General features: G+C 54.8%; 55 protein-coding genes and 1 tRNA gene (1 of these 56 only partly in view). 22 read left to right on the forward strand and 34 right to left on the reverse strand.

Going from position 1 to position 56,448, the window contains the following annotated elements:
- Window positions 1–218 precede the first annotated feature (218 nt).
- From AC2FFA_RS10755 to AC2FFA_RS10775, 5 genes are all read right to left on the reverse strand, one after another.
- Window positions 219–503, reverse strand: coding sequence for a YiaA/YiaB family inner membrane protein (locus tag AC2FFA_RS10755; protein ID WP_496851678.1), 285 nt, complete (start codon window positions 501–503; stop codon window positions 219–221).
- 43 nt (window positions 504–546) lie between these two features.
- Window positions 547–930: a PspA/IM30 family protein gene (locus AC2FFA_RS10760; RefSeq protein WP_496851679.1), complete on the reverse strand. Its 384-nt coding sequence runs from the start codon at window positions 928–930 to the stop codon at window positions 547–549.
- A gap of 60 nt (window positions 931–990) precedes the next feature.
- The gene (locus AC2FFA_RS10765; RefSeq protein ID WP_496851680.1) at window positions 991–1,230 is read right to left on the reverse strand and encodes a PspA/IM30 family protein; all 240 of its coding nucleotides are present in this window, start codon (window positions 1,228–1,230) and stop codon (window positions 991–993) included.
- Between the two features lie 69 nt (window positions 1,231–1,299).
- On the reverse strand, window positions 1,300–1,890 hold the full coding sequence (locus AC2FFA_RS10770; RefSeq protein WP_496851681.1) for a TetR/AcrR family transcriptional regulator: 591 nt from the start codon (window positions 1,888–1,890) through the stop codon (window positions 1,300–1,302).
- A gap of 56 nt (window positions 1,891–1,946) precedes the next feature.
- Window positions 1,947–2,321: a hypothetical protein gene (locus tag AC2FFA_RS10775; RefSeq protein ID WP_496851682.1), complete on the reverse strand. Its 375-nt coding sequence runs from the start codon at window positions 2,319–2,321 to the stop codon at window positions 1,947–1,949.
- Window positions 2,322–2,412: 91 nt separating this feature from the next.
- On the opposite strand from AC2FFA_RS10775, the gene AC2FFA_RS10780 reads away from it, so the two are divergent.
- Window positions 2,413–3,171 carry an alpha/beta fold hydrolase gene (locus tag AC2FFA_RS10780; RefSeq protein ID WP_496851683.1) on the forward strand — a complete coding sequence of 253 codons (759 nt, stop codon included), beginning with the start codon at window positions 2,413–2,415 and terminating at the stop codon, window positions 3,169–3,171.
- Here AC2FFA_RS10780 and AC2FFA_RS10785 read toward each other — a convergent pair whose 3' ends face one another.
- From AC2FFA_RS10785 to AC2FFA_RS10810, 6 genes are all read right to left on the reverse strand, one after another.
- A complete protein-coding gene (locus AC2FFA_RS10785; protein ID WP_496851684.1) occupies window positions 3,172–3,357 on the reverse strand; it encodes a hypothetical protein in 186 nt (61 codons plus the stop codon).
- Window positions 3,358–3,450: 93 nt separating this feature from the next.
- Window positions 3,451–3,828 (reverse strand): rhodanese-like domain-containing protein, encoded by a 378-nt coding sequence (locus tag AC2FFA_RS10790; protein WP_299898853.1) that lies wholly within the window; start codon window positions 3,826–3,828, stop codon window positions 3,451–3,453.
- A gap of 79 nt (window positions 3,829–3,907) precedes the next feature.
- Complete coding sequence (locus AC2FFA_RS10795; protein ID WP_496851685.1) at window positions 3,908–5,260, reverse strand: HlyD family type I secretion periplasmic adaptor subunit; 1,353 nt, start codon at window positions 5,258–5,260, stop codon at window positions 3,908–3,910.
- A 2-nt stretch (window positions 5,261–5,262) separates the two neighbouring features.
- Complete coding sequence (locus AC2FFA_RS10800; RefSeq protein ID WP_496851686.1) at window positions 5,263–7,485, reverse strand: type I secretion system permease/ATPase; 2,223 nt, start codon at window positions 7,483–7,485, stop codon at window positions 5,263–5,265.
- A gap of 39 nt (window positions 7,486–7,524) precedes the next feature.
- Window positions 7,525–9,465, reverse strand: coding sequence for a type I secretion protein (locus AC2FFA_RS10805; RefSeq protein WP_496851687.1), 1,941 nt, complete (start codon window positions 9,463–9,465; stop codon window positions 7,525–7,527).
- Window positions 9,466–9,595: 130 nt separating this feature from the next.
- Entirely contained in the window at window positions 9,596–11,878 is a 2,283-nt protein-coding gene (locus tag AC2FFA_RS10810; RefSeq protein ID WP_299898845.1) for a hypothetical protein, read from the reverse strand.
- A gap of 763 nt (window positions 11,879–12,641) precedes the next feature.
- Between AC2FFA_RS10810 and AC2FFA_RS10815 the strand changes: the two genes are divergently transcribed.
- The 5 genes from AC2FFA_RS10815 to AC2FFA_RS10835 all read left to right on the forward strand — a co-directional run bounded on the left by AC2FFA_RS10815 (window position 12,642) and on the right by AC2FFA_RS10835 (window position 15,190).
- Entirely contained in the window at window positions 12,642–13,232 is a 591-nt protein-coding gene (locus AC2FFA_RS10815) for a helix-turn-helix transcriptional regulator (RefSeq protein ID WP_496677593.1), read from the forward strand.
- Window positions 13,225–13,722 carry a hypothetical protein gene (locus tag AC2FFA_RS10820; protein ID WP_299640899.1) on the forward strand — a complete coding sequence of 166 codons (498 nt, stop codon included), beginning with the start codon at window positions 13,225–13,227 and terminating at the stop codon, window positions 13,720–13,722. The genes AC2FFA_RS10815 and AC2FFA_RS10820 overlap by 8 nt, the downstream gene beginning before the upstream one ends.
- Before the next feature lie 269 nt (window positions 13,723–13,991).
- Window positions 13,992–14,381: an Arm DNA-binding domain-containing protein gene (locus AC2FFA_RS10825; protein WP_496851688.1), complete on the forward strand. Its 390-nt coding sequence runs from the start codon at window positions 13,992–13,994 to the stop codon at window positions 14,379–14,381.
- A complete protein-coding gene (locus AC2FFA_RS10830; RefSeq protein WP_496851854.1) occupies window positions 14,378–14,635 on the forward strand; it encodes a phage integrase central domain-containing protein in 258 nt (85 codons plus the stop codon). Before AC2FFA_RS10825 ends, AC2FFA_RS10830 begins: the two co-directional genes overlap by 4 nt.
- Before the next feature lie 153 nt (window positions 14,636–14,788).
- Window positions 14,789–15,190: a tyrosine-type recombinase/integrase gene (locus AC2FFA_RS10835; protein ID WP_496851689.1), complete on the forward strand. Its 402-nt coding sequence runs from the start codon at window positions 14,789–14,791 to the stop codon at window positions 15,188–15,190.
- A gap of 189 nt (window positions 15,191–15,379) precedes the next feature.
- On the opposite strand, the gene AC2FFA_RS10840 is transcribed toward AC2FFA_RS10835, so the two are convergent.
- Window positions 15,380–15,769, reverse strand: a complete 390-nt coding sequence (locus tag AC2FFA_RS10840) for a nuclear transport factor 2 family protein (protein ID WP_496851690.1) — start codon at window positions 15,767–15,769, stop codon at window positions 15,380–15,382.
- Between the two features lie 135 nt (window positions 15,770–15,904).
- On the opposite strand from AC2FFA_RS10840, the gene AC2FFA_RS10845 reads away from it, so the two are divergent.
- The 3 genes from AC2FFA_RS10845 to aspT all read left to right on the forward strand — a co-directional run bounded on the left by AC2FFA_RS10845 (window position 15,905) and on the right by aspT (window position 21,083).
- Entirely contained in the window at window positions 15,905–17,107 is a 1,203-nt protein-coding gene (locus AC2FFA_RS10845; protein WP_496851691.1) for an alpha/beta hydrolase, read from the forward strand.
- 315 nt (window positions 17,108–17,422) lie between these two features.
- Window positions 17,423–18,526, forward strand: coding sequence for a linear amide C-N hydrolase (locus AC2FFA_RS10850; protein WP_496851692.1), 1,104 nt, complete (start codon window positions 17,423–17,425; stop codon window positions 18,524–18,526).
- Window positions 18,527–19,382: 856 nt separating this feature from the next.
- Window positions 19,383–21,083 (forward strand): aspartate-alanine antiporter, encoded by a 1,701-nt coding sequence (gene aspT, locus AC2FFA_RS10855; RefSeq protein WP_496851693.1) that lies wholly within the window; start codon window positions 19,383–19,385, stop codon window positions 21,081–21,083.
- Between the two features lie 107 nt (window positions 21,084–21,190).
- Here aspT and AC2FFA_RS10860 read toward each other — a convergent pair whose 3' ends face one another.
- The 6 genes from AC2FFA_RS10860 to urtA form a co-directional block, all read right to left on the reverse strand.
- Window positions 21,191–22,822 (reverse strand): bifunctional aspartate transaminase/aspartate 4-decarboxylase, encoded by a 1,632-nt coding sequence (locus tag AC2FFA_RS10860; RefSeq protein ID WP_496851694.1) that lies wholly within the window; start codon window positions 22,820–22,822, stop codon window positions 21,191–21,193.
- A 728-nt stretch (window positions 22,823–23,550) separates the two neighbouring features.
- The gene (urtE, locus tag AC2FFA_RS10865) at window positions 23,551–24,246 is read right to left on the reverse strand and encodes an urea ABC transporter ATP-binding subunit UrtE (RefSeq protein ID WP_496851695.1); all 696 of its coding nucleotides are present in this window, start codon (window positions 24,244–24,246) and stop codon (window positions 23,551–23,553) included.
- Between the two features lie 3 nt (window positions 24,247–24,249).
- Window positions 24,250–24,990, reverse strand: a complete 741-nt coding sequence (urtD, locus tag AC2FFA_RS10870; RefSeq protein ID WP_496674104.1) for an urea ABC transporter ATP-binding protein UrtD — start codon at window positions 24,988–24,990, stop codon at window positions 24,250–24,252.
- Window positions 24,987–26,216: an urea ABC transporter permease subunit UrtC gene (gene urtC, locus AC2FFA_RS10875; RefSeq protein ID WP_496851696.1), complete on the reverse strand. Its 1,230-nt coding sequence runs from the start codon at window positions 26,214–26,216 to the stop codon at window positions 24,987–24,989. Before urtC ends, urtD begins: the two co-directional genes overlap by 4 nt.
- Window positions 26,217–26,219: 3 nt before the next feature.
- Window positions 26,220–28,172, reverse strand: coding sequence for an urea ABC transporter permease subunit UrtB (gene urtB / locus AC2FFA_RS10880; RefSeq protein WP_496851697.1), 1,953 nt, complete (start codon window positions 28,170–28,172; stop codon window positions 26,220–26,222).
- Between the two features lie 59 nt (window positions 28,173–28,231).
- Entirely contained in the window at window positions 28,232–29,512 is a 1,281-nt protein-coding gene (urtA, locus tag AC2FFA_RS10885; protein WP_496851698.1) for an urea ABC transporter substrate-binding protein, read from the reverse strand.
- A 395-nt stretch (window positions 29,513–29,907) separates the two neighbouring features.
- Here urtA and AC2FFA_RS10890 point away from each other — a divergent pair, with 395 nt between their 5' ends.
- The 10 genes from AC2FFA_RS10890 (at window position 29,908) to AC2FFA_RS10935 (ending at window position 36,878) form a co-directional block, all read left to right on the forward strand.
- Window positions 29,908–30,723, forward strand: coding sequence for an urease accessory protein UreD (locus tag AC2FFA_RS10890; protein ID WP_496851699.1), 816 nt, complete (start codon window positions 29,908–29,910; stop codon window positions 30,721–30,723).
- Window position 30,724: 1 nt separating this feature from the next.
- Complete coding sequence (locus tag AC2FFA_RS10895; RefSeq protein ID WP_496851700.1) at window positions 30,725–31,027, forward strand: urease subunit gamma; 303 nt, start codon at window positions 30,725–30,727, stop codon at window positions 31,025–31,027.
- Window positions 31,028–31,045: 18 nt separating this feature from the next.
- Window positions 31,046–31,207, forward strand: coding sequence for a hypothetical protein (locus AC2FFA_RS10900; protein ID WP_159090125.1), 162 nt, complete (start codon window positions 31,046–31,048; stop codon window positions 31,205–31,207).
- Window positions 31,204–31,536, forward strand: a complete 333-nt coding sequence (locus tag AC2FFA_RS10905; protein ID WP_117869590.1) for an urease subunit beta — start codon at window positions 31,204–31,206, stop codon at window positions 31,534–31,536. Before AC2FFA_RS10900 ends, AC2FFA_RS10905 begins: the two co-directional genes overlap by 4 nt.
- Entirely contained in the window at window positions 31,511–33,271 is a 1,761-nt protein-coding gene (gene ureC, locus AC2FFA_RS10910; RefSeq protein ID WP_117869591.1) for an urease subunit alpha, read from the forward strand. The genes AC2FFA_RS10905 and ureC overlap by 26 nt, the downstream gene beginning before the upstream one ends.
- Before the next feature lie 121 nt (window positions 33,272–33,392).
- Window positions 33,393–33,617, forward strand: a complete 225-nt coding sequence (locus AC2FFA_RS10915) for a DUF1127 domain-containing protein (protein ID WP_117869592.1) — start codon at window positions 33,393–33,395, stop codon at window positions 33,615–33,617.
- Between the two features lie 28 nt (window positions 33,618–33,645).
- Entirely contained in the window at window positions 33,646–34,098 is a 453-nt protein-coding gene (locus tag AC2FFA_RS10920; RefSeq protein WP_117869593.1) for an urease accessory protein UreE, read from the forward strand.
- Window positions 34,064–34,735: an urease accessory protein UreF gene (locus AC2FFA_RS10925; protein WP_496851701.1), complete on the forward strand. Its 672-nt coding sequence runs from the start codon at window positions 34,064–34,066 to the stop codon at window positions 34,733–34,735. Before AC2FFA_RS10920 ends, AC2FFA_RS10925 begins: the two co-directional genes overlap by 35 nt.
- The gene (gene ureG / locus AC2FFA_RS10930; protein WP_496851702.1) at window positions 34,732–35,361 is read left to right on the forward strand and encodes an urease accessory protein UreG; all 630 of its coding nucleotides are present in this window, start codon (window positions 34,732–34,734) and stop codon (window positions 35,359–35,361) included. The genes AC2FFA_RS10925 and ureG overlap by 4 nt, the downstream gene beginning before the upstream one ends.
- A gap of 485 nt (window positions 35,362–35,846) precedes the next feature.
- Window positions 35,847–36,878 (forward strand): GlxA family transcriptional regulator, encoded by a 1,032-nt coding sequence (locus AC2FFA_RS10935; RefSeq protein WP_496851703.1) that lies wholly within the window; start codon window positions 35,847–35,849, stop codon window positions 36,876–36,878.
- On the opposite strand, the gene AC2FFA_RS10940 is transcribed toward AC2FFA_RS10935, so the two are convergent.
- The 9 genes from AC2FFA_RS10940 to AC2FFA_RS10980 form a co-directional block, all read right to left on the reverse strand.
- The gene (locus AC2FFA_RS10940) at window positions 36,856–37,788 is read right to left on the reverse strand and encodes a 3-hydroxyacyl-CoA dehydrogenase NAD-binding domain-containing protein (protein ID WP_496851704.1); all 933 of its coding nucleotides are present in this window, start codon (window positions 37,786–37,788) and stop codon (window positions 36,856–36,858) included. The two genes, AC2FFA_RS10935 and AC2FFA_RS10940, sit on opposite strands and share 23 nt — an antisense overlap.
- Window positions 37,788–38,528 carry an SDR family NAD(P)-dependent oxidoreductase gene (locus AC2FFA_RS10945; protein WP_496851705.1) on the reverse strand — a complete coding sequence of 247 codons (741 nt, stop codon included), beginning with the start codon at window positions 38,526–38,528 and terminating at the stop codon, window positions 37,788–37,790. The genes AC2FFA_RS10940 and AC2FFA_RS10945 overlap by 1 nt, the downstream gene beginning before the upstream one ends.
- Complete coding sequence (locus tag AC2FFA_RS10950) at window positions 38,528–39,946, reverse strand: gamma-aminobutyraldehyde dehydrogenase (protein ID WP_496851706.1); 1,419 nt, start codon at window positions 39,944–39,946, stop codon at window positions 38,528–38,530. Before AC2FFA_RS10950 ends, AC2FFA_RS10945 begins: the two co-directional genes overlap by 1 nt.
- Before the next feature lie 10 nt (window positions 39,947–39,956).
- Window positions 39,957–40,889, reverse strand: a complete 933-nt coding sequence (gene kce, locus AC2FFA_RS10955; protein WP_496851707.1) for a 3,5-dioxohexanoate:acetyl-CoA acetone transferase — start codon at window positions 40,887–40,889, stop codon at window positions 39,957–39,959.
- Window positions 40,889–41,683, reverse strand: coding sequence for an SDR family NAD(P)-dependent oxidoreductase (locus tag AC2FFA_RS10960; protein WP_496851708.1), 795 nt, complete (start codon window positions 41,681–41,683; stop codon window positions 40,889–40,891). Before AC2FFA_RS10960 ends, kce begins: the two co-directional genes overlap by 1 nt.
- A gap of 5 nt (window positions 41,684–41,688) precedes the next feature.
- On the reverse strand, window positions 41,689–43,215 hold the full coding sequence (gene betC, locus AC2FFA_RS10965; RefSeq protein ID WP_496851709.1) for a choline-sulfatase: 1,527 nt from the start codon (window positions 43,213–43,215) through the stop codon (window positions 41,689–41,691).
- Window positions 43,212–44,333 carry an aromatic ring-hydroxylating oxygenase subunit alpha gene (locus tag AC2FFA_RS10970; RefSeq protein ID WP_299898787.1) on the reverse strand — a complete coding sequence of 374 codons (1,122 nt, stop codon included), beginning with the start codon at window positions 44,331–44,333 and terminating at the stop codon, window positions 43,212–43,214. Before AC2FFA_RS10970 ends, betC begins: the two co-directional genes overlap by 4 nt.
- A gap of 383 nt (window positions 44,334–44,716) precedes the next feature.
- Window positions 44,717–46,276 carry an acetolactate synthase large subunit gene (locus AC2FFA_RS10975; RefSeq protein ID WP_496851710.1) on the reverse strand — a complete coding sequence of 520 codons (1,560 nt, stop codon included), beginning with the start codon at window positions 46,274–46,276 and terminating at the stop codon, window positions 44,717–44,719.
- 144 nt (window positions 46,277–46,420) lie between these two features.
- A complete protein-coding gene (locus AC2FFA_RS10980) occupies window positions 46,421–47,158 on the reverse strand; it encodes a terminase small subunit (RefSeq protein ID WP_496851711.1) in 738 nt (245 codons plus the stop codon).
- Window positions 47,159–47,752: 594 nt separating this feature from the next.
- On the opposite strand from AC2FFA_RS10980, the gene AC2FFA_RS10985 reads away from it, so the two are divergent.
- Window positions 47,753–48,064 carry a helix-turn-helix domain-containing protein gene (locus AC2FFA_RS10985; protein WP_496851712.1) on the forward strand — a complete coding sequence of 104 codons (312 nt, stop codon included), beginning with the start codon at window positions 47,753–47,755 and terminating at the stop codon, window positions 48,062–48,064.
- Window positions 48,065–48,302: 238 nt separating this feature from the next.
- On the opposite strand, the gene AC2FFA_RS10990 is transcribed toward AC2FFA_RS10985, so the two are convergent.
- A tRNA-Leu gene (locus AC2FFA_RS10990) sits at window positions 48,303–48,388 on the reverse strand.
- A gap of 581 nt (window positions 48,389–48,969) precedes the next feature.
- Between AC2FFA_RS10990 and AC2FFA_RS10995 the strand changes: the two genes are divergently transcribed.
- Together AC2FFA_RS10995 and AC2FFA_RS11000 are read left to right on the forward strand one after the other, a co-directional pair.
- Complete coding sequence (locus AC2FFA_RS10995) at window positions 48,970–49,896, forward strand: MBL fold metallo-hydrolase (RefSeq protein ID WP_496674058.1); 927 nt, start codon at window positions 48,970–48,972, stop codon at window positions 49,894–49,896.
- Complete coding sequence (locus AC2FFA_RS11000) at window positions 49,893–50,837, forward strand: MBL fold metallo-hydrolase (protein ID WP_496851713.1); 945 nt, start codon at window positions 49,893–49,895, stop codon at window positions 50,835–50,837. The genes AC2FFA_RS10995 and AC2FFA_RS11000 overlap by 4 nt, the downstream gene beginning before the upstream one ends.
- 1 nt (window position 50,838) lies before the next feature.
- Here AC2FFA_RS11000 and AC2FFA_RS11005 read toward each other — a convergent pair whose 3' ends face one another.
- The 6 genes from AC2FFA_RS11005 to AC2FFA_RS11030 all read right to left on the reverse strand — a co-directional run.
- A complete protein-coding gene (locus AC2FFA_RS11005; protein ID WP_496851714.1) occupies window positions 50,839–51,897 on the reverse strand; it encodes a YeeE/YedE family protein in 1,059 nt (352 codons plus the stop codon).
- Between the two features lie 58 nt (window positions 51,898–51,955).
- Window positions 51,956–53,179 (reverse strand): 5-aminolevulinate synthase, encoded by a 1,224-nt coding sequence (gene hemA, locus AC2FFA_RS11010; RefSeq protein ID WP_496851715.1) that lies wholly within the window; start codon window positions 53,177–53,179, stop codon window positions 51,956–51,958.
- A 1-nt stretch (window position 53,180) separates the two neighbouring features.
- Entirely contained in the window at window positions 53,181–53,615 is a 435-nt protein-coding gene (locus AC2FFA_RS11015) for a DUF302 domain-containing protein (protein WP_496851716.1), read from the reverse strand.
- 81 nt (window positions 53,616–53,696) lie between these two features.
- Window positions 53,697–54,959 carry an FCSD flavin-binding domain-containing protein gene (locus AC2FFA_RS11020; protein WP_496851717.1) on the reverse strand — a complete coding sequence of 421 codons (1,263 nt, stop codon included), beginning with the start codon at window positions 54,957–54,959 and terminating at the stop codon, window positions 53,697–53,699.
- A gap of 24 nt (window positions 54,960–54,983) precedes the next feature.
- Window positions 54,984–55,691: a c-type cytochrome gene (locus AC2FFA_RS11025; protein WP_496851718.1), complete on the reverse strand. Its 708-nt coding sequence runs from the start codon at window positions 55,689–55,691 to the stop codon at window positions 54,984–54,986.
- 2 nt (window positions 55,692–55,693) lie between these two features.
- A protein-coding gene (locus AC2FFA_RS11030; protein ID WP_496851719.1) for a c-type cytochrome crosses the window boundary here: on the reverse strand, window positions 55,694–56,448 show its 3' portion. It continues 571 nt past the right edge of the window; 755 of the gene's 1,326 nt are visible here — the last part of the coding sequence; the start codon falls outside the window, past its right edge; its stop codon occupies window positions 55,694–55,696.

Here is a 56,448-nt window from a genome sequence, read left to right on the forward strand (position 1 = left end):
GACGGCAACAGCGCTGTCGAAGCCAAGGTCAAGGCCGAAGTCGCAGACCTCTGCGCCAAATTCCCGATCTATCCGAACTTGTAATCGGCCCATCTTCTAACAAAAAACGGCGTCCCGGCGGCGCCGTTCTTTTTTTCAGACCACTTGCCCATATGACTGAATGCTGGCGTCAGAGATACCGTTGGGCCAAGCGCCGTGGTTACACGAGGCGGCTTTGATCAACCGACAGATGACGGCTCATTAAGTACATCCTCCAACAATTTTTCATTTCGCGCCTCTTCAATCCGATTGATGCGATCCTCGGCCGAGCGCGCGTCGAAGCGATATTTGACCACGTTTATCAGGCTAAGCGTCAGCAGAACGATACCCATGCCCCAATAACCCTTGGTAGCCAGCGGAACATCGGTCGACAGGTACAGTGAAATAGTCAGCAAAGCGTAGGCAACAGCAACGCCTGCGCCGTTCAACATGAGAATAAGGGCATTTTCGTTTCGATTGGTCATTGGAAGTCTCCTGTTGTCAAAGCATGTTGATATTGGTCGATTTTCAATTGTCTGTTTGCGCCTTGAGGCGCTTCAGAACATCTGATGCGGTTGCCCGCGTTTTGGGGCCATATCCGGCTTCTTCCATTCGGGCAGCAAGGTTTGAGTGGTCCATCCCGGCGTCAATCTCTCGCAAGATTTCGGATTGCTCGAACGGGTCATCCTGTTTCATCACGCGAGCAATCAGCGCCTCAGCTTCGTCTATCGGGCTGTCGCCACCCAGATGTCGGTTCAGCAACTTTTGCAGCCCTTGCTCTCGTTTTACGGCGCGTGCAGAGATTGCACCTTGCTTGAAATCCAGAATGCGGCGGCTCGCCGCCTGAACTGAATGGCGCAATTGCAGGATGCGCGCTTCGAGCCGGCCCTCGGTCTGTTTGCGCAGCGCCAATTCGTTTTCCAGATCTGCAACCGCCTGCGCCGCGGTTTGGGCAAGATCCTGTCGATCGTCCTACAACGCCTGACGCGCCCGCGCCATCAGGTCGTCAATACGGGCTTGCAGGGTCTCGACCTGTCGGATTTCACTACGCTGCTTCTGAATCAGGCTGGCCAGCGTCAGCTTTGCCGCCTTGAGGTTCTGTTCTGCTTCGCGGATTTTCTGATCAATCAGTTCAATAGAAAAACTGTCCCTCAAGCGGTTTTCGGCCCTGGCGTTTGCACCATCAATCAAAGTCTTCAGGGTACTGAACATGTGTTCCTCCACTTCATGAACATCGTTCACAACGCGGAGATAACAACCCAATGAACGCCGTTCAAGAAACTATTTGTTTCCAATACGTGAAAGAACCTGCGCGATCATGCGTTCGATCTGTTCTGGCGGCACACCTGAAATGCGGTTTTCAAGCCCAAGGGTGACGATCCCGTGAACCGACGAGAACAGCGCGCGCGTCATCAGATCCATCTCAACCCGATCCAGTTCGGGAAACAGTTCGCTGACCGGCTCAGCAATGAAGGAAAACAACTCTTTCAACGCGTTGCGATACCAGTCGGGCACAGGGCCATCATCGGACATCTGCAAGTCGAACAAGGCCCGCCACAGGTTCGCGTTTTCATCGGCGAAATGCAGATAAGCCGTGCTCATGACAATCAACCGCTGCACCGGAGGTTCACTGCCGTCAAAAGACGTACCGACTGCCTGCCCCAGACGTTTGAACGTACGCCCGTTCACGGCCATGACAATTGCGTTGAGATCCTCGAATACGTTGTAAATCGCGCCCAGCGCACATCCTGCATCTTTGGCCAGATCCCGTGCCCGAAGGTCGCTCAGGCCATTCTGGTCAATGCGGGTTTCTGCCGCCTCGACCAGCTTTTCGCGGAGCAGTTCACGCCGGATCTGTGCTTTCGTTGACATCGCGCCCTCGGGATTGAACCACGTTCAGAACTTAGCGCATAGTCCAGAATGCAAGGTCAGATCAAGCCGCGCCACCCCAGAAAGACCAGCAGCAGTGTCGCCAATGCCAGCATGTTGAAAGCCAGCCCTCCCAACAGGCCGAGAAACCAGCCCCATCTGCGGTCGGCAAGGTTGATGGACCCCAGATGATCCCGCACAACGTCGGACGCCTTGATCAGCTTGGGATTATCCAGAACCAGCCTCAGCTTGGGATGAGATGCCATCGCCTCGGCCCGGGCCAGAAACAGCGCCTGCTTGTAGACGCGGCGCGGCAGTCGGCGTTTGGCCTTGCGGATCGACGCCTCGAGCGTCCTGTCGCGCACTCCAATTTTTGCGCGCAGCAAAACAACCGTCTCGGCGATCCGGGTTTGAATGTCTGGGTCCTGCGACATATGTTGCCTCCTGCGGGGGCAATCTAACGGCAGCTACAAAGACCTACAATGGGGCTGGTCGTTTCCAGCGGTGACTTGTATCACGCGAAACATGCTGAACACGATAGTACATGGTGAACCAACCGCCCGACCGCCTCTTGTGATTGCCCATGGCCTATATGGATCGGCCCGAAATTGGGGCGTGATTGCCAGACGGTTATCGGACGAGCGGCAAGTTGTTGCAGTCGACATGCGTAACCACGCCTACAGTGCGTGGGATCCTTGCCATGACTATCCCCATCTGGCGCAGGATATTGCCGAGGTCATCGAGCAGATTGGCGGGACAGCAGATGTGCTTGGGCATTCAATGGGCGGTAAGGCCGCGATGACACTTGCGCTGCAACACGGCGACCTGGTGAACAAAATGGTGATCGCAGATATTGCGCCGGTGAAATACACGCACAGCCAAATTCAGTTTATCGAAGCCATGCGTGCCGTGGACTTCTCGCGCATTGCACGCCGCTCGGATGCCGAGCAGCAATTGGCCGAGCAGGGCGTTGAAAAAGCATTGCGGAGCTTTTTCACCCAATCGCTGGACATCAAGGGAAAGCGTTGGTTGCTGAACCTGGATGTGTTGGCAGACCAGATGCCAAATATCATGGGCTTTCCAGATCTGGACGCCCTGTGGCAAGGTTCCGCGCTGTTCCTGTCAGGGGGCGCGTCAGACTACGTCCTGCCTGAGCATCGCGATAAAATCCGCACGTTGTTTCCCGGAGCGCGTTTTGCCAAAATCCCCGGTGCCGGACATTGGCTGCATGCCGAGAAACCGCGTGAGTTCGAAGCTGCCGTCAGGACATTCCTGAACGCCTGATCACGCGCCTTGATACAGCCGCCGGGCTACCATCCAGGATGCCGGAGCGGCGAGTACAGCCCCTGCGGCTGCGGCGCCAATGATCGCGCTGACAGACACCATTCCAGCCGACAGCACGGCGATAATGGCCGAACCTGACAGAGCAGTTGCAATCAGTGAATACAGCATAGCGGCAAGACGAAACATGGCCGGGTTTTCCTTCTGATGACTTCCGGCCAAATGTTTCACGATTCGAATGTGTTGCACTTTGATTTGTGTCAGATGCAGGCTGTTCCGGACCTAGGATTTGACGGTTTCACCGCCTCCATTCACCCAGTCGGCCAACCCACCGAGATTATACACCTTCTGATATCCCATATCCTTCAGAAGCTTTCCGGCCAAAGCCGCGCGCCCACCTGATGCGCAGTACAACACGATGGGGCGTTCCTTGCGCAGTTCGGGGTCATGTGATTGCAATGCATCGTCTGCCCGAAATTCCAGCATGCCACGGGGTATATGATGCGCCCCGGCGGCGCGACCAGTGTTTTCCAGCTCATTCGCATCGCGAATATCCAGCAGCAGCCCCCCCTGTTCGATCATGGCCTTTGCCTGGGCAGTATCGATACGCTCGACCACCGCATTGGCGGCCTCCATCATGTCTTTGACCGTCACCGGCATGCAAGTTCTCCTCTACGTCGCCGCGCAGAGGTTAACATGCGAGAATTAGAAGGTGTAGGCGTGAAGGAGAGCGACCGCGTTATTGCTCCCGAAACGCGCGCGACATGCTGTCTGATACCGGTTTGGCGATATAGGCCGCAAAGGTGCGTTCTTCGGTTTGAATCATGATTTCAGCGGGCATCCCCGGGGTCGGAACAAAGCCGCTGACGCGGTGCAACTCATCCGGAGTGAGTGAGATCCGCGCCAGATAGACTTCTTGCGGAACACCGGTCGAATCCTCAAGCAATGAATCGGCCGAGATATAGAAGACTTCTCCGTACAAAACAGGCGTCGTGCGCTGATTCAATGCGATCAGGCGTACAGTGGCGGTCTGCCCCGCAACAACACTGTCAATCTCGGTGCGCGGAATCTGTGCCTCGATGATCAGGGGCGCATCTGCGGGCAGTATCTCGGCTATCGGTTCCCCGGTTTCAATCACACCGCCCGGCGTATGATAGTGCAATCGCACCACCGTTCCGGTCACAGGCGCGCGCACTACGGCCCGGTCAAGAACGCTGCGGGCCTGACGGGATTTTTCACGAACGCTTTCCAGATCGGCTTCGATAACGCCCAGTTCGTCCAACGCGGCCTCACGATAGGCGGACCGCGTACGCGTAATCTGTTCGTCATATTTCAGCAGCATCTGGTTGATTTCGGCGGCTTCCGCCTGCAACCGGGCCTGCTGCCCTTCGGCTTCGGCCTGAACACGACGGATGGTGTTCAAATCCCCTTTGCGAACAAGGCCTTTCTCGAACAGCTGGCTCTTGGCCTCAAACTCCTCCTGCAATATCTCGGCTCGCCGGGTCATGCTGTCCAGCTGAGCCTCAAATCCGCTGGCCCGGATTTTCAGCGCTTCCATGTTGCGTTCCAACAGCGCCAAGTCATTCAGCAGAGTCTTGCGCGACACATCGAAGCTGAGCTTTTGCCCGTCAAGAATGGCCATTATTTCAACATCTTTGGCGGCTTCGATCAGTTCCGGCGAAAACACGAGGCGGTCGCGTTCCCCGTACTCCGCCAGCAGCCGCTCGGTCATAGCCTGAAGGCGCAGCTTGCGAATAAACAGCTCACGCTCATTGGCCTGGGCCGAAGTCTGATCCAACGTCATCAGCACCTGACCCGCCTGAACCGACTGACCTTCCACGACTTTGATGTCTTCGATGATGCCGCCCTCAAGGTGTTGTACTATCTTGTTCCGACCCGTGGCGACGAAGCTGCCTTGCGCGATGACCGCAGCGGCCAGCGGAGCGCTGAAGGACCAGACCCCGAAACCGCCGAAACACACGACAAGCATGACCAGCCCGATCACAATGAACCTGTTGATCGAGCGTGGAACCTCAGCATACCACACATCTGGATCATTGTCGGAGTTGTTCACAGGTACGAGGTCATTCATGGTCAGCCCCCCTGCCGGCCTTCAATGCCGGTCTGTTTGCGCGGCCCATTGAGCTGCTGAAGAACCTGGTCTCGCTGACCGAACAGGGCCACGCGCCCGTCGGTCAAAAGCATGATCTTGTCGACAACGTTCAACAGCGTTGGTTTCTGCGTGATAACAACCACGGTGATCTTGCTCGCACGCGCCTGCTCAATGGCACGCGCAAGCGCCTTGTCCCCAGCGACGTCAAGGTTTGAGTTCGGCTCATCCAGCACAACCATTCTGGGGTTGCCAAAGAATGCCCGCGCCAGTGCGATACGTTGTTTCTGACCACCGGATAAGGGCGACCCATCAGCGGCCACCACGGTCTCATATCCCTGCGGCAGAGTCGCAATCATGTTATGAACATCGGCCAGAACGGCGGCATCGTGAATCTGTTCGTCTGTGGCATCCACCCGCATCCGTCCGATATTGTCCTTGATCGTGCCGGGGAATAGCTGAACATCCTGTGGCAGGTAGCCGATGCTTTCGCCAAACTGGCGCGGATCCCAGTTGCGGATGTCCATCAGGTCAAGCCTTACACTGCCCGATGTGGGCAGAATGGACCCGACAAGAGTTTTCCCAAGCGTGGTTTTCCCCGCACCTGAATTGCCGATAATGGCCAGTGTTTCGCCGGGAACCAGCGAGAACGTAATACCGTTCAGAACCACGCGTTTGGTTCCGCCCGGCACATAGAGCAGACGTTCGACATCCAGACGACCTTCGGGGCGAGGCAAGCGCAGTTTTTCGTATTGCAGGGCCGAGGTCGATAGCAGCGCCTTGATCCGCCCATAAGACCCGCGTGTCAGCAGATAGCTGTTCCACCCTTCAATCGAGCCTTCAATTGGCGCAAAGGCGCGCCCGGCAATGATCGAGGCCGCAATCACCATACCACCCGTGATCTCTCCCTGCAGGGCCAGAAACGCGCCCCAGCCCAGTATTCCGATCTGCGTCAGCAGGCGAACGGCGCGCGAAATTGCAGCGAAGATCACGTTTCGGTCCTGTGCCCGTACCTGCCAGGTCAATGATTGGGCTGTGTCCCGCCCCCAGATTCGCACTGCTTCGGGAATCATCGCCAAAGCGTTAATGATCTGGCTGTTGCGCGACATCGAATCCAGATGCAGGTTCGCCATGGACTGCGCCTTGTTCGCCTCGGCAAACGGCTTGGCTGTCATTTTTTGGTTGATCAGCGCAATCGTCATCAAGATCAGCGCAGTAACCACCACGATCATCCCCAGTTCCGGATGCACCAGAAAAATCATCAGGATGAACAATGGCGCAAACGGCACGTCCAGAAACGAGATCAGCGTACCGGACACCAGGAAACCACGAAGCTGTTGCAGATCGCCCAACGTCTGATACTCGCGCCCGTTTCCATGCAACGACGCATGGGCCGCCGCGCTAAGTACAGGTGCGCCCAGCCGGGCCGCCACCTCAACGCCCGTGCGCATAAGCATGAACCGCCGCACCGCATCGAAGGCAGACTGAAAGACCACCGCCCCCGCAACGATAGCCGTCAGCATGATCAGCGTGTCCAGCGACCGGCTGGTCAGGACCCGGTCACTGATTTGGAACAGATAAATCGGAATCGCCAGGATCAGGACATTCGTGGCGCAGGTCAGGACCAGAACAAACGCAAGATTGCGCCAGATTGCCCGTGTCGAAACGCGTAACGTGCGCTGGAAATCCTCGGGTGGGGTGCGTTTGTGGAAGGTTTGGGGTGGCCCGTTCCCATCACCGCCGCCGGTCTTGGTTTGCAACAGTGGCTGGTTTGCCTTGGCCTCGATCGTGGTGCCTATGCCGCTCTCACCGGGTGCGCGTGCAGAGGGGGTCTTGCGCGCAGTCGAGTCCCCGGCGGATGTCGGATCCAGGCCGTCGGCGTCGGCCACCCCATTGCCACCACCCACCGGGTCTTCATCTTGCGCGGGCTGCGGCTGTGCACGCTGATGGGGAGGATCAGCGCGCCGTTGTTCGCGAGCGTGTTTTTGGTCTACAGATTGCTGCGACTCTTCGGTCTCAACCGTCGCATTTTGATCAGGCTCAGACACACGCATCTCCTGCGTCAGGTGCAATCGGGCTTTGACCTTTTGTGCCCGTGTCGTAGGATCCGGGCCATCGCCAGCGCACTGACGCTGTGGACCCGAACCGCCCTGCCTGTCCAATGGACTGGATAAGAACGGACGGCGCGACGAAAAAACAATCGACATTTACAAACCTTCTGGTCACTCGGTAAAAATTCGGGAGGGTCAGGCCAGCATGGTTTGCAGGCCGTCATCTGGTGTCGTTGCGTCAGTGGATGGTGCGTTCAATGCCAGTGCGGCATCCGGTTGCGGCATGGACATGTCGTCCATGATTGCAGCGATTGCCTCATTCGTCATCTCTGTGATTTCTTCGTTGTTTGGAACGTCAATCAGGCTGGCTTGATGAAGCAGCAGGTCAGAGTAAGACCCGTCAGCGGCCATAACAGTTGAATCCACACCCATTTTGGTCAGGTTCGCGGCGTTCAACAGGGCGTTGCTGCCAGCGACGACCTCGGTATCGGCTGCATTTGGACCGGACAGGTCAATCTGATCCTGATCCAGCATCATGGTGACCTGCTCAACGATGTTCACCTGCAACAGGTCTCCGTCGATCTTGAGCACGCGCAACTGCTCCATCCCGGCGAACATGGGATCGTTGAGCAACGCATCCTCCAGCGCATCCATATCCGTTTGTTCAAGCGCCATGGCGTCGGACAGGTTCTGTTGCAAATCCTGATGAGTATCTTCGCCTATCGTTTTGACGGACGCGTCATTCATGATCAGGTTTTCATCATCTCCGGTCATTGCCCCGGGCATACCACCGCTGATGATATCATCATCCATCAGGGCGCTGGTCTGATACAACATATCCACGGAAATCATGTTTCCATCGATCATGATCAGGTCATAAAAGCTGCCCAGCTGTACTATGTCGGTGACATTGAACATCTCGTTATCGCCCATCGCGTACAACGTCGATGCGGCCGAAATCTCTGTCTGAATGTTGTCGATATCCGTGGCGTCGATAACCTGCTTGATGAAGTTTGCCACAACCAGATCACCGTGCACCCAATCCGCAACGATGAATTCGGGTTGTCCGGAGGTTCCGGCGGCGTCATCAAGCCAGGGGGCAACGCGGCCTTCGACTTCGATCTTCGAGGACTGAATCACATCGGTGCCACTGCCCGCGCCCGGCGCCCCCACATCCCAATCAGATACAAGCGCAACCTGGCTTATGGCGGTAAGGCTGATCGCCTGCCCTCCGACGGCGATATAGGGGGCATCAACCCAACCTACGGATGCCGAGAAGGCATTGATCGCAAGGTTGCCTCCGGTCACGACAAGGTGTCCGTCGTCAAATTCAGGATCCTTCGACTGATCCCACTCGTCCGGAAGCATGGCCTCTGCCACGTCCTCGCCTGCTTCGTCCTGTTGATGGAACTCAGGCAGAATGTCCGTCCAGACTGGGGCCTCGTCAACATACTTGCTATTGACGATCACACCCAACGCGTCATCGCCATGAAACTGATGCACGGTAACGCCGTCCACGTTCGCGCTCACCGGGGTCAGCATCTGCTGGGCCAGCGCCTCAACCATCTCGGTTGATTTGTAATCCGCGAGTGAAAACGATGGGGCTGCCACGCCATGAAACGACAACGCCAGGTCCAGAACCTCTTCGCCCTGAGCGATCAGCGCCCCGGTATCACGAAAGTCTCCTTCGCCCACCGTATCGTTGTCGCGCATGACCACCTTTTGCACGGTGAAGGTCATTGCCGAACCCAATGGCACTGTCTCGGGCCGCAGAACAATCAGCTCCGGCGCAGAAGACGGGCCGGATATGCTGTCCGGAACAAATCGCTGAGACACCGCGCTGTCACCACTAAGGATGACCGCTGACTCATACACCGGTCCATCAGGTGCTTGTGGTAATGGCAATTCTGGTTGAGAGGGAAGGAAATTGAATGGCAGGGCTTTATACTCGCCCGACGGGATATCCAGATCAGCTTTGATGTGAATCGAGGTCGGGTCCTCTAGCCCATCTATTTCAGCTTTCCGCCTCAGCGCGCTGAACTCTTCGTACTGATCCCTCAGTCGGGCCTGTTCAATCGTAATTTCGAATGTTCCAACAAAATGCGCTATCGTTTCTGTAATACCGTCAAGTGCCATGTCGGTTATCCTTTATGCCCGCAACGGCTCGAAATTTCCGCTTTGGGTTCAGTTGGGCCGGGGCCGCGTTTTGCGGCCCCGGCATTTTCGAAAGATGCAAGGCCCGAAAATGCGAGCCCTGCCGTTTGACTTAAACGTCTGTGTCGTCGCTGGCGTGGGACATGGTCATCGAACCACCCACCATGGTCGTATCGACCGTGTTGCCCAGAACGTTGGCGCCCATGATGATCGACTGGTTGAACGCAGACGTATCAACGACTGCTGCAGCCGATGCATAGGACTCTCCGGTTACGATACCATCGCCGCCGTTGTTCGCGCCCCAGGCACCACCATTGCCGCCGGCACCACCGTCGCCTGAATAGGCGCCGCCGCCGTTACCACCGGTGATCGTGCCACCCATGGTATCGCCTGACGTTGCGCTGCCCATCGAAGCTCCGCTGGTTCCGCCGTCCGCGGCGGATGCGCCACCGGCACCACCGTAGCCCGAGTCGGCAGAACCGGTCGCGTCGCCGGAGCCGGTCGATGTAGCATCATTGTCGGAACTGCCTTCGCCACCGTATCCGGCAATTGCCTCGGCCAGGCTGTCAGCCGCGCCGTTTGTATCGGCATCTCCGAAGACGTCCGCTGCTCCGCCATCGCCCGCGGTATTTGCGGCATCGGCAGACCCTGCTCCGTTTCCGGTAGACGTCGATGTTGGCGTTGTACTGCCGCCCGCGCCGCCGTCGCCGTCAGCAGCTGACGTTCCGGTACCGGCCGCATCCGCAGCGCCGTCGGCCGCGTTTGACCCTCCGTTACCGCCGCTGCCGTCGGTATCTTGCGAATTGCTGGCTGCGCCGTTCACGTCACCCGGGCTCTGGTCAATATCCGGCCCGCTTGCCGACTGATCACCAACGCCCTGAGCATCGGAATTCGCGTCAGCGGTTCCACCAGAACCGTCGCCGCCCGAGCCGTCGCCGCCGGAACCGTCGCCGGCTGTTCCGTCGCCACCGGTTCCATCACCGCCGGTTCCGTCACCGCCTTCGCCTGCTTCAGCGTCAATCATGCCTAGCTCTTCCTGCAGAGCCATGATTGCAGCTTCCACCATCGCGCCGAAGCCACCTTCACCGTCGCCGCCGGTGCCGTCGCCGCCGGTTCCGTCACCGCCAGTGCCGTCACCGCCAGTTCCGTCGCCACCGGTTCCGGTTCCACCAGAGCCGTCAGCCGAGCTGTCCGCGCCGCTGTCAGCAGTGCCATCCGCTGTGTTGTCACCAGCAGTGGCATCATTTGCGTCGGTGTTGCTGTCGCTGGTGTTCGAGGCCGAACCATCTGCCGCAGCGTTACCATCACCACCGTCCGCTCCGGACGCGTCCGCGGCGTTATCCGCCGTCCCGGTACCCGTTCCAGTCGAGTCGGAGTCGCTGTCGCCGCCGTTTGCGTTACCGGCTGCATTCGAACCGGACAGACCCAGCCCCAGACCCAGACCAAACGAATCCGCACTGCCGCCGGCTCCACCGGTACCCGTACCATCTGCACTTGTGCTGCCATCGTTGTCAGACGACGCTGAGCCATCCGCGGCACCACCATCTCCACCGGCACTGTCACCGTCGGATCCTGCGCCCGCCATACCAACACCATTGCTGGCATTGCTCGCGTCACCGGTCGATCCGCCCCGGCCGCCGCTGGAATCGGCATCGGCACTGCCGGTGTCACCACCGTCAGCCCACGCGTGGCTACCCAGCGTTGATGAATCGGCCGCACCACCATAGCTGGTTCCGCCGTCACCCGATTTACCGCCGGTAGCATCCGAACTGATGCCTTCAGCCGCAGTTGCCGTGCCACCATTGGCGTCGCCGTTCTGGTAGAAGTCGGCATTGTTGGATACGCTTGGTGAATCCAACGTGTCATCATCACTCAGACTGGCGACCTGGCTGTTCACGGATGACATCGCTGTTCCGGCGCCATCCATCGAGACATCCAGATTCATGTCATCGCCGGGATCATAGGTCAGATCGCGGCCAGCCGTGATCACGTCACCCACTGTCGCCGAGTCGCCGAGATCCAGATCAACCTGATCGTCGTCGCGCGGAATCCACTCGCCGCCGCCGAAATCGATGTTGATTTCGTTGTTGTTGGAGTTGTCGTTGGTGTTGTCTCCGGCATTAAGCGTCTGATCTTGATCCTGACCTTGGTCCTGATCCTGACCCTGGTCCTGACCTTGGTCTTGGCCCTGGTCCTGACCCTGATCCTGGCCCTGGTCCTGACCCTGTTCGTTGGCGTTTTCTACGTTTTGGTCCTGCTGCTGCTGTTGCGCAGTCACGTCGGCTTCGACAAGAGCCTCATCAACCTGAATTTCAACATCCACCGGAGCATCCAGGTTTTCGACAATAATTTCGTCAACGGTCGTTACATTGGTATTGTTTACATTGCGTCTCATAACTAATTCCCATTTCTGGAACGCCTGACCGCCATTCATCTACAAAGCGGCAACGGGCGTGATTGAAACAAAATTCCCCACACAGCGTTCGAACACACTGAATGCGGTAAACATTAGTTTTCCTGAGGCCACCTCCTTTCCCGGCTAAGCCGAAAACGCGACCGTTCTCAATCAATGCTGAAATGCGCAAGGAACGGACACGACAGGGACAGACGCTTTGACAATTAAAGCCCGCCCATGTTTGCAGCGGTATGCGTTCGCGACTAGCTAACTGAAAGTTCTGATACGGTTAACTTGTTGTTTTTAATATTTATTTTGTAAGAATTTGAGACTGCCGCCAAACCACGCCCAAAAGTTCTATATGAAGAAAGTAACAAAAAATAAGTGCAATTGTTTCCGCCAGTTACACAAATTCGCGCAGGAAAACCTAACCAATAGTTCTATATCCCCGACACACGAACTATACCGTCTGGTTGTAGAAATTCACGCTTTCTGCTACAATTAAACATACGTAATTCTTTGATTAGTTAACTACTTTTGCTCCGGTAATTAGATTTCAATAACGCAATTTCCGGTTAACCCCGCTTTGTGAGGGAGTGTAATGAGTGAGTCTTTGATCAATAAAACTGGCAGTCACGGTATTTGTTCAGAAGATTTTCCGATTATCTTCCTCGGAAAAGAACTATTCTATTCAAATCAAACTCTAAGAAGCGTTCAAACTGAATATGGGATCTGCGCTTTTCGCTTCGAAACACTCGAGGCCATGCGCGAACATGTTCCGGACAGCGGCAAGATCGTCGTTGTGGATCAGATGTTGATCGAAGACCTGCTGGCGCGTCCCAGGGCATATACCAATAGTACAGGTTCCGGTTGCCTTGCCTTTGCCTATCGCAAGGAAGATTCGGCCAGACACATGTTCGAAAGCTGGAACCGAGCGCAGTTTGGAGATGTTGGCTTTCTGCCGATGAATGTCGCACCGGACGCGTGGCGCGCCATCCTCAGATTGCTGATGCATGAAGAACTATATCTTCCCAGTTTTCTGGCTGACTGTGTCTCTTCCCCCTGTCAACACGCGCCTGATAGACTTCGGGAACGGGAAACTATTGCATCGAACGGCGTGGATCGGCATGCACAATACTCCAAGCTGACACGCCGCGAAAAGCAGGTTCTGCAACTGGTCTCACAAGGCAAAAGCAACAAACTGATTGCGGCCAAGCTGGGCATCACAGAACACACGGTCAAGCTGCACATGCATAATGTTGTCGGCAAGATCGGTGTCAGCAACCGGACGGCGGCGGCTCATTTCTATTTCGAGGTTGCGCCTCATGAGGCGCAGCAGACAGCCTTTGACTGATCCTTTTGAAGCCCGGTTCGACCGCCTGATCCTTTTGGTCGGCAGGCTGAACTATATGTGGACCAACACCGAGAGCCTGTTGATCCACCTGATCGCCGGGCTGACCGACACGTCGAAGGACGTTGCCGTCATCATTTTCCTGACTTTGAACACCACCCGGGCGCGAATCGATCTGGTTGAAAGACTTGCAAAAATGGAAGGGCGTCCGGCCCTGATCCGCGATCCGATCCTTGAGCATACACAACGGCTGGCCAAGCTTTCTGGTATTCGCAACAAGTACAACCATTGCATCTATTCCTTCGACCCTGAAAGCGGAAACCCGAAAACAATCCTAATGCGGATTGCTGACCGCAAAACCGACATAAAACTCGGCCGTGAAGACACCGTCGACGAGAATGCCCTGCGCCAGATCGAAGCAGTCGTTGAACAGCTGTCAGCCGCAAACAGGGACATTTGGAAACTGATCCGACAATTGGGGTTTCCGGTTTAGGCTAACCATTATGGCACAATTGAACAGCGGAGTTTTGTGGGGTCATCGCAGCAGTCGCAAGATCGCCGCCGCGCATTCGGCCAAGTACATGTAAGTCATTGCACAATTTCGGAATTCTTGTGTGGTGCGGGCGGTGAGCACCATGTTTCCGTTGCAACATGGTGCAAATAAAAACGTACTCTGTTGCTAGTGTTGGGTTTTGCAAATTTCACTTGTAGCAACTTGTGTCAACATGTTGCAAATCAACCCACAGCAAGTGTGGGGCAGATATGGCAAGAGGCGATAACTGGCTTTCCGTAACTCAAGTAAAGAACGTGCCTTCCGGCAGCGTCATTCAAGACGGCGGCGGGCTATCCCTAAAAACGTCAAAGAATGGCGGGCGCTGGTTTTACCGATTCCAAGTTAACGGCAAGCGTCGGGACATGGGGTTGGGTTCATATCCTGACATGTCGCTATCGGACGCACGCAGGGAGCGTTCAAAGTGGGCCGCTTATGCTGAGCACGGCGAAGATCCGATTGCAGAGCGTGAGCGTCAGAGACTTGAAGCGGAGAACAGTCAAAACGACCCGACCTTTGAGGAAGTGGCGGCAATAGTGTTTGAGGCGCGGAAGGAAAGTCTTCGCGGTGATGGTGTGCGCGGACGCTGGTTCTCCCTCTGAAAGCTCTATGTAACGTCAAGATTGGCAAGCGCCGTGTCAGCACCCTAGCTGCGCGTGACATTCACGACGCGCTGAAACCGATCTGGAGCATCAAACACGAAACCGCAGACAAAGCCCTCTATCGAAAACGGATGGTGCTACGTCAGGCGAAGCTTATGGACTACGAGGCAAAACCGTTCATCTGTGACAAAGCTCGTCATATGCTCGGATATGCAGATCGGGTTTCACAGCCCCTGCCCGCGACACCATGGTAAGAAGTTCCTGATTTATATTCGAGGCTCGACAAAGAACATCCCTCTTACCTGGAACTGCGCTTCACGATTTTGACGGCGGCGCGGGGAATGCCGGTGCCCGGGGCTCGTTTCAGTGAGATTGACGGCGACGTGTAGACTGCCCCGCAAGAACGGATGAAGGGAGAACGGGGCAAGGTGCAAGATTTCCGCATTCCGCTCTCAAACGAAGCGCTGAACGTCGTCGAGCAATGCAGATCCACGGCCCGAAACGACTTCCTTTTTCCCAGCTCACGCGCTGCGGGCGGTGTGAGCGACGTAGCAATGTCAATGGTATTGAAGCATTTGAATGAAGCCGGGCGTGTCCATGGCTTCCGCACGTCGTTCAGGACGTGGGTGCAGGATACCGAGGCGGCAGGGTTCGAAGTCGCTGAAAATGCGCTGGCCCATATAGTCGGCAACAAGGTCGAGCGGGCCTATGCGCGCTCGGATCTGCTGGATAAGCGGCGCATCCTCATGCAGAAGTGGGCCGATTACGTGAGCCAGACTGAGGCAAAGGTCGTGCAGCTTCGCGGTTAGATCGGCGGCGGCTCGGTTCGTCTACGACACAATTTTTGTACACTCTGGGGGCTAGACCTAGAAACAAGCATATTTCAACTGCAGTTTCACGCCAAATTGCGGACGGTCGGCTGAATTTTGGCTGAGACCGAATTGCGGACGAAGCACCAATTCGCTGCGGCTGCGCCAAGGCCTGCTTTTGCCAGGCTGTCATCCATTCCCTGTTTGATGTGAGTACGCATCTGCGTCAAACCATCCTCGTGAAGCCTGAACTTCCATCTCGTGGTTCAAATCCCATTCCTCCCAACCATGGATTTTGAGAGGATTGCCACTGGTTGCGTCATGCCCCGTGAAAGTCCACAGAAAGAGCGCGTGCTGCCCGGAAATGCGCACGTCATCGCAGGTGAGCGTCAGGTCTGGCACATCTCTGAAAAAGCCATCTGCCATATCCTGCACCCGGTCCCGACCGGACCACGGCTCACCCAGATTGATCACGATCTCGCCGTCCTGTGCATAAAATGAAGCAACGGCCTCAGCGGATTTCGAGTTCCAGGCATTTGTGTAATCCTGTGCCATTTCCGCGATTTTCATGGAGTCCATCTTAACTTCCTCTGTGACTTCAGTTGTCTCAGGAATGTCACCGAACCACTACGTTTGCGCTTGAGGAAGACCTTGGGAAACTCTTAGGATTTTCCTGTGATTGACCCAATTGCGAAAGAAGACACAGTGCGAGCTATGCAAAAGTACAAGTTTGGCAGTTTTGTTCTCGACCCCGAGCAGCACAGTCTGAGGCATTCAGGAGCACCGGTTTCGATTGAACCGAAGGTGTTCGATCTCTTGTTGCTTTTGGTGAAAAACGCAGGTGAGTTGATCAGCCGCGACACATTGATCGAACGCATCTGGCAAGGGCGTATTGTCTCAGAATCTGCGATCAGCGCCTGCGTTGCCGCAGCGCGACGCGCGGTCGGCGATGACGGGCAATCTCAGGCAGTTATCCGAACCGTGGCGCGGCGCGGCTTTTTATGTTGTGCCGAGGTGGAGGTTGTTGAAACCGCAGATGATGCCCAATCCAGAGAGCTTTCGCCACGGCTCCAGTTCACGAAAAACCGCGAAGACAAGTCTCTCGCCTATACCGTAACAGGCGAAGGGCCTCCGATCATCTACACGACTTTTGGCGGAACCAGTATCGAAGCCGACTGGAATTCCCCGTTTTTTCGCCCGTTGCTCGACGCAATCCGCGCGAATAACACGCTGGTACGCTTCGACGAAATGGGCAGCGGCCATTCTGATCTTGAAATGGACTCCACAGGGGTCGAGGCCGTCGCCTATGATCTGTTGAGTGTTGCCGATGCCATCGGGCTGGACCGGTTCAGCTTGTTCAGCCAATCGGGCTCGGCCCTTTCCGCGGTATTTCTGGCCGCGCACTATCCAGACCGGGTTCAATCCATGGTTTTGAATGGCGGTTATGTTGAAGGCCGGAATGTGCGGCAGAACACCACTGGCACTCCAGAAATGCTGGGCATGATCTCCGAAGGGTGGGATAAGCCGGATAGCAGCTTCCTATTGGCCTATTCGTTGCTTTACTTCCCAGAAGGCCCGCTGGATCTGGCCAAGGATATCGTCGAGATCCTGCAAAAGTCCTGTCCGGCAGAAAACATGTTGCGCATGCGGAAATCGCATAGCGATGCGTCGGTGGCTGACCTCTTGCCCATGGTGCAATGCCCAACGTTGATCGTTCATGCCCGCAACGATTCAATCCACCCGCTGTCCCAGGCCCGCAAATTGGCCGCAGGCATCGCAAGTTCTGAACTACTGGTTCTGGATTCGGCAAATCACGTTCCCATGCCCAAAAGCCCGGATTGGAACGCATTTCTGGAGGCCACGCTGAGCTTCTTAAATGGGAATATGGATCACTTTAGAAAGCCAAATACTCAGTAGCGATCAGCGCTACTTCTACCCAATCTGTGCAAAGCTACTTAACAACTTCAGACATTCACCCAACGCGCGGCATCAGTTGCTTTGGGCTCAAAGTGGACCTTCGCTGTATCTGCGATGAATGTCTGCCATGCGGACTTGCCCGACGTTCGCACCTTTTGTGTTTATCCACCCGAATGGCCAAAACATTGTCATTCACGATCATCGCAGCGAATGATGGCTTTGAACTTGAATCTTGCATGTTAGCTGTCATTTCGATCCGATTCAGTTTCGCTACCGTAACTACAACAGCGCAAGGTTAAAAAAGGAAGTAGGCCAATGAAACGAGTTAGCGTTCTGAAGCTAAGTAAGCTTGTGAGTTCGGCGTTGTTGGCCGTGGCTATAACGACTCAATCCGCCTTGGCATGCACAGGAATCGTTCTTAAGTCGGCAGACGGCACAACAGTGCCTGCGCGGACCATGGAGTTTGGTTTTGACATTCAGTCAAATATTTTTGCGGTTCCATCCGGGACATCGATTGAAACACTCGGTTTGAATCCTGATGTGACGGGCTTCGCGTACGAGGCAAAATACGGCTTTCTTGGTGCAAACGGATTGGACATGCCAATTGTGTTTGATGGCGTTAACACAGAAGGCTTATACTTTGGCGCTTTTTACTTTGCCGGTGACGCGGTATTCTCTGAATTGACGGGTGAAAATCGCGACCGTGCCGTTTCATCCGAAGAAATGGGAAACTGGATTCTTGGCCAGTTCTCCACAGTCGCTGAAGTTAAAGCGGCACTTCCATCCATTGACGTCGTGGGTACGTACGTGGCCGAAATTGACGGATTTGCGCCGTTTCACTATGCGGTGACAGACTCAACGGGCACCTCAATTGTTATTGAGTACACCAAGAGCGGCCTTACAGTTTATGACAACACAGTTAATGCTGTCACAAACAACCCAACTTACGATTGGCACCTGACCAATCTCAGAAATTATGTTGGCCTCCAAAGTGAAAATCGCGGTTTGATGACAGTAGGCTCAGAAAACATCGCGCCATTCGGACAAGGCAGCGGCCTGTTGGGCTTGCCGGGTGACCATTCATCTCCAGCTCGATTTGTCCGAGCTGTTGCTTTCGCGAATACATCTCTTCCGTCTGATGACGTGGACGACGCAATATTTAAAGCATTCCACATCTTGAACGTTTTTGACATTCCAAAGGGCTCTATTCGCGAGGCAGTTGGCGATGGCATACACACTGACTACACACTATGGACGTCAGCGGCTGACACAACCAACGCGCGTTACTTTTATAAAACCTATTTGACCCAAAGCGTTGAGAGCATTGACGTTAAAAAGGCTGTGTCGTCGATAAAAGAGCCTACAACGCTTATCATGGAAAGTGGTTTCAAGGTCCGTGACAGAACGGGTGAGTTTTAATATCGATGACTGGTAAATTTCTTTTTTTGATTGCCCGATTGGTGGACTCGGCTCCGCCAAGGGCATCTGAGGCAAATGCGACAGCATCGAAATACGAACCCCGTAATTGACGGTCAAATTTTGGTCGCAACCGGTACTCACTACCTCATGATATCGAAGACTTAGGCAAAATATCTGCCCGCTGTAACGACTGCTCCGGGCTCGGTGCAGACGTTCGCCCAAATATCGCGAGCGACCGCAATGCGGACAAGTTTGCCGTTGGCTCTTTGGTTGCTGAGGACCGGTCTCAGCCCGAAGTGGACATTGGATTTGAGGCGCACTTGTCGGGTCAGCGGAAAAAGCTGTCAGCTTGGATGATCGTCTTTTCTATAGAGCAAAATTGTTAGTGGCTTTCTAATAGAACCAAGAAAAGTTGCACGCCAAAAACACTGCAATTCTCTCGGAATCGAAAGTGTCTGAGAAAGAGACTGAAGACTTAACTGCGTCTATGAAGACACTGTCCGGTACACGGTTGCCCAAGCTTCAATCTTATGGCTTCATTCCTGCAGGTCAGGTCATGAAACCAACAGCCACGCGCTGCAACCTACGTGAATATCCGCGGCATGTCCGAAGGGAACTCAAGAGTCCATTGAAGTAGCCAAGACTGACCCCCTTAAGAAACAAAGAGTGAATGGAGTGACCTAGATTCTAAAAAAGTAGTTTTTAGGTTGCGAGCGCATCTGCCTAAAAAAGTCTGTTCCGAGTAGTTTCGAAATCTCCGCATGGCGCCGGGTGTCAAAATTTTCTTGTTTTCAGCACAGTAAGGCGCTGTATCTTGAGAAGAAAGGACCAGCGTTTGGACCCGGGAGATTTTACAATGGAATTGATTACAGAACAGCTGCGCGCCTTCCCGATCATGGCACTGTTTCTTTGTCTGGGTCTGGGATACGGCGTAGGGAAGTTTCGGGTCGGCAAGTTCGAACTGGGGGGCATCGCTGGTACGTTGTTGGTGGCGGTCTTCATTGGCCAAATCGGCGGTATCAACCTTAGCACCGATGTTCAGAATGTATTCTTTTCCCTCTTCATTTTTATGGTTGGCTATAATGGCGGGCCTCAATTTTTTGCGGCCTTGAACCGAACTGCGCTGACCAAGTTACTTGCCGCGTTTATGATGACCCTCTGGGGGTTGTTTTTTGTTATAGTCGTTGCTCGGTTGGCCGGCTTGGATAAAGGGTTGGCGGCTGGATTGGCCGCTGGTGGTCTGACACAATCAGCGATCATTGGCACCGCTGGAAATGCCATCGATCTGCTTGGGCTGGCCGCAGATGAGGCAGAAAAGTTAAAAACCAACATCGCCGTAGGATACTCGGTTACTTATATCTTCGGCTCGATCGGCCCAATATTGGCAGTTAGTGTCATTCCAATCATCATGCGTGTCGACCTGCGGCAAGAAGCGATTAAGCTGGCTCAGAAACTCAGCGGCGGCGGTCGCAAACTAGAGGAAGGTGAGTTCCTTCCTATGAACCGGTTTGACGCCCGAGCCTATCAGGTAAATGCCGATGCAACCATTGCCGGAAAACCCGTCAAAGACATCGAAAGCGGCTATGACGGTGATCTGATCGTCGAACGGTTACTCCACGATGGCGCTCCTGTGGATCCAAATCCTGAAACAGTAGTGAATGTAGGAGACGTTGTGGTCGTCTCTGGCCTCGTAGCGACTTTGACCCAGTTCGAGGGTAGCGCCAGTGGTGAAATCGGAGAGTATCCTCCTGAACTGACGGTTGTAGAGGAACGTCGTAACGTAGTGGTCACCAACCGCAAACTAACTGGCAAAACGTTGGCAGAATTGAGCGAGGCTCTGACGGCGGATCAGAGGCGCGGTGTTCATATCTCAAAGATCACCCGCATGGGCCATGATGTTCCCGTTCTGCACAACACTGAGATCCACGCAGGGGACGAGGTCAGTATTGTCGGTCACAAGGACGATCTGAACCGAGTTGCGAAAGTTGCGGGCTACGTTCCGCCTTCGGCCTCGGTAACCAATTTCATTGCATTGGGGATCGGCGTGGCCATCGGCTATCTGATAGGAGAGATCAGTTTTGTCATCGCAGGAACGAAGGTGGCTTTAGGGTCCGGCCTCGGATGCCTGGTTACAGGGTTGATCATCGGTTATATGCGCATCCGGCGACCCAAGATCGGTGGTATTAACCGTGGAGCCGCTAATTTCCTTCAGAGCTTTGGATTAGCTGTGTTTGTTGGTGTCGTTGGCCTCAATGCAGGCAAGCCCGCGCTAGAGGCGATTCAGGAATATGGGATCACGCTGCTGCTGTTGGGTGTGGTGGTTACATTGATGCCCATGATCGTGCAGTTCCCAATCAACTATTTCGCCCTGCGTATTAAAAACCCGATTGAGGCCTGTGCGGTTGTGACCGGATCACGCTCGGGCAATCCCGGTTTTGCGACACTACTGGAAAAGGCAGGGAACTCGACACCTACACCAGCCTTCACCATGACCTATGCCGTGGCCAACATCTTCCTGACGCTATGGGGGCCGTTGGTTGTGGCTTTTGTTCCGTAAGTCAAACCGGAAATGGGCGCGACAACCGGGATCCTAACTTGGAAGGGTGGGATCAGCGTGTGTGGCAATCATCACGCTGATCCGTTCCTCATTGCTAGTGTTAGATTTCAACCGTGCAAAGGCAGTCCTTTCGAGGCACGGTAGGCCTGCACGTAACCGGTGGCCACTGCGCGCACCGCTCTTCCGATCTGGCGGTAAGCACTATCATCCAAATTGGCGAACGATACCCGCGCCGACCAATTGGGCGCGTCAAAGCCCGATCCATTCAGCAAAACGATCCCGTGGTCCTGAGCCAGTTTGAAGGATATATCTAGCGGGTGGACATTCTCCTTGATCCATTCGACCACCTCTTCGCCCACGTATTTTCGGAGCCAGAATTCGAAGTCGATGATACCGTAGTATTTGTCGAATAGCGGGTTATCGGGAACTTCGATGCCCATGCCTTCGACCAACTCGTCAAAGCGATGTTTCAGAATACCCCAGCAGAATTTCTGATAGGCTTTCTCTTCGTCCATAAGCTCGACCAGTGAAAACAAGGTCATCATCACCTGTTGCGGCAGCGATAGACCTGCAGTGTGGTTCAGCGCAACATCGCGGCTGTCGGCGACGATCCGGTCAATGAACTTGAACGAGGATGGATCAGGCGTCAACGTTTCGTACCGTGCGTTGACAACGGCCTTGGTTTCGTCCGGAGCCCCCGCAATCATCTTGTCGAAGATGTTGTTCTCGGCCACCAAAATCGCGCCCAAGCGCCATCCGGTACAACCAAAGTACTTGGAGTAGGAATAGACCCCGATGGTATTCTCAGGCAGGTGCCCCAAGATGGACTGAAAGTTTGGAACAAAGGTCCCGTAAACATCGTCAGTCAGAATGATCAGGTCCGGGCGGCGGTTCTTTACGAACTCGACAAGCCGGGTCGTGACCTCGGGGCTGATAGCGACTGAAGAGGGGTTGCCCGGGTTGACCAGAAACAGCGCTTTGACTTTCGGGTCGGACAAGATTTCGAAATCATCGTCGTTCAGTTGAAAGTGGTCCTCTTCTTTCGAAGATACATCCACTGTGTTCAGCCCATAGTCTTCAAGTACCGGCATTTCCAGATAAGGCGTGAAAATCGGTGTACCCAACGCAATGGTGTCGCCGGCATTCAGCAATCGCTGGTTCTTGAGTGCTTTGAAGATGTAACACATCGCAGCGGTTCCACCCTCAACAGCGTAAATATCGAACTTCGCATCCGGTCGGTGCCCCGCGCACATCGCCCACAAAATGTATTCGTGGACAATCGCCTCGTTGTGCTCCATGCACCGGTCGGGCATCGGGTAGTGGTCGCCAACAATTCCGTCGGTCAACTCAAGCACGAAATCGTCTGGTGTAAAACCAAATCTCTCAATCGCAAAATCCACTACGGCCACCAAAGTTTCCGCACCTGGAGGACCGTTTCCTTCAACCGAATTGGCGCAATATGCTTTTAGCCGGTCATAGCAACCTGGCCCTTGCGGCATCCCAGCCAGACCGACCCTCGGCTCATTCCGATGGCGCTGCGCTTCTGTCATGGCGAACTGCCCCAAAAGGAAAAATGCCTCCCTAGCTTTGGTGGCGATCCAGTTAGGGTTCCCTCGACCGGCATTAAGGTATGGCAGAGCCATCTGCCGCGCCTCTTTTTGCGCCAACATGATAAGTTCGTCCTTGATTTGGAAAGGACTTAGGTTTTCAAATTTATGCAGGTTGAGCGATTCTGGCATGACATCAAATCCTTGCGTTGAAACAAATGACGTAGTTGAGCGGATCGCATGCAAGGCAATGAGTCAATGAAAACAACACTAATTGACGGGACCAGCGTAAAACCGAGGAACCCGTGTTTTCCTTGCAAAACTTATCTGAAACCATTTTTCAAGGCAGACAGAGTGATGGAAATTGCGCCGAGACTCTGGGCTCGGATTTGAATTCTCACGAAAATCTACAAAGTCAGCTATCTGCGCATCGATGACATTGGTGCTTTCAACAGCATCGGTTGGTTTGGGCTCGGTACAGACGTTCGGCAGAATTCAGTGAATGTCTGCCTTGCGGGACAAACCGGACTTTTGGGATTTCGCATGCTGGTGACGCAGAAAGCGTTCGCGCCCGCAGCAATGTGTTTTCGGCAATGCAGCGGACACCTATTTGCGAGCGTTTGCACGGGCATAAACCGGTAATGTCCAAACCGCCCGTTCACTGCAGTCAGCACTGACCATCGTGGAGCGCAACGTTGCGGAAAGGTTCAAGCTCAAGCCGAACCTTGATAAAACACCAAGCCTGTCGATCTGTCCGAAAGTACTCACATATCACGGCAAGAGGTACCGAAGGACCGTATCTCAAAAAAATACCTCTCAAATTGTACGTTTTTGTAGGATCAAACCATGTCTCGAGCCTTAATGCAGGACATGATTTGGTTTTGATGCACCCATACCAAAGCCAACTACATCGAGCAGTGCTAAACTGTTACGGCCCGCAACACTTGATCACGCGTCAGGTCATCTCGTGTGCCTTTGACCATGACTTCACCACGTCGCAACACAACAAACCTGTCGGCAAGATCATATGCGAAGTCGAAATACTGCTCGACTAAGACAATTGCCATTCCGCTCGTCTTTCTGAGGTGCCGGATCACTTCGCCAATCTGTTGGATTATGTTCGGCTGAATACCTTCGGTTGGCTCATCCAGCAGCAGCAGGCGCGGTTTTGTGATTAGTGCGCGCGCGATGGCCAACTGTTGCTGCTGCCCGCCGGAAAGGTCGCCCCCGCGCCGGTTCTGCATTTTTTTGAGGACCGGGAACATATCAAAAATATCATCTGGGACGAAATGTTCGCTTGCAGGCAGGCAGGAGAAACCTGTTTCCAGATTTTCTCGAACCGTAAGCAATGGGAATATTTCGCGACCTTGGGGGACAAATGCCACACCTTTCCAGGCCATCTGATGAGCAGGTAAGATACCCATTTGCTTTCCGTCAAGCTCCAGTTCGCCACCGGAACGGGGGTGCGTCCCTGAGATTGCCTTCATCAGACTGGTTTTTCCGACACCGTTGGTCCCCATGACGCACGTTACTTCACCCTGCAAAGCTTCCATGGAAATCCCATTGAGGATTTGCGAGTGCCCATAGTGCAAAGTCAGATCGGTCAGCTTCAACATTTTCTAGCGCCCCAGATAGACATCGATGACGTCCTGATTTGATGTCACGTGATCAAGACTGCCCTCGGCTAATACTGATCCTTCATGCAAAACCGTTACTTTGCAGTTCAGGCGCCTGACAAATTCCATGTCATGTTCAACGACCACAACCGCGCGGGTCCTTGCAGCTTGAACCAGCAAGTCTGTGGTATGTTCGCGCTCTTGCGGGGTCATGCCTGCGGCGGGTTCGTCAACCAACAGCAGACGTGGGTCCTGCGCAAGCAGCATGCCAATTTCCAACCATTGCTTCTGCCCGTGGCTCAGTTCACCTGACTTCCGGCTCAGTTCCAGATAAAGCCCAATTTCGGTGGCTAGGTCCTCGACCTTCTGCAAATCACTTTTGGACGGACGGTAAAGCAGCACACCAACCCAGCCACGATTTTTCTTTAGCGCCATTAGTAGATTATCGCGCACGGACTGATCCTCGAAAACCGTGGGCTTCTGAAACTTCCGCCCGATTCCCGCCTGCGCGATTTTTGCCTCGGTCATATCCAACAAAGATACGGACTTTTCACCCCATATGACCCGCCCCTCATCCGGCCGGGTCTTGCCGGTGATGATGTCCATAAACGTAGTCTTGCCAGCCCCATTCGGGCCAATCACGGAACGTAGCTCCGCTTCACCAATCTGGAAGGACAAGTTGTTGATAGCGCGGAACCCGTCGAAGGTAACCGATACGCCACTTACTTCTAACAAGGTGCTCATTGGCTGGCCTCTTTCTCACGCAAAGCGCCTTCATCCGGTCCCAGATTGGCACCATGCCGATCAGGATGACGCTGGTTGGTATACAAGTCGAACAAACCTCCGATACCTTGCGGAGCAAACAGCGTGACCAGCACGAAGGACACACCCAGCAGCACTTGCCACCAGTCGACCCATTTGATCGTGTAAAAGCCAAGCAGGATATCCGGGGCCTGCCCGCCCGTGAACCACGTGCTCAGCAGGCTGACAAAAGCCGCGCCGATGACCGCACCATACAGGCGGCCCCGGCCGCCGATAGCGACCCAGACGGCCAGATATATTGAGGCGATGGGGGCCATCTCCTCGGGGTTGATAATGCCAGCCTGCGGATAATATAGCGCACCCGCGATTGCGGCGATGCAAGCCGTCAGGGTGAAGACAGCCAACTTGTAGGCTTCGACCGAATAGCCGAGGAACCGAACCCGCGCCTCGTTGTCTCGAATACCGCGCAGGACTGAGCCGAACTTGCCCGACACGATCCATGCCGCCAGCATGTAACCCAGTCCCAACGCCAAAGCCGAAGCCCACAGGAACCAGAGCGAAACAACGTCCTGAGAGACAGTGACACCGGGCAGGTTCTGCAAGCCGGACAAGCCATTGTTGCCGCGCAAACCGCTGTCGTTCTGAAACAGATACAGCGCCAGAGCCAGCGTCATTGCTTGCGTCAGGATCGACAGATAGACGCCGGTCACTCGACTGCGGAAGGCCAGCCAGCCAAAGATCAGTGCCAGCAGGCCAGGCACCACAACGACCAGTATCAACTGCAGCGTCAAGCTGTGCGAAAACGCCCAGATCAGCGGGAATTCGGATGATCCGACTACGCCGAAAATCTGAGTGCCGATGGCGTCCACAACTTCGGCAGGCGTTGCCGGAATGTCGGCTTGTGACAATGACTCGACCACGATCAGCCGGGTGCGTTCATACATCAGCCACATGCCGATCATATAGCCACCGAGCCCGAAGAAAGCGAAATGGCCTAGTGATAGAATGCCGGTGAAACCCCAAACCAGATCCATCGCGACAGCGATCAAACACAGGCACAGGGTCTTGCCCAGCGTTTTGACGAAACTGGTTGAGATCACACCGATCCCGAACCCTTCGGACAGGACAGTTACACCCAGCGTGAACAGCGACAGGATGGCCAGAAAGACCAGTACAGATGGGTTCTTAGCAACAAAACTACGCTGCATGGTTCAATCCCCCGCCGCGCGACCTTTGAGGGCAATAATGCCTCGTGGTCGAAATTGGATGAAAATGATGATGAAGATGATCATGTAGGTTTGCGCCGCGAGCGTGTTCGACGGGTTCATCCACTCGATCCCTTTCTGCAGGAACCCGATCATCCCCGCGCCTGCCAGCGCGCCCCAGATGTTGCCGACACCACCGACAACTACGGTCATGAAACTTTGCACGATGTAGTCGTTGCCCAGATCCGATGTGACCTTGGCAAAAAGGCCAATGGCGACACCCGCGATGCCAGCAATGCCGGAGCCGAGACCGAAGGTCAGCATATTCACCCGCCCCGGGTTGATACCCATTGATCCGGCCATGCGCGGGTTCTGCGTGACCGCACGCATCTCAAGCCCCAGCCTTGTCCGTTTCATAATGTAAAGGAACAGCCCCAGAAAGATCAGCGCCAGTACGAAGATCGCAATGCGGATATAGCTGATCGAAACCACATCGTTCATCACCCACGCCCCGTCCAGCCAACCCGGAGCTGTCAGAGGGCGGGCCTGTGTACCAAAGATATTCTTGGCCAGTTGCTGCAAGGCAATCGAGATACCAAAGGTCGCCAGCAGTGTTTCCAACGGGCGGGCATAAAGCCAGCGGATCACCAGGCGCTCCATGGCAACGCCCATGGCAAACGTGACGGCAAAGGCCATTGGGATGGCAAGGATGATCGATACCGTATGGTCGGGGACGAACTGCTGAACGACGTACCCCGTATAGGCGCCCATCATGATGAATTCGCCATGGGCCATGTTGATTACACCCATCACTCCGAAAGTGATGGCCAACCCAATGGCGGCAAGGAAATAGATCGAGGCCAGAGAGACTGCGTCCAACGTCAGGTCGAGCGTCTGGTTTAGGCCAACTTTCAGCTCGATCTTCTTTAACGCTTTTTCGGCAGCGGCGGTTACTTCGGTGGACGGCTCGGCATAAGTCTCAAAGAACACATGCGCACCCAGCGCCGTGTCGATATCGGCCTCAGTTACCAACGCAGGAACAAGTCCGGCTTCGGCCAGAGTGCTGTAGGCTTGCGCGCGCGCAGTATTCTCGTTCAGTTGCGCGACCGGGATGCCCCCTACGCGGCCACCATCAATGTTCGCGGCCAAATCCAGGCGGATGTCGTCAGGCAACACAGGGGGCGCAGCCAAGTCACTCGCGACCAACAGGTGGTATGCGTCGTCCCGGGACAAGGCGTCTGATCCGGGTTCCAGAACGATGGCGACGTTAACATCCGATGGCAGGTCCGCAGCGGTCTTTCGTGAGGTCACGAGTAACGGGTTCAACGCCGCGCGGACGTCGACACCCAGATCGTTCGACATTTCTTCAATTGCAGCCACGCGGGCCGCAACGTCTTCGTCATATCCAATAGTCAGCAGCCGTTCGAGCCGTTGCTTCTGGGCCTTCAAATCCACATCTGGCTCATCCTCGATCGAGGCACGAAGAGGTTCGAGAAGTGCGCCTTCGGGATCACGTTGAATGGATTTTAGTGCGGCCAGGCGCTTCTTTCGGTCCGGGTCGGTCAACTGGAACTGCACCAGTGCTGTCCCGATCATAGCGCGGATACCGCTGTTGGGTTTCAATTGCTTCAGGTCGGATTTCTCAAAGGTACCGACCACTTCGCCCGTGTCGAAATCGGTCAGTTCGTACAACCGTCCTTCGGCCGTTTTTCCGGCAAAGAACAGGCCATCAGATTTGCGCACCCACATGTCTTTGGCGGCCCATGTTTCAAGCATCACCTGCGCTTGCGGCAGCCCACTGGCGGCAAGCGCATCAATCGCCGGTTTGATCGTCTTGCGCGAGCTTTTGACAATGATCTCCTGATGATCCTGCAAGATCGGCTGCAGGCCACCCTCTTGCGCGTTGGCGTTCAGGCAGGCGAAGAGAATTGCCAGGCCCGCAAGGAATAGTCTTAACATGTGGTGAAACCCGCGTGTCTTTGGGCAAGGCGGGCGATCACACCCGCCTTGCGTACGATTTAGTAGTTCGACAAGGTTTGAACGCAGCTCACGGTCTCGGTGTTGTACATACCGCAGCCGAGATCTTTCCAATCCGATTTCAGCACTGACGATTCAGGCAGAAAGTCGGTCCATGCATCGCCCGGCACAATGTCGGTTTCGCTGATGATATCGAACTGGCCGTCTTCCTGAATCTCACCAATCAGAACCGGCTTAGCCAGATGGTGGTTCGGCAACATCACAGCAGTACCGCCGGTCAGGTTCGGGAATTCCTGCCCGTACATGGCGGCGCGCACAGCGTCTACTTCGGTCGAGCCGGCTTCGGTCGCGGCATTCACCCACATGTTGAAGCCTATGTAATGCGCCTCCATAGGATCGTTGGTCACCCGTTCGTCACCCATGGTGGCTTTCCAGGTTTCGACAAATTCGGCATTCACATCAGTATCCGCCGACTGGAAATAATTCCAAGCCGCCAAATGGCCGACGAGGTTGGTGGTATCGAGACCGGACAGTTCTTCCTCACCAACCGAAAAGGCCACGACCGGAATGTCATCTGCCGAAACACCGGCTGCAGCCAGTTCTTTATAGAAACCAATGTTGGCGTCTCCGTTGATGGTCGAGATCACACCAACCTTTTTGCCATCTTCGCCCAGTGCAACGACGTCAGATACGATCTTGGACCAGTCAGAATGGCCAAAGGGGGTGTAGTTGACGAAGATATCCGCGTCCGCAATACCCTTTTGCTTAAGGTAGCTTTCCAAAATATTGTTGGTGGTCCTGGGATAGACGTAGTCCGTGCCGAGCAGAGCGAATTTCTCGACCCCCAGTTCCTCCAGGAAATAATCGGTCGCAGGGATCGCCTGCTGGTTCGGGGCCGCACCGGTATAAAAGACATTTTTGGAGCTTTCTTCGCCCTCATACTGAACCGGATAGAACAGCAAACCATTCAGCTCTTCGATCACAGGCAGTACTGATTTGCGGCTGACCGAAGTCCAGTTGCCAAATATTACATCCACCTCGTGGACGGTCAGCAGCTCACGCGCTTTTTCCGCGAACAGCGGCCAATCCGATGCGGGATCCACAACAACGGCCTCAAGCTGCTTGCCTAAAAGACCACCTTTGGCGTTTTGCTGGTCGATCAGCATCAGCATGGTGTCTTTCAGAGTAGTCTCTGAGATTGCCATCGTGCCCGACAGCGAATGCAGCACTCCGACCTTGATCGTGTCTTCGTCCGACAACGCAGCGGTGGCTATGGCAGCAAAGACAACCGATCCGGCGAGCGTGGATTTGAGCGATTTCATGTAATCCTCCTGGCGGGGCCGGGAGAGAGGGCTTGCACAAAGGCACACTCTGCTTCTACCTGATCCCCGCAACTGTTGTTGCGTTCCGTGTGGCGGCTGTGTTCGAGGTCCAATTCGCGCAGCCGTCACACACCCCCGGGTCATTTCCGCGGTGGCACCCATACGGTTTCTGCATTGCAGCAAGGTTGGCAACTTACCTTTAGCCCAATTTGGGAAATCGGCGAGAAGCGCATATTTTTTCATCTAAGTCGAAGGTTGCTGTCTAAAATTTAGACACACGAAGTGGAAATAAGCTGATTCCGACACTGCAGATTAGTGTTCCGACACTACAACAGAGAAACAGGTGGCACCAAACGACGCGCTAAAGGTGCCCTATTACACAAGTTGCAGCCATATTGCCCACGCATAGCACGGTACCGCCACGTGCTGCAGGCACCGTCAGCTTAAGCACCAAGCAATTGGGCAACAGGACTGTACTGGACAGATTTCGCCAGTCTGGGTCCTTTAAATGCCTATTCCCAAGAACGATCACACCGGATCTTGATGCGGTTCTTCTGAACACGGCGGGCGGTGTGACCGGAGGTGATTCATTCCGATTTTCTTGCAAGGCAGCAAAAAGCACGGCGCTGACCTTGACGACACAAGCCTGCGAGCGCGCCTACAAAGCCCAGCCCCAAGAATGGGGCCAGATTACAAATCATTTGACGGTTGAATCTGGTGCCCGGCTGAACTGGTTGCCGCAAGAAACCATTCTGTACAACGGCAGCGCTTTGGACCGACGCCTTAGGATCGACATGGGGCTTGATGCTGAAATGCTGATGGTCGAGCCGCTGGTCTTTGGGCGCGCTGCCATGGGCGAGACGCTGACCGGCATCCGCTTGCGCGATAGAATCGAGATTCTGCGCGAGGACACGCCAGTGTTTCTCGATGCGATTAGGTTCTCTGGTGATTGGCATACGCACGTATCCAAGCCGCATATTACAAACGGCGCAGGGGCGATGGCGCTAATCGTCTTAGCGTCGAGTTCTGCCGAAGGTCATCTGAAACCTGTGCGGGCAATGCTACCGGACACCGCAGGGGCAACCGTGATCCGGAAAGACCTATTGGTCATTCGCATTCTGGCAGACAACAGCTTTGCACTGCGTCGAACGCTGATACCAGTTCTACACCGTCTGAACAAAGACACATTGCCCCGATGCTGGATGCTCTGACATGAACCTGACCCCTCGTGAAATAGACAAATTGCTGGTCGCCATGGCAGCCGAGGTCGCTCGAAAACGACTGGCCCGCGGCGTCAAGCTGAACCACCCCGAGGCCATTGCGTTGATAACCGACGCCGTGGTCGAAGGCGCGCGCGATGGCCGTTCGGTCGCCGACATGATGCAAGCCGGGGCTGAAGTGATCTCCCGGGGCCAATGCATGGAAGGCGTGCCCGAGATGATCCACGAGGTGCAGGTTGAAGCCACTTTCCCGGATGGCACAAAACTTGTGACTGTCCACAACCCCATTCGCTAATTTCCAAAGGAGTCACCCATGAACCGTATGCTGTTTCCCGCTCTCATTCTGGCTGGTCCGGCCATGGCCCATTCGGATACCCAAGTTCACGCCCATGGCAGTGATTACGCCGCGCTCGCAGCTGGGTTGGCTTTGATCGCGGTCATCGCCATTACCGTGATTTTGAAGCTGCCGAAATGATCCCGGGTGAGATCATTCCGGCCGAAGGCTCACTGACGCTGAACGCAGGGCGCAGCAGCCGTCTTGTTATTGTCGCCAATACCGGCGACCGACCAATACAGGTCGGCAGCCACTACCATTTTTCCGAAGCAAACCCGGCTCTGGATTTTGATAGGTATGCAGCTTTGGGTATGCGGCTGGACATCCCGGCGGGCACTGCGGTGCGATTTGAGCCAGGCCAAACTCGCGAAGTTATGCTGGTGCCATTTGAGGGGCGCCGGCACATCTACGGTTTCAATATGCACATCATGGGGGCTTTGAAAGATGCCGGGCAAGATCAGCCGGAGTGACTATGCCTCCATGTTCGGCCCCACGGTCGGCGACAAAGTACGATTGGCAGATACCGATCTGATCATCGAAGTAGAAAAAGACCTTATCGTGGAGCGCGCAACGACTGCGCGTTTCAGCGAGACCGGTCACCGCGAAGATGTCTATGGGGAAGAGGTCAAGTTCGGTGGTGGTAAAGTCATTCGAGATGGGATGGGGCAGTCTCAGGCCACGCGTGCCGAAGGCGCCGTGGACACGGTGATCACCAATGCTCTGATCGTGGATCACTCGGGTATCTACAAGGCGGATGTCGGCCTAAAGGACGGGCGCATCGCCAAGATTGGCAAAGCCGGAAATCCGGATACACAGCCCGGCGTAGACATCATCATCGGCCCCGGCACCGAGGCCATCGCTGGCGAGGGTCGCATCCTGACGGCTGGCGGGTTCGACAGCCATATTCACTTCATCTGCCCTCAACAGATAGAGGACGCGCTGCATTCTGGCCTGACGACCATGCTTGGTGGCGGCACTGGCCCGGCACATGGCACTCTGGCGACCACATGCACCCCGGGCCCATGGCATATCGGCCGGATGTTGCAGGCGGCAGATGCTTTTCCCATGAATCTTGCTTTCGCGGGCAAGGGAAATGCTTCGCTTCCCGCTGCTCTAGAGGAACAGGTAAAAGCCGGAGCTTGTGCCCTGAAACTGCACGAGGACTGGGGCACGACTCCGGCGGCCATCGACTGCTGCCTTGCGGTCGCTGATGCGATGGACGTTCAGGTGATGATCCACACCGACACGCTCAACGAATCCGGGTTTGTTGAAAATACAGTTGCCGCGATAAAGGGCCGTACTATCCACGCTTTCCATACCGAAGGCGCGGGCGGCGGCCACGCCCCCGACATCATCAAAATCTGCGGTGAGGACCATGTCCTACCCTCCTCTACCAACCCGACGCGGCCCTTTACGGTGAACACGGTAGAGGAACATCTCGACATGCTGATGGTCTGCCATCACCTCGACAAATCCATCCCCGAGGATGTGGCCTTTGCTGAAAGCCGCATTCGGCGTGAAACCATCGCGGCTGAAGATATCCTGCACGACATGGGTGCCTTCAGCATCATCGCTTCTGACAGTCAGGCGATGGGGCGCGTTGGCGAAGTTCTAATTCGCACCTGGCAAACGGCTGATAAAATGAAGAAACAGCGAGGCCGCCTGCCGGAGGAATCCGGTGACAACGACAACCTGCGCGTTCGCCGTTACATCGCCAAGTACACGATTAACCCTGCGGTTGCCCATGGCCTCAGCCACGAGATTGGCAGCATCGAGGAAGGAAAACGCGCCGACCTGGTTCTATGGGACCCTGCCTTTTTTGGAGTGAAGCCTGAGATGGTTTTGCTAGGCGGCACCATCGTTTGTGCACAGATGGGTGATCCCAATGCTTCGATACCCACCCCGCAGCCGGTTTATAGTCGGCCAATGTTCGGTGCCTATGGTCGATCCGTTGAAAACTCAGCAATCACCTTTGTGTCGCAAGCCGCGCTGGCGGACGGGATCGGTGATACACTAGGATTGGCAAAGCAGACCGTGGCTGTCCAAAACACGCGAGAGATTGGCAAACAGGATCTTCTGCTCAACAACGCGACACCTCATGTCGAAGTTGATCCAGAAACCTACGAAGTCCGAGCAGATGGCGAACTGCTGACCTGCCAACCCGCCGAAGTACTGCCCATGGCACAGCGATACTTTATGTTCTGACTAAAAATTATGCTGCATTGCACAGCGCGCAACGCAGAAATGACCAAACACCCACTTCAATGTGAGGCCGATATGACAGATATTAATGCCCAAGGGAGGACCAACGTTTACGAGGGTCCAAATGGCACACTCAGCAACACAATCTCACGCGCGCTTTTCGCTGCCCGGTCTGATCGCGTCCATCACAGCATCAGTCTACGGGGCTCTGATCAGTGTGGCCGAAGCTCAATCGCGCGTTCGGCAAGTCGAATTCCTGCAATCGCTCAGCGACGAAGAGTTGAAAAAACGCGGCCTATCACGCGAACGGATCGTGCACCGGGTGTTTGCGGATTCAATCTGGCTCTGACTATTTCTGCTCCAGAGGAGGCGACGGTATGACCGCCCTGCTCTGCACCGCACGCCGTTACTCGGATCATATGCACAGCGACTCCGCAGATTGCCTGTCGCTGACTTATGACGATCGTTTTTTGCGTCGCAAGGTTCTGACCTGTGAAAGTGGCGAACAAATACTCGTCGATCTGGCGCAAACCACCTCGTTGAACCACGGTGGCACGTTGATTCTGGACGACGGTCGCGAAGTGGAAATACAGGCTGCACCCGAAGCACTGCTTGAGGTTTCCGCTCCGGACCTGACACGCATCGCGTGGCATATTGGCAATCGCCACACGCCCTGCCAGATCGAAAAGGATCGTCTGCTGATCCAGATCGATCATGTGATCCGAGATATGCTATTGAAAATCGGAGCCGCAGTGCGCGAGGTGCACGAACCGTTCAACCCCGAAGGCGGAGCCTATGGCCACGGCAGGACACATGGCCACGCCCACTGACGCCGATATCCTGACGCTGACCCAGTGGTTGTCTCCGGCATACCCTGTGGGGGGATTTGCTTATTCTCATGGGTTGGAAGCTGCAATTGACGAAGGAGCGGTCGCCAGTTCCCAAGACGCCGAAGCCTGGGTTTCAGATGCGCTGGAACACGGATCTGGATGGAATGATACTCTGTTCGTGGTGTCCGCATACAACGCGCGGGACAAAGATGAACTTTTTAGCATCGATGCCAAGGCACGGGCTATCTGCGCGTCATCCGAAAGGAAAATGGAAACCGAACTGCTGGGACAGGCATTCGGGACTGTCACAGGAGAGGTCTGGGATATAGACATCCAACAGCTTTCCTACCCAGTTTCAGTAGGTCACGCCGCGCGTCTACAAAACCTCCCCCTACTGCTGACGACGAAGATGTATCTACAAGCATTCGCAAGCAACTTGGTCGCTTGCGCAACGCGTCTTGTGCCGCTGGGGCAAACCGACGCGCAGAAACTAATCCGTAATTTGACACCGCTATGTGCTCATATCGTCGAAAAGGCGCAAATGGCAGGCTTGGAAGAATTGAGTTCGACTGCGTTCCTGACGGACATCGCGTCGATGAGACACGAAATACAGTATTCAAGGATATTCCGAACATGAGCAGTATGAACGGCCCTCTTCGCGTTGGCATCGGCGGTCCGGTTGGAGCCGGAAAGACCACTTTGACCGCTGCCTTGTCTGAAGCCCTGCGCGATGCTTGTTCAGTGGGCGTCATCACCAATGACATTTACACGCAGGAGGATGCCGAAGCGCTGGTGCGCATGCAGGTCCTTCCCCAAGATCGGATTATCGGCGTCGAAACGGGCGGTTGCCCACATACAGCAATCCGCGAGGACGCATCGATAAACCTTGCAGCTGTCGCTGAAATGCAGGAACGCCATCCCGATCTTGATATCGTTCTGATCGAAAGCGGCGGCGACAATCTGTCGGCTACTTTCAGCCCGGAACTCGCAGACCTTACAATCTATGTGATCGACGTCGCCGCTGGAGAGGAAATCCCGCGAAAAGGCGGACCGGCAATAACAAAATCCGACATCCTGGTCATAAACAAAACCGATCTGGCGCCGCATGTAGGCGCTTCACTGGAGGTAATGGAACGAGATGCAGCCAGAATGCGCAAAGGGCGGCCATTTTTGTTCTCGTCCCTTCGCCACAAAAAAGGGGTCGACGCAATTGTTGACCTCTTGGTGAAGCAGGGTGGGGTAATAATTTCAGAAGTGAATTAGCTCCCAGAACGGAGATGCCAAATTGTCGGCACCTAAACCCGACTGGAGAGGCCGAAGGTACAGTCTTTAATTTTCACGTTTGTCTGGATGTTATGTTTTGTCTTCACTCATCGGCTGTCCGTATAGGAAGCGCACTAGCCAACCTAGACAACTATCCGTAACCATAACATTCTTCGGTGCCGATTTGTTGCGCGCTACGCGACTTTCGCCCTCGGATATTCCTGCGTGATGCGCGAAACTGCGATGTCTGTTGTGGGCTCGGTTCGGTTATTCGCAAAGTACTCGTGAGCGTCTGCTGTGCGGACAAAGTGAGCCTTCGCTGCGGTGGAGCGAATCTCGGCTTTCTAGCTTCAGAAACTGATTGAGATCTGATCCCCTCAGCCTAGCCTCAGCACTTAGGCAGTGCTTGGCTCAGCACTTTGGTGTCTTTTGCGAATTTCCGAAAAATAATTGACAATTTTGGACGCTGTTTTACAAAATCGGCCATGACGCAGCCAATAGATCGCAAGTTAGACATAGTTGTTTTGGTGAGTTCGCATTTTAATGTTTCGGCGACAACGTCTTTCGTGGATCCATTCAGAGTAGCAAATTACCTGACGGGTTCAGCTCGATTTTCTTGGACCTATGTCTCAGACCCTGGTGGTCCAATTGAATCGAGCAGCGGCTTGGTCGTTGACACTGCCCCATTGGCGGAGGTGGTGAGGCGCAAGCCTTGGATGGTTCTGGTGAGTACAAGTTGGACACCTGAGCGTCACGGGACACCTCAGTTCAAGGTAGCACTACAGAAATGGGAATCGGGTGGAGCAATCGTTGGAGGTTTGGATACTGGCGCGATTGTTCTTGCGACGGCTGGACTACTCAAAGGAAAGACCGCAACGGTTCACTATGAACACATCGACGCCTTTGCCGAAACGGCCCATGACACCACCGTGTCAGAGAACATGATTATTATGCATGGAAAGATTTTCACTTGTTGCGGGGGTTCTGCAGCAACCGATCTGGGATTGCGGTTTGTACATTCTGTCGTTGGTGAGAGTATCGCCAATGCATCTGCTCGATACCTTTTTCATCACAATGTGCGCGGAGAAGGCCAATCACAGAACCCCAAAGACATGGAACCGCTGGGGTACGTCACCTCTGGGGTGGTAAGGGACGCGATCGATTTGATGGAGGCGCACTTGGAAGCCACTTTGTCGATCCCTGAAATATCAGCGAGGTTGAAGATTTCGCAACGACAACTTAGCCGATTGTTTCAGCAATTTGTCCATAAGTCGCCGATCGAGTATTACCGCGACATTCGCCTTGATCGCGCGCGCGGATTAGTGACGCAAACTGAGCTTAAGTTCAGCGAGATTGCGGAAGCATCAGGGTTTAATGGACAGGTTCATTTCAGCCGGGCATACCGCAAACGATTTGGATTGACACCCAGTGCGGATCGCATTGAAGGCCGCACCCCGTTCGAGTTTCGCGCTTGGCCAATGTTCAATCCCGACATCAAGTCCGAAGGTGTTGGGTAGCTTTTTGCATCGCTGTAAGCATCTTGTCGCGTTGCGCTGATAACTCTTCGGTACTTTGCCCCTGAGTTTGATCGTTAATGCCATCGACCAGTTTATTGATGACATCCTCATCAAGACGAGGGTCGCCCAGGTCGTCCCACCAGCCATTGAATGTGTCTTTGAAATGGTCACAGAAAGCCTGCAGGCCACCATCGCCTGCGCCTAAGTGAAAAAGGGTTGTCGGACCCATCGCGGCCCACCGCAGTCCCGGGCCAGCCCACATCGCTTTATCGATGTCTTCGACACTGGCGACACCTTCGACCGCCATATGAACGGCCTCGCGCCAAACCGCGGCTTGCAAACGGTTCGCGACATGTCCTGGCATGCCTTTCTTGATCCGGATCGTAATTTTACCAATGTCTTTGTAGAAAGCTTCTGTGCGGTCCAAAACATCTGAACCGGTGGATTCGTTGACGGTCAATTCGACCAGTGGGATGAGATGCGGTGGGTTAAATGGATGACCTAGGATCAATTTGCTGGGATCGCGCCATCCCTCTTGCAAAGCTTCAAGCGTTAGGCCGGAAGTTGAGCTTGAAACTATTGCGTCAGGGTTCAACTCTGGCTCAATCCCGGCATAGGTCGAATGCTTGATTGGCAGTCTTTCTGGCACGTTCTCCTGAACAAATTGCGCGCCTTGGACAGCCGCCTCGGCGGTTGAAACGAAAGTGATAGCGTCAGGTGTGGCCCTATCTGTGAGATTCAATTCGTCCAATGCCGGCCAGGCCTTTTGGATATAAGAGCGAACGGATGCTTCGGTATTCGGATCGGGGTCAAAGACCGTCACGCTACGGCCCGAGGCGAGAAACAACGCTGCCCAGCTTGCCCCTATCACACCGGCTCCAAGAATGGCGGTTCTTTCAATTTCTGACATCATAACAGTCCCGGATTAAGTGGGGAGGCCGCCGTCAGGCCACCGTCCACTGTGAACAACTGGCCGGTTGCAAAAGACGAGTCGTCAGAGGCCAGCCACACAGCCATCGCTGCAATATCGGCAGGTTTGCCAAAGCGTTTGACCGCGTGGCGGGCCAGCGCGTCGGATTTGGCCTTTTCTGGGTCATGCGCGAGGTCGAACGCTGCGTCCAGCATGCCCGTTTCAATCCATCCCGGGCAGATCGCATTGCTGCGCACCGCTGGTCCGTGGTCCACTGCAATAGAGCGTGTGAGCCCATGCACAAACGCTTTTGACGCATTGTAGAGCGCCATCGATGGGTCCGCGGCATTGCCCGAGATCGAACCGATGTTGATGATCGAGCCACCTTGCGACATTTCTGGAATGAAGGCGCGACAACAGTTAAAAACGCCTCGCGCATTTACGCCCATCACTAAGTCCCAATCCGCGTCTGTGCTTTCGGTCACTGTTTTTTCGACCTGAACGCCGGCATTGTTTACAAGGATATCGGTCCCACCGACTATACTGACGATCTGTGCAACGGCTTCGGCGTCGGACACATCCAGTGTGTACCAAATTACGTTTTCCGGCAGATCATCGGGTTGAGGGCCGCGCCCACAGGTAGTGACAGCGGCCCCTTCAGCCATGAACGCCTCAACAATTCCCCGCCCAATTCCCTGCTTGCCGCCTGAAACAAAGGCGCGTTTTCCAGCCAACCGCATCAGTGCGCCACCATGACGTGACGGATCGCAGTATAAGCATCCAATGCATAGACCGACATATCGCTGCCCGTGCCCGAGCCTTTCATCGCGGCCCATGGCATCTCGGGGGTCGCGATCCCATGCGTGTTTACCCACGCAAACCCATAGCGCAGCTTGGACGTCATTTGCATCGCGCGTCCAACATCCCGTGTCCAGACCGATGAGGCCAACCCGTAAGGCCCGTTGTTGGCAATCTTCAACGCCTCTTCTGCGTCAGAAAAACGGGAGACAGTTACAACAGGTCCAAACACCTCGTTGCAAGCTATCTCCGCAGTATTGTCTACGTCGGCGATGACTGTCGGCTGGTAGAAAAACCCGTATTCTTCGCCAAACGCCCCCCCTGCAACGATTTCAGAATTGCCTCGCGCTCGGTCTACAAAACCTGCAACTCGATCTCGCTGAGTGGCAGAAACCAGAGGACCCATTTCTGTTCCCTCGGCTTTCGGCGCACCAATCTGGATCTGAGCGACCTGATCAGCAAGGGCTGCCACAAGCCTGTCGTAGGCACTGTCTGCGACCATCACGCGGCAAGGCTGTGCGCAGTCCTGACCGGCATTGAAGTAACTGCCATAACGGATCGTCTCGGCCACGGCGTCAAGATCAGCATCATCAAAGACAATGACCGGTGCTTTGCCGCCCAACTCCAGATGAACGTGTCTAATCTGCTGGGACGCTGCCCGCATTGCGGCCATGCCGGTCGCCGGCGATCCCGTAACGCTGATCCCTTCCATCTGTGGACTGTTCATCAGGGTATTCCCGACGCTGGGTCCACGACCGTGGATCACGTTGAGCACACCTTTTGGCAGGATTTCTTGCAACAATTCAGCCAGACGCAGAGTAGAAAGGGGCGTTATCTCGGACGGTTTCAACACAACAGAACATCCCGCCGCGATTGGTGCGGCAATCTTCCAAGACGCCATCATCAGCGGATAGTTCCAAGGCGCTATGGCCGCTACGGGACCAATTGGATCGCGCCGGATCATCGAGGTATGACCCGCAACATATTCGCCAGCAGCAGACCCCATCATGGTCCGCGCAGCACCAGCGAAAAAGCGAAAGACATCAATCGTCAGCGGCATTTCGTCATCATGAGCCGATGGCCAGGGTTTTCCAACATCCAGGCTTTCAAGTTCTGCCAACTCCTGGCTGTTCGCCTCGATAACATCAGCTATGTGAAGCAACATCGCGGCGCGTTCCGCGGGGGTCGTACCCGAAAAGGTCTCAAATGCCTCTTGTGAGCCACGCACGGCGGCCTCGATCTGTGCATCGCTGGCTTCATTTACTGTGCATATGATTTCGCCTGTTGCGGGGTTCAGGATTTCCAACGTCTCTTCGGTGCCAGCGACCAATTCGCCATTGATCAACATTTTCGTCTGCATAAGCGTCTCCTCAAAACCCAACCTGATCGCCGCCTTTTAGTGCGAGCCGCATGCGCGCTTCTGCTGGCGTCGCGACCGTAAGGCCAAGGTTTTCTACGATTGATCGGATGCGCGTGACCTGCGCCGCGTTGGATTTGGCCAACTCACCTTTGCTGATGAACAGGCTGTCTTCGAGACCAACCCGAAGGTTTCCGCCGCGCAATGCACTTTGGGTTGCAAAAGGCATTTGGTGACGGCCAGCGGCAAGGACAGACCATTCGTAGTTCTCTGCCCCGAACAGCTTGTCCGCTGTGTTGTGCATGTGGGTTAGATGGTCTGCATCCGCGCCGACGCCACCCAAGATGCCGAACACCATCTGAATGAAAAAAGGCGGTTTGATCAGGCCTTGATCCACGAACCATTTGACGTTGTAGAGATGGCCAAGATCATAGCATTCGAACTCGAACTTGGTGCCATGATCACCACCAAGTTTTTCAATGGCGTAACGAATTGTTTTGAAGGTGTTCGGAAAGATGAAGTCCTCTGTCATCTCCAGGAATGGCTGTTCCCAATCGTGCTGAAACTCGGTGTATTTCTGCAGCATCGGAAAGATGCCAAAGTTCATGGAACCCATGTTGAGAGATGCCATCTCTGGGCTTGTTGAGGTCGCCGCCAGCAGGCGCTCATCCATCGACATACCCAAACCGCCGCCGGTAGAGACATTCATCACCACATCAGTGGACTGTTTGATCACGGGCAGGAACTGCTGAAATAGCTCGGGTCGGGGGTCGGGTTTTCCGGTCTCTGGATGCCGTGCGTGCAAGTGAATGATCGACGCGCCGGCTTGGGCCGCTTCTATACTTGCTGTCGCAATCTCGGCGGGCGTAATCGGCAGATGTGGTGACATCGACGGCGTATGGATGCCCCCTGTGGGTGCGCAGGTGATGATGACGGATTTGGGCATCAGAGTTTCATCTGCTGCACTTGTGCAGACAGCCCCCCGTCCAGAACCCACAACTGACCAGAGGCATACCGTGCTTCGTCGGAAGCAAGCCAATTGACCAAGTTTGCAATGTCCGCAGGCGTCCCGTAGGTCCGCGTCGGATGAACATCGCGCACGGCCTGTTTCAGCGTTTCAATATTGCCGCCGCCGCCACCAGATCCATCTCCGTTGAAGAAGCTCTGCAGCATAGGGGTATCGATATAGCCGGGGCAGATGGCGTTTACCCGGATACCTTCGGGGCCATGATCGCAAGCCATTGCGCGGGTCAAAGCGTGTACTGCACCTTTGGTTGCGCAATAGGCCGCAAGGCCCGGATCAGCGATGAACCCATCGTAGGAGCCAAAATTGATGAGGCTTGCGCTATTCCCTGTCTTCGCCGCTTCGCGCATCAATGGGATGGCGTATTTCGAGGTCAGGAACGTGCCTGTGGAATTAACCGCAAAGCTTTGATTCCATTCCTCCAACGTGGTCTCTTCAACCGTTTTTTCGATCTCGATCCCGGCCGCGTTCACCAGGATGTCCAACTTTCCGTGTGCGGCGCGCACATGATCCATCGCCGCAACCGCGTCAGCCTCTTGCGTCACATCCAGCTTAACAAAGTGACTGCCATCTTCGTCGTGCTGGTCTAACGACCCTTCCGGTGTAAGGTCCGCGGCAAATACTGTTGCCCCTTCTTTTAGGAACCGCGCGACAATTGCACGCCCGATGCCACCGCGCGCGCCGGTCACAAGGGCAATTTTTCCGTTCAGCATCATTGGTTTCAATCCTTCAAAGGCGGATAGCGGTAACGACTAGCAGCAACCGTCCAATCCAAGTTGTTGCGGACATACTGCTGGCTTGCATCGGACGGTGGGTTGTAATCCCATGGCGCGCTGGCACCTGCCTCCATCGCGGCGTGTAACGCGCGGCGTGATTTCTGCGTGGCGATAATCTTCTTTCGCAATTCACTACCGTTCCACCGTTCGGCGACTTCGGCTGCAAAACGGGTTGCCGCATCAGCATAGTCAGGGTCTGTGGCGACATTTTTCGTTTCCAGCGGGTCAGCGTTTAGGTCGTAGAGCTGCGGCGGATCGCTATCGCAATGAATGTACTTCAACGGCCCGCGCCGGATCATGATTACGGGATAGCCTGTCATCTCGGCACAATACTCACCGATGGCTTCATCAACTGGGTCGTATTCGCCACGGGCCAAAGGCATTAGGCTGCGGCCGTCGATCGGTTCTCCGATCATCGTCTGATTACCGCCGCCAATATCGATAAAGGTCGGCAGCAAATCAACCAGCGACACTGCATTCTGCGTTGTCCCCTCTGCAACGCCCGGGCCGGCCATGACCAGTGGAACGCGCGCAGAGTGTTCAAAGAAATTCATTTTATACCACAGCCCACGTTCGCCCAGCATGTCGCCGTGATCCGCAGTTACAAACACTATGGTGTTGTCCAACTCGCCCGTCTCTTCGAGGGTCTGAATCAGCTCCCCGATCTTGCTGTCGAAGTAGCTGACATTGGCTAGATAAGCATGACGCGCGCGACGGATTTCCTCGTCGGTGAGCGGCACATATGATGCTTCGATCCCATCCATCAATCGACGCGAGAATGGGTCCTGATCCTCTGTCGCGGGTGTAAAGGACGGCATGTCGATCTCATCTTCCGAATAGAGATTCCACCATTCGGGTCGCGCAACGTAAGGATCATGCGGGTGAATGAAGCTTACCACCATCGCAAAGGGCGCATCGTTCCCACGTGCTTTGTCTCGGGCGACATCAAAGAGCCAGCGATTGGCGGCAAAGCCAACTTCATCGTCATAGTCGATCTGGAAGGTCGCATGGGCCAAACCGCTTTCCTTGACGGTCTGCATATTATGATACCACTTATCGATCCGCTCATCAGGCGCTTCCCAATCCGGGGTCCATGCGAAATCTGCGGGGTAGATATCGGTTGTTACCCTGTCTTCGAACCCATGCATTTGATCTGGGCCTACGAAATGCATCTTGCCTGAAAGGCAGGTCCTGTAGCCTAGCGATTTAAGGTAATGCGCAAATGTTGGCACCGAGGCTCTGAACTCGGATGCATTGTCGTAAGCTGCAATGCGGCTGATGTGCTGGCCCGACATAAAAGCAAACCGTGAAGGTGCACAGAGTGGAGAATTGCAGTAAGCCGCATCAAAGCGCATGCCGCGCGCGGCCAACGCATCAAGGTGGGGTGTCTTGGCAACCTTGTGCCCGTATGCCCCAGTAAAGTGCGGTGCCAATTGGTCCGCCATTATCACGAAGATGTTTGGCCGCGTCACGCAGCACCTTTTGCGTAAGCATCCAGGACCAGGCCATGGAAGTGATGTACGGCGTGCTCGGACTTGCCGGAACCATCCGGGTCATTGACGATCCGACCTTGGGTGAACGCAGGTGTGTTCATCCCGCGCTGCACACTTTCGACAAGGCTGATATCTTCGACCTGAAGAACTTCGTCCAGATAACGAATTGCGTCCAACTCCATCGCGTCGGGTTCCGGCGTCTCTAGGAAGAAGTCGTAAGTTTCAAGCGTCCGATCTGGCCCAACGGGGATGATGTTCAACACGATCATGCTTGACCGTCCCGGATACCGCATCAGGCAGGTCGTCGGATAGAGCCACCAAACCGCATGGGTTTTCACGGTGGCATTCGACACGTCATAAGCGGAATTCGGACTTGTGCCCGCGTCAGCCATATGGCTGGAGTAAATGCCGTAGGTCGTAACCTTGTAGGTGTCCATATCAACGAGGTCACAAAAATCTTTGTGCGCTGTAGGACAGTGATAGCACTCTAGGAAGTTGTCCACGACGTTCTTCCAGTTGGATTTGATGTCATAGGTCAGACGATGGCCAAAAGTGAGTTGATCCACATCCGGTGCCCAATGGCGCACTTCGGTTTCCAAGTTGCCGGATTGTTCTGACAAAGAAGCTGCCATTGGATCCAAATTGACGAAAACAAAGCCGCAAAATTCCTCGACCTGCACTCCATCGAGACAAATCTCGTCTTTCCTGAAATCTTCGAGGTTTTCGGTATGTGGCGCACGGGCCAATTGCCCATCAAGTTTATAGACCCAAGCATGATAGGGGCACATGATCCGCGTTGTATTGCCTTCGCCCGACAGCAATTCATGCGCACGGTGTTTGCAGACATTATAAAAGGCACGAAGCTTACCCTCTTTATCACGCACAACTGCAATGGGTTGGCCGGCAATATCCACTGTTACATAAGATCCCGGCTCACGTGTTTTCTCGACATGACATACCCACTGCCAAGTTTTGGAGAGGATGGCGCAAAGATCTGCGTCAAACCACTTGCGCTCGGTATAGGCAGCAGCCTGCAATGAGCTGGAGCGCGATGGATCAGCATGATAGCCAAAGAAAATTGTATCTGAATCAGTCATGATTGCGTCTCCGATGTTAGGTTAATCCTATTTCAAGTGGGATTCGGAGCTATGTTTTATCAGCCGCTAGTTTGATTATTTTCGCCAAGCATTTGGCTTTCGGGGACACCGTATTATTCCATCAGCATTGCATTTAGCTGACAAGCGAATGCTGCATACTTGCCTGCACTTGTTCAGCGGTCATTCGTGCACATTGCAGCAATCGGCAAAATGGGCTCACTGCAGTCTTTCGCTGCACTCGGCGTGAACGAGTTCTACGCGGACAAAGCGGCAATTTCACCGCCGTTTGAACCATCGCAAAGTCTTTTCACAGCATCAACTTATACCGATCCGCACATTGCACCCCTAGTCTCATCTGCTCTTCAGGTTCCGTGTCACAATACTCATGCTGGCGGGGGACACACAACTTCGATCAGAGATGGCCCGTCGCTGGAGAGACTGGCAGAGAGCGCCTTTGCAAAGCTGTCCATGTCATCTGCGCGTGTCCCAGGAACACCGTGGCCTTTCGCCAGAGATACCCAGTCCAGTGTCGGGTTCTCCACGTCAAACATAGCCTGTGCATTCTGACCATAGCTCGCCACACCGACATTTGTGAGTTCATCCCGCAGAATTTGATACCCGCGGTTTGCAAATACGATCACCGTGACGTCGAGATTTTCCCGCGCCATAGTCCACAGTGATTGTAGCGTGTACATGGCCGACCCATCCCCAGTCAGTGCTATGACTTTTCGGTCCGGGCAGGCGGTGGCCGCACCCGTTGCGCAAGGCAAACACAGCCCAATCGCGCCGCCGGTGCCAGCAAGCAGATCATGCGGGCGAGCGGTGGCTGTCGGTGGAATGACGTAAAACCCGGACGTCACGGATTCATTGCAGATGATCGCATTTTCCGGGATCAATGCTGCCAACGCCAAACCAACTTTTTCGAGGGTTAACTGCCCGCTGGGAACGTCCGGCAGATCGAGCGGATGGGTTTCTGCCACCGTTTTGCTTGTGACCCCAACCGCGTCGGCGAGCGCTTGCAGCGTCCATTCGATATCATCTGTGGGCGTGCACAGGTCCGTAATGGGGCAATTCGGCGGTTCGGGCACGCTCGGTTTCCCGGGATAGGCAAAAAAGGCGACTGGCCTGTCTGTGCCAAGCAGAGTGATCGAAGACGTTGCATCAAGCTGAGCGATCTTGGGCGATATCGGATAGACCAGTTGGTCTAGCTTTGCTGTTCCTGCGCCTTTGGAAATGCGCGGTATCAGAGTATCGGCCAACAACCGGCACCCTGTCTCGGCAGAAATTTTTCCAGCCAGTTCACGCTGCAGCCCAAACAGGGCTGATCCGCCAATCATCAGCGCGGCGTTCGGCGTCACAAGACGGGCTGCCGCGGCCTCTATGTCGACTATTGACGGTCGATGGAGGCTTTCTCCGATGTCCAAAAGGTTTGCCGCTGCGTTCGCTTCGTTCCAAGCTGTGTCGGCAGGCAAGACAAGCGTCGCGACCCGGCCGTTTTGCGACCGGGCGGCCTGAACCGCAGCCGCTCCATTCATAGCCACGTCGGTGGAATTGGATGACACGCGCGTCCAATGACTGACCGCTTGGCTGATACCGAGGATGTCTCCCTTCAAAGGGCTTTCGTACCGGAGGTGATGCGTTGCGTGATCACCCACGATGTTCACGATCCCGGACCCCGCTTTCCTGGCATTGTGCAGATTGGCAAATGCGTTGCCAAAGCCAGGCGCAAGATGCAGCAGCGTGCCCGCAACATCACGTTTCATACGAAAAAACCCATCCGCCGCACCCGTTGTTCCGCCTTCAAACAAGCAAAGAATGCAATTCATCTCCGGGTGTTCATCCAAGGCAGCAACAAAGTGCATTTCCGAGGTGCCGGGATTTGCGAAGACTGTATCCACGCCATTGTTCAAAAGGGTTTTTACGAGTGATTGAGCGCCGTTCATATTTCCTTAGCCTGATTTCAATAGTTCAATTGAGGACAATGCTCGCACGAAAAGGCCTTCTTTCTAAACATTTTTTCCTCTCGGCACGACCCTTCGCCACGAAAGGTACCGCAGCCGTTCGCGACGTGGAGCAGTCTCCGGACTTCAGGCCATTCCTTTTGGCGGAGCCAGAACTTGGAGCGAAAGCAATCGTACTTGAGGTGAGATAGGCACGGCACGGTCCTGCATCTTGATCTCAACGCCCGGCTTGGTTTCCTTCACGCCATCGAACAGGAGGCGCGCAGCAGGGCTGAACTTGCGGGTGTCAGCCATGCGGGTGATTCCCATCCCCATGCCGGAACACTCGGGACAGGCCGGGTTTGGTGGATCTGTGAGGCGATAACCGTAGCCGCCAGCGTCGTCAGGGATTCGCGGCTCTGCGATTGTACCTGACGTGGCGGCGTCTCGCAGGTCGCCGTCCGAGAACATCGAGAAGATCACTTCGGCCTTGCGCTCCGTGAACTCCCGTTCTGTTTTCCACTGGTACTGATAGTCGATGCCGTAGCAGTAGCGGCAAGGCGCGATGATGTGCTGTGTAAACTCGTTGGGGTCTGCGAGGGCGATTTGGGCCCAGAGGTTCACAATGCCCTCTGCATCCAGCATGGCCTTGCTCTCGACCTGTTTGCGGCCCTCAGCGATGGCGCGGGCAACCTTAATATTGCTTAACAATCGCGAACCTTGGGCCTCTGCTGATCCCTCTGCATATCCGGCGTCGATTGCGGCCTGTTTCGCGTTCGGATCAGCGATGCAGGCAAGCACAAAGGCCGGCTGACGCGGGTTCAGGCCGAATTTGTCGAGCCAGGTGGTGTCTGCCAGTGCTGGATTGCCTGTTGGGCTGCTCATCCCGGGGGCGGTGCCTCTTGCGCCTCAAAACCGCCCGCAAGACAGGCCAAAAAACCTGCATTAAGCAACAAAATGTAAACGCAAAAACCTTAGCACCACCACCAATGTATTTGTCTAGCTCTTTCATTAATGACTTCCGACTGACTTCCGGCCTGACTTCACCCTGGCTTCTGGCCTAATTTTTATTTATTATTTACAATTTGTTATTTGGCATCTTTTTGACTTCCGACCTGACTTCCCGACCGAATACTCGGATGGTGCGCTTTTATTTGCGTCATGTTCACTTCGTTGCTGCATATTGCGACACGTTTACTTAGTGAATGAGACAAAGGTGAACGGCACATGGGAAAGTCCATTGGTCGAGAAAGTGTCTAGCCCTGAGCTTACGATCCACCAATGCAACAAACAGTGGAAATGGCACTCATCAAACGGATCATCCCCCAACAAAGTTCGTCGAACCTGCAGTTCTCAACCGATGCTACGCAACCTCCCACAAGGCCCAATTGACAGGCTCCAAGGCAGATACGGCTCACCGCACAGCAAACCCCGTAGAAACCGCCAATGCGGGCTCCACAATGGCTCCAAAGATCGATCATGAAGATACGCATTAAAGAAATCCGGCAAGCCAAAGGGATTACTCAGGACGAACTTTCAGTGAAGGTTGATTTATCTCGATCTTATTTGGCGCAATTAGATAAGGGGACACGTCAACTCTCCACCAAGAAGCAGGCTATTATTGCCGCAGCCCTTGATGTGGAGCCAACTGAGATTGAAGATTTAAGCGCACCCGACAAAGACGACGAGGCGCTTCTTCTCGAGGCGTTCCGTGCCCTTTCCCCCGAACAGCGAAAAGCTTGGCTCGAATGGGCGAATATAGCTAAGGGGTCCGCCCTGGATAAAGAGTGAATGTTTTATACACCATGCCAATTGGATCAACCGATCTTGTGCACCGAGAAAAACGGCAGATTAAAGATTCACCGGGGCACGGACTGCAAGAAGGTGAAGGTCGAAGATCTGGAAAACCAGATCGAAGGAAAGGCCGCATAATCGGCGGGTATAAAACCCAGATATGGGGAAGAATGTGGGGCAGCTTAGGTTTCCCTTTTTTAATTCCCTTATTTTACAGGCGTTTAAAATAAAGTTTTGGTGCGGGCGGTGGGACTCGAACCCACACGGGCATACGCCCTTCAGATTTTAAGTCTGATATGTCTACCATTCCATCACGCCCGCACGGCGCAGTCCCCAAAGAACGTGCAATTTCCTTACTAGCACAGCGGGATGAGAACAATGCGCTTTGACGCAGATGGGGCAGGATTTTTTGGTGGAAAGCCGTGCCCCCTGTCTGACGCCGCCGTCAATGAGCGGCAGAGCCCCTCCTCTGATCAGAAGTCACATACCAAGCGATTCATGGATCTATCCGACACCGTCTTTTCCTCAGCTAAATCTTCTACAATCCAGACCAGGCACGAAACAGGATCGAAGAACGGAGGAAACACAGCAACACAAGACGCACCGACAGTGCAATGGGGCACCGCCCGCCAGCGTAGGAAACCTTCGTGTCGACCGACCAAGGTCACGAAGCAACAACCAAACTGAATCATTCGAGTGAGGCTGATCAGGAGATGAGCGCCTGCAATATGTCTTCCAAACGCTCTCTGCAATTGCGGTCTCACAGGTAAAAACGATCTGTGAGACAACAGCAAATCGCTTCAAATTACCTAGGCATTCTACATTCCATAGGGTCGTAGAATGACATCCATTTCACAACTTTCATCGTTTACAAATAATAACATTCATTTTAATGATTGTGAATGGATCAAATTTCTTTTTCTCGACGCAGTTTCATGTTCAATGCCACGTGCCTCGCGGCACTTGGAGCTCAAGCCAGGATCGTACAGGCAGAGTTGCAGCTCGGTCCTTCAGCCCGAATTACAACCCTGTCAGACGGACACCTGTCATTGCCACATGATGTTGTTTTCGGAGCCATGCCCAAAGAGGAGCTCGAGCAAATCCTGATCCGCAATCAAGCGGACGCCACCAAGTACGAGCCAGAGTGCAACCTCACGCTCTATAGAGATGATGAAAACACCGTGCTTTTCGATGCTGGAGCGGGGCCAGACTTCATGCCCACGTCCGGCAAACTGGCGGAAACTTTTGAAAAAAACGACCTGTCACCCGAGAGTGTCACGCATGTGGTTTTCACCCACGCACACCCTGATCATATCTGGGGTGTTCTGGATGATTTCGACGACCTTCTTTTCCCAAATGCGACGCACCACATTGGGCGTAAAGAATGGGATTATTGGTGGAACCCCTCAACGGTGGACACGATTGGCGAAGATCGCACCGCGTTCGCGGCCGGTGCCAAACGGCGATTGGAAGCAATTGAGGATCAGGTCGCGTTCTTTGAGGATGGGCATGAGATACTTCCGGGTATTGCTGCACGGGCAAGCTTTGGGCACACGCCCGGTCACATGGCCTTTGAGCTTCGAAATGGGAATGAGTCGGTGATGGTTGTCGGCGACGCGCTCGGAAATCCTCACGTGGCTTTTGAACACCCCGATTGGCACAGTGGAACGGATCAGGATCCCCAGATCGCCGCAGCTGCGCGTTACTCACTGCTGGATCAGGTTTCGGAAGAGAAAATGAGAATAGTTGGCTTCCACCTGCCGAACGGTGGAATTGGCCGCGTCGAAAAGACCGGCTCGGCCTACAGATTCATTGGAGAGGCGTCATGATTCGATCACTCGTGATTGCGGTTGCTTTCGTCACACCAGCTTGGGCAAGCGAGGATATTGCAGACCAGTATCCGCAAAGTATTCTGTATTCCAAGCCGGTCGAATTCATCCCTGGCGTCTATTCCGCCATTGGCGCAACCGCTCCACCGACCTACGAAAACTCTGGTCACAACAACAACCTGAGCTTCATCGTGACCGGTGAGGGCGTGGTCGTTGTCAACGGCGGCGCGGCCTATGTCCTTGCCGAAGCGCTTCACAAGGAAATTCAGGCGATTACGGATCAGCCGGTCACGCTTGTCTTCAACGAGAACGGTCAGGGGCACGCGATGCTTGGCAATGCCTACTGGTCAGAAAACGGCGTTCCAATCGTCGCCCATTCGGATGCAGCAGCTGAGTTCGAGGAGTATGGCCCTCAAATTTTGGAGGGAATGAAACGATACAATCAGGACAAGGCAGAGGGAACGTTTCTGGCAGGCCCAACCGAGACATTCGATGATGAATACGTGGTTGAGATGGGCGACTTCCGGATCGAAGCCAAATACCTCGGTCCGGCCCACAGTCCCGGCGATATCTCGATCTGGTTGCCAAACCAAAGCCTTGTCATAGCGGGTGACATGGCGTTCCACGAGCGCATGCTGCCGATCTTTCAGAATACCTATACCGCGGATTGGCTTGAAACATGGGACAACGAGTTCGAGGCTTTGAATGCCACATATGTCGTACCTGGACACGGTCATCCTACGAACATGGATCAGGTGCGCCGCTATACACGGGATTACCTGTTATACCTGCGAACCAAAATCCAGGAGCATATGGACGCGGGCGGCGATTTGACTGAAGCCTACTATGTCGATCAGTCCCCCTATGCCCATCTGGACACGTACGAGGAGCTGGCAACAAAGAATGCCGGGCGCGTTTTCGAGCAGATGGAATTCGAGTAACTCAGGAATGCTGCAGTACCGGTAGCCGCATCAAAAACCTGTGCGTGCCTATCGCCCCAACCCACATGAAGAAAACGGCAAGCCAGGCTGTCAATGACAGGGCGGACCCGCCTGAAAGTCCGGCGCCCACGGCGCAGCCTCCGGCCAGCATCGCTCCGAACCCCATGAGAACAGCTCCGACCAGGTACCGTTCCATCGGGGTATCCGAGCCAAAGCGTTCAATCCTCCACTCGCCAGTAACAATAGCAGATCCTGCTGCGCCAATGGCCACGCCGGGAACAAGGCCGATACCGAAAGACAGCACGACATTTCGCTCTGCAACCAACGCCATCAGCGTGTCTGTGGCCGGGCCGGTAAACGTCACTGAAGACACAGGTACGACTTCGAAAGAAGCTTGCGCGATGGAATATGTCATAAACCACCCAAGCGCCACTGCCCCGCCAACTCCTGCGGCTGTCACGATCTTTGCAGGTGCGACATTCCTATGAAATGCAAACACAATTGCCAGAACAAATCCAATTGCGGCAACGGCTGCATAGGCCGGTGGCGAAAGTCCGATTATTTCAGAAAGATCGCGCTGTGCGCCTCCTGAGATGGTCCACAGACCGGAAATCGCTTCACGGGCCGGGCTGAGAACACCTGTGTAGGCCGCCTGGGCCACCAAGGTCAAAACCAGCCCTGTCACGAGGGCACGCAGATTGCCGCAGGAGGCCAAGACCAGCAGGCGAGATGCGCATCCGCGCGCAAGAATCATGCCTATGCCAAACATCGCCCCACCAATTACCGCGCCGCTAAGGCTGCCGGTTGACGCGATGGCGCGTGCTTCTGAATGGTCCAGCAATTCAAGCGAGACAAGCGCCTGTACCAGCGTTAGTGCTGCGGTAAAGGCGATCAGCCAAACCGCCAAACGGGGACCAAACTTACCTTCGGCGACTTCGACAGTCGACGCTCGCAAACAAAAGTGAGATATCTGAGCCGTCACGCCGAACAAGATACCGACGAGCACTCCGGCAAATGCCAAGGCGCCCGGGTCTCCCAGTAGATCGATGAGCCTCTCCATGAACAGAAATTCTCACTTGGTTGCGTGTGCGTCCTTGTCTTCGGTCAAGTTATCCTCGTCATTGCGCGGCCATCGGCCTGCGCGCCAATTGGCATTGCGTCCATAACTCACCCAATGCGGATACCAGACGGTCGACGTCTTCAGAGGTGTGCACCGGTGACGGCGTAATCCGCAGACGTTCCGTTCCTTTGGGAACAGTTGGATAATTGATGGGCTGGATGTAAATCCCATAGTCACGCATCAGTATATCAGAGATGAAGCGACACTTGACCGGATCGCCGACCATGACCGGAATGATATGGCTTGGGTTTGGAGTATGGGGAATACCCAGATCGTCCAGCCTGTCCCGGACTTCGCGCACCCGCTTTTTGTGCTGTTGTCGCTCTGCATTGCTTTGCTTCAGGTGCTTAACCGAAGCCGCAGCACCTGCTGCCACGGCCGGAGGCAAAGCAGTGGTGAAAATAAAGCCGCTGGCAAAAGATCGGACAAAGTCGACAAGTTCCTTCGACGCCGCGATGTATCCTCCGACCACGCCGAACGCCTTGCCCAACGTACCTTCAATCACGGTCAGGCGGTCCATCAGGCCCTCGCGCTCGGCAATGCCTCCGCCGCACGGACCGTAAAGCCCGACCGCGTGAACTTCATCCAGATAGGTCATCGCGCCATATCGGTCCGCCAGATCACAGATCCCGGCAATCGGTGCAATGTCGCCGTCCATGGAATAGACGCTTTCAAACGCAATGAGCTTGGGCGCATTTGCAGGCAAGTCCGCAAGGTGTCTTTCAAGGTCCGCAAGATCGTTGTGCTTCCAGATCCGCTTTTGGCAACGACTGTGACGAATCCCCTCGATCATCGAGGCATGATTCAATTCGTCGGACAAAACCGTGATGCCAGGAATGCGGGACGCCAAGGTTCCCAAGGCGGCCCAGTTGGATACGTAACCGGACGTGAACAGCAATGCCGCGTCCTTGCCGTGAAGGTCCGCAAGCTCCTGCTCCAACAGCACGTGTTCGTGCGTGGTTCCCGAGATATTCCGCGTTCCCCCTGCCCCAGCACCACTTTTGTCAATCGCCCCGTGCATGGCTGCGAGGACTTTTGGGTGCTGGCCCATTCCAAGATAGTCGTTCGAACACCAGACAGTGACTTTTTCGGGACCATCCCCTGTGTAACTGCGCGCCTTTGGAAACGCGCCGCAATGACGTTCGAGGTCCGCGAAAATCCGGTAGTTTCCTTCTTCTTTCAGGTGACCAAGTTGATCACGAAAATACTGCTGGTAGTTCATTTCAATCCCCAACAGCCTCTTCAACGATCCCGGACAACAGGGTCTGGACCTTTTGCATTGGGCCGTCCGGATAGCTTCGGTATCCTACCTTAACCCCGTCATCGCCCTCGGTCACGAAAATCCCGTATGGGCAATAGCCGATATTCATCGGATCAGCTTCCATCACCTCACGCGAAATCTTTGCCGAGCAAAAAATAAAGATGTCCGCCGCCGCGAATATCTGTTTGTCGCTGCCGACATCAGCGCCCGTTCGGTTCAACATTTCGCCAACGTGGCTCACATAGTCGATGACCAGCCCCTGCCCGACAATGGCGGATTCGACGGCAAAGGTGGCATCATCAAAACTTCCGTCAAAGGGAGTAGTGATGATCTCTTCCGCGAGTCCCTGACTTGCGGAGACTGCAAAAAAAGCGGCCGTAACGATAAAATGTTTCATGGTTTTGATCCTCCTCCTGAGCCGCATTTTCTCAGATTGAACTTCAGGGGCTTTGACCAGTGTCAAAACCCCCTAAAACTTCTATCCGAACATGTCCGAGGTAATACCGGCATACCAACCCAGCGACTCTTCGTACGTTGCTTTTCTCAGATCGGCATCTTCGCCGGTCTGGCTGATGAAGCCGTCGACTTTGGCGATCTTTTCGGGCGTCGCCTCGTAGGTTGCACCAACCTTGACGCCATCATCTGTGTCGATCAGCGACCAGCAGGTGTTGGAAAACTTAGCCGGGAACACCTTGGATCCGGTCAACGCGCCCCGCACTGCATTCGCACAGACTTTCGCCTGGCTGTTGGCCGAGAAACCGGATTTCGGCATGTCACCCTGCTGGCTGGCATCGCCAAGGACATAGATGTCCGGATCAGCCTTGGAGGACATGTCCGCGGCGTTCACCGGCGCCCAATTGCCGTCGGTCACTCCGGCCATTTCCGCAATACGTCCGGCTTTCATCGCCGGGATCACGTTGCAGACGTCGACTTTGGTCTCTTCTCCGTCGATGGTCACCGTCATCGCGTCCGGGTTTACCGAGACATTGCCGCCACCGAAGTCTTCGCCGATCCAGTCGACCATGCCTTCATAGTTATTCGCCCAGCCTTCCTGGAACAATGCCATCTTCGAAAACTTCGGCTTCGGATCTGCCACGATGATTTTCGCAGTTGGGTTGTTTGCTTTCAGAACATGCGCAACCATCGAGACCCGTTCATAGGGCCCGGGCGGGCACCGGTACGGGTTTGGTGGAGCAACCATCGCAAAGGTACCGCCTTCCGGCATCGCCATAATCTGTGCCTTCAGAAGTTCCGTCTGAGAGCCCGCCTTGTACGCATGCGGCATCTTGTTCTGCGCCGAGACATCCCAGCCTTCAACTGCCCCGTCGACAAAATCGATACCAGGGCTCAGGATTAGCTTGTCGTACGGAACTGAGCCACCACCCGCCAGCGAAACAGTCTTGGCATCGCGATCCACGCCGACGGCCCAATCGTGGACCACGTTGATCCCGTATTCAGCTGCAAGCGTGCCATAGCTGTGGGCGATATCCGAAAGTTCCTGAAACCCTCCCAGATACAGGTTTGAGAAGAAGCAGGTGTAGTAGGTCCGTGACGGCTCGATCAGCGTCACGTCGATCTCACCTTTGCTGTCCTTGGCGATATAGCGGGCTGCAGTAGCGCCGCCTGCACCGCCGCCGACAACAACGACCCGGGGTCTGCCCTGAGCCAGAACCATCGGCGCAGATAGTCCGGCTGCCACCACCCCGGTGGCACCTAGAAATGTACGTCTATTGAGTGTCATCGCGTTTCCTCCCCTTAGGCACAGTCACTCTGGATTATTGAAGTAGGCGGCCAAAGCCGCAATCTCGTCATTGCTCAGCCTTCCGGCGATCATTTGCATAACCGGATGTGGCCGCTGTTTGTCCTTGTATGCGTGCATGGCGACAACAAAGTCCTCGTCGGGCCAATAGACGATCGATGGGATACCTTGGTCACCCCCTTCGATCTGGTGGCACGTCGTACATTCGCTGCTGAGATATGCGCCGTATTCGGGATCTCCCTGAATCGCCAGGATTGCTGGATCGACGGAATGATCCGTACCTTTCGCGGTTGGGTCCGCTTCGGGAATATCACGAGGATTGTCTGAAAACGCCCGCAAATAGGCAATCACGTTGGCACGGTCTTCCGGGTCTTTCAGGCCGCCAAAGCTCATCCTTGTACCCGACGCAAATGCACGTGGATTTTCGATATAGGCCGACAAAGTGTCAGCGTGCCATTCCAGACCTGAATTTCCCGCGCGCACAAGGCTCTTGGAATAATTGAAACCATCGAGACCCGCGGCCTTGCGCCCAAAGACACCATTCAGATGCGGGCCGATTTTGTTTTCAGCTCCTTCGCCAACCTGATGGCAGCCTGTGCATTTGGCGAACACTGCTTTCCCGGCCTCGGCATCACCAAGGTCTTCGGTTGCGTAGGTCGATGTGGCGAAAGCCGCCAGAACCGCCGCGCACGCCACTATGTTCGACCACCGCATGATCAGCTTCCGAACGATTTGAGGTAGACAATCACGGCCTCAATATCATCCGGCTTCCTTAGCCCCGCGAAAGACATTCGCGTGCCCTTCATGTAGTCCTTGGGTTTTGTCAGGAAGGCCGCCATTTCCTCATCCGTCCAAACAAGGCCGGCCTCGGCTGCGGCTTTCATTGCCTTGGAGTATTTGAACCCCTCGACCGATCCTGCATTGGACCCGACAATCCCGTTCAATGCCGGCCCGGTGCTGTGCTTTGCACCTTCACCCACCTGATGGCAGGCTTTGCACTTCTTGAAGACTTTCTCTCCGGCGGCAACCAGTTCGGTCGCGTCGTCAGTCTTTTCGGCTTCTTGAAGGGCCGGTTCCGCCGCGGCTTCTTCCTCGGGCTTTGGTGCTGCGGCCGGAATGAACGACGGGCCGTCCGCAGTGAATGTCGGTAGCCCCTCCACGGTGGCATCATTCATCACCGAGTTCGACCCACCTTCTGGCGGCGTCTCGACCAGAAAAACAGAGCGCATCGTGACAGCGGCCTCTGCCTTGCAGTTCTTCATGCAAGGTTCTTCGCGCCATTCAGCGTACTCGGTCTCGGGTCGCGTATCGACAACAAAACCGTCCTTGTTGTACATCTCGAATTCGGCAAAGTTTTCGTTGCTCAGTTCGAAATCGTCATCCACCAAATCATTTGAATACAGGATGTAAGCAACAATCGCATAGGTCTCATCCGCGGTCAAAGTGCCTGCCTCACCAAATGGCATTGATC

It is taken from the genome of Ruegeria sp. YTSB088, assembly GCF_059609825.1.

Excerpts from the sequence above, each read along its gene's own strand:
- AC2FFA_RS10755 (WP_496851678.1), bottom strand. The coding sequence starts at position 503 with ATGACCAATCGAAACGAAAATGCCCTTATTCTCATGTTGAACGGCGCA.
- AC2FFA_RS10765 (WP_496851680.1), bottom strand. The coding sequence starts at position 1,230 with ATGTTCAGTACCCTGAAGACTTTGATTGATGGTGCAAACGCCAGGGCC.
- AC2FFA_RS10770 (WP_496851681.1), bottom strand. The coding sequence starts at position 1,890 with ATGTCAACGAAAGCACAGATCCGGCGTGAACTGCTCCGCGAAAAGCTG.
- AC2FFA_RS10775 (WP_496851682.1), bottom strand. The coding sequence starts at position 2,321 with ATGTCGCAGGACCCAGACATTCAAACCCGGATCGCCGAGACGGTTGTT.
- AC2FFA_RS10780 (WP_496851683.1), top strand. The coding sequence starts at position 2,413 with ATGCTGAACACGATAGTACATGGTGAACCAACCGCCCGACCGCCTCTT.
- AC2FFA_RS10785 (WP_496851684.1), bottom strand. The coding sequence starts at position 3,357 with ATGTTTCGTCTTGCCGCTATGCTGTATTCACTGATTGCAACTGCTCTG.
- AC2FFA_RS10790 (WP_299898853.1), bottom strand. The coding sequence starts at position 3,828 with ATGCCGGTGACGGTCAAAGACATGATGGAGGCCGCCAATGCGGTGGTC.
- AC2FFA_RS10795 (WP_496851685.1), bottom strand. The coding sequence starts at position 5,260 with ATGAATGACCTCGTACCTGTGAACAACTCCGACAATGATCCAGATGTG.
- AC2FFA_RS10800 (WP_496851686.1), bottom strand. The coding sequence starts at position 7,485 with ATGTCGATTGTTTTTTCGTCGCGCCGTCCGTTCTTATCCAGTCCATTG.
- AC2FFA_RS10805 (WP_496851687.1), bottom strand. The coding sequence starts at position 9,465 with ATGGCACTTGACGGTATTACAGAAACGATAGCGCATTTTGTTGGAACA.
- AC2FFA_RS10810 (WP_299898845.1), bottom strand. The coding sequence starts at position 11,878 with ATGAGACGCAATGTAAACAATACCAATGTAACGACCGTTGACGAAATT.
- AC2FFA_RS10815 (WP_496677593.1), top strand. The coding sequence starts at position 12,642 with ATGCGCGAACATGTTCCGGACAGCGGCAAGATCGTCGTTGTGGATCAG.
- AC2FFA_RS10825 (WP_496851688.1), top strand. The coding sequence starts at position 13,992 with ATGGCAAGAGGCGATAACTGGCTTTCCGTAACTCAAGTAAAGAACGTG.
- AC2FFA_RS10835 (WP_496851689.1), top strand. The coding sequence starts at position 14,789 with ATGAAGGGAGAACGGGGCAAGGTGCAAGATTTCCGCATTCCGCTCTCA.
- AC2FFA_RS10840 (WP_496851690.1), bottom strand. The coding sequence starts at position 15,769 with ATGGACTCCATGAAAATCGCGGAAATGGCACAGGATTACACAAATGCC.
- AC2FFA_RS10845 (WP_496851691.1), top strand. The coding sequence starts at position 15,905 with ATGCAAAAGTACAAGTTTGGCAGTTTTGTTCTCGACCCCGAGCAGCAC.
- AC2FFA_RS10850 (WP_496851692.1), top strand. The coding sequence starts at position 17,423 with ATGAAACGAGTTAGCGTTCTGAAGCTAAGTAAGCTTGTGAGTTCGGCG.
- aspT (WP_496851693.1), top strand. The coding sequence starts at position 19,383 with ATGGAATTGATTACAGAACAGCTGCGCGCCTTCCCGATCATGGCACTG.
- AC2FFA_RS10860 (WP_496851694.1), bottom strand. The coding sequence starts at position 22,822 with ATGCCAGAATCGCTCAACCTGCATAAATTTGAAAACCTAAGTCCTTTC.
- urtE (WP_496851695.1), bottom strand. The coding sequence starts at position 24,246 with ATGTTGAAGCTGACCGATCTGACTTTGCACTATGGGCACTCGCAAATC.
- urtD (WP_496674104.1), bottom strand. The coding sequence starts at position 24,990 with ATGAGCACCTTGTTAGAAGTAAGTGGCGTATCGGTTACCTTCGACGGG.
- urtC (WP_496851696.1), bottom strand. The coding sequence starts at position 26,216 with ATGCAGCGTAGTTTTGTTGCTAAGAACCCATCTGTACTGGTCTTTCTG.
- urtB (WP_496851697.1), bottom strand. The coding sequence starts at position 28,172 with ATGTTAAGACTATTCCTTGCGGGCCTGGCAATTCTCTTCGCCTGCCTG.
- urtA (WP_496851698.1), bottom strand. The coding sequence starts at position 29,512 with ATGAAATCGCTCAAATCCACGCTCGCCGGATCGGTTGTCTTTGCTGCC.
- AC2FFA_RS10895 (WP_496851700.1), top strand. The coding sequence starts at position 30,725 with ATGAACCTGACCCCTCGTGAAATAGACAAATTGCTGGTCGCCATGGCA.
- AC2FFA_RS10900 (WP_159090125.1), top strand. The coding sequence starts at position 31,046 with ATGAACCGTATGCTGTTTCCCGCTCTCATTCTGGCTGGTCCGGCCATG.
- AC2FFA_RS10905 (WP_117869590.1), top strand. The coding sequence starts at position 31,204 with ATGATCCCGGGTGAGATCATTCCGGCCGAAGGCTCACTGACGCTGAAC.
- ureC (WP_117869591.1), top strand. The coding sequence starts at position 31,511 with ATGCCGGGCAAGATCAGCCGGAGTGACTATGCCTCCATGTTCGGCCCC.
- AC2FFA_RS10915 (WP_117869592.1), top strand. The coding sequence starts at position 33,393 with ATGGCACACTCAGCAACACAATCTCACGCGCGCTTTTCGCTGCCCGGT.
- AC2FFA_RS10920 (WP_117869593.1), top strand. The coding sequence starts at position 33,646 with ATGACCGCCCTGCTCTGCACCGCACGCCGTTACTCGGATCATATGCAC.
- AC2FFA_RS10925 (WP_496851701.1), top strand. The coding sequence starts at position 34,064 with ATGGCCACGGCAGGACACATGGCCACGCCCACTGACGCCGATATCCTG.
- ureG (WP_496851702.1), top strand. The coding sequence starts at position 34,732 with ATGAGCAGTATGAACGGCCCTCTTCGCGTTGGCATCGGCGGTCCGGTT.
- AC2FFA_RS10935 (WP_496851703.1), top strand. The coding sequence starts at position 35,847 with ATGACGCAGCCAATAGATCGCAAGTTAGACATAGTTGTTTTGGTGAGT.
- AC2FFA_RS10940 (WP_496851704.1), bottom strand. The coding sequence starts at position 37,788 with ATGTCAGAAATTGAAAGAACCGCCATTCTTGGAGCCGGTGTGATAGGG.
- AC2FFA_RS10945 (WP_496851705.1), bottom strand. The coding sequence starts at position 38,528 with ATGCGGTTGGCTGGAAAACGCGCCTTTGTTTCAGGCGGCAAGCAGGGA.
- AC2FFA_RS10950 (WP_496851706.1), bottom strand. The coding sequence starts at position 39,946 with ATGCAGACGAAAATGTTGATCAATGGCGAATTGGTCGCTGGCACCGAA.
- kce (WP_496851707.1), bottom strand. The coding sequence starts at position 40,889 with ATGCCCAAATCCGTCATCATCACCTGCGCACCCACAGGGGGCATCCAT.
- AC2FFA_RS10960 (WP_496851708.1), bottom strand. The coding sequence starts at position 41,683 with ATGATGCTGAACGGAAAAATTGCCCTTGTGACCGGCGCGCGCGGTGGC.
- AC2FFA_RS10970 (WP_299898787.1), bottom strand. The coding sequence starts at position 44,333 with ATGACTGATTCAGATACAATTTTCTTTGGCTATCATGCTGATCCATCG.
- AC2FFA_RS10975 (WP_496851710.1), bottom strand. The coding sequence starts at position 46,276 with ATGAACGGCGCTCAATCACTCGTAAAAACCCTTTTGAACAATGGCGTG.
- AC2FFA_RS10980 (WP_496851711.1), bottom strand. The coding sequence starts at position 47,158 with ATGAGCAGCCCAACAGGCAATCCAGCACTGGCAGACACCACCTGGCTC.
- AC2FFA_RS10985 (WP_496851712.1), top strand. The coding sequence starts at position 47,753 with ATGAAGATACGCATTAAAGAAATCCGGCAAGCCAAAGGGATTACTCAG.
- AC2FFA_RS10995 (WP_496674058.1), top strand. The coding sequence starts at position 48,970 with ATGGATCAAATTTCTTTTTCTCGACGCAGTTTCATGTTCAATGCCACG.
- AC2FFA_RS11000 (WP_496851713.1), top strand. The coding sequence starts at position 49,893 with ATGATTCGATCACTCGTGATTGCGGTTGCTTTCGTCACACCAGCTTGG.
- AC2FFA_RS11005 (WP_496851714.1), bottom strand. The coding sequence starts at position 51,897 with ATGGAGAGGCTCATCGATCTACTGGGAGACCCGGGCGCCTTGGCATTT.
- hemA (WP_496851715.1), bottom strand. The coding sequence starts at position 53,179 with ATGAACTACCAGCAGTATTTTCGTGATCAACTTGGTCACCTGAAAGAA.
- AC2FFA_RS11015 (WP_496851716.1), bottom strand. The coding sequence starts at position 53,615 with ATGAAACATTTTATCGTTACGGCCGCTTTTTTTGCAGTCTCCGCAAGT.
- AC2FFA_RS11020 (WP_496851717.1), bottom strand. The coding sequence starts at position 54,959 with ATGACACTCAATAGACGTACATTTCTAGGTGCCACCGGGGTGGTGGCA.
- AC2FFA_RS11025 (WP_496851718.1), bottom strand. The coding sequence starts at position 55,691 with ATGCGGTGGTCGAACATAGTGGCGTGCGCGGCGGTTCTGGCGGCTTTC.